Source organism: Paenibacillus sp. Z6-24 (assembly GCF_054161335.1).
The window spans coordinates 3802218-3859888 of the sequence record NZ_CP096398.1 but is presented as its reverse complement, the minus strand read 5'-3'; the positions used below and the strand labels follow the sequence as shown (position 1 = coordinate 3859888).

Below are 57671 nucleotides of genomic sequence, written 5' to 3'. Positions count from 1 at the left end.
CGAAGCTTCCGGAAGGCAGCGAACGCTTCAACGTACAGCAGCAGAATCACCAGCTGGAAGAGACGCTCGATATGCAGCAGCTGCTTCCACTGGCAGCCCCTGCGCTGGAAAACGGCAGCCGTGTACAAGCGGAACTGGCGATTTGTAACGTCAACCGGGCGACCGGAACCATTCTTGGCAGCGAAGTGACCCGTAAATACGGTGCAGCCGGTCTGCCGGAAGATACGATTACCTTTAGCTTCAAAGGCTCGGCAGGTCAGAGCTTTGGTGCATTTGTGCCGAAGGGCATGACGCTCAAGGTCGAAGGAGATTGTAATGACTATGTCGGTAAAGGACTGTCCGGGGGCAAGATCATCGTGAAGCCGGATGCCCGGGCTACCTTTGCCGCCGAAGAAAATATCATTATCGGTAATACCGCGCTGTATGGAGCCACAAGCGGTGAAGCATATATCAACGGGATTGCAGGCGAACGGTTTGCCGTTCGGAACTCCGGTGCGAATATCGTTGTTGAAGGCACAGGCGATCATGGCTGTGAATATATGACCGGTGGACGTGTCGTTGTACTCGGTACAACCGGCCGTAACTTTGCCGCAGGGATGTCCGGCGGTGTCGCCTATGTACTCGATCCGAGTCATGACTTTGTCGGCCGCTGCAATCTGGAGATGGTCCTGCTGGAGTCGCTGGAGGAACCGGAAGAACTCGAAGAAGTGCGTGCACTGATCGAGCGTCATGTTCAATATACCGGCAGCCAGGCAGGACAGCGAGTACTGGAAGATTGGGAACATCAATCCCAGGATTTCGTTCGCGTCATTCCAAAAGACTACAAACGGATGACCGAACAAATCCGCAAAGTTCACGAAAGCGGTCTGACCGGCGAAGCGGCACTGCTCGCTGCCTTTGAAGCCAATATGCGTGAACTGGCCCGTTCCGGTGCGTAGTCTGCTTGCAGGTATCATGATGCTGCTGGCTATCTTTGATATTATGGAATAGTACCATTTGGAACAGCAGCGTTTAATATAACGTTTATCCTTAACAAGTAACCCGTATAATCCACCGGGAGTGTCCGGATGGTCCGTTTCTGTAAGCCGCAGGTTTACGGTCGGACCACCCAACGCTCTCGGCGGATCGCCGGGTTCTTTTTTTATTGTCAGGGCAGTGTTACAATGATAACGCCTGACGCCGGAGTCCTCCGGAACAGTGCATCAGGTGCAACCATACATAGGAACCAGAATAGCAGAGGTCAACGAGCATCACACAACAAACAGAAAAACGAAAACGACAAGCAGCAAGCAGGCAGAAATAGCCAGCCTACTATCAACCAATCTACCGAAAGAAAGGAGCTTCATAATTATGGATAAGCTCTCAACAAATGATCCATCCGGTACACCGACATCTTCGGGATCAGCGGCGCCTTCGCAATCGCCTGCGTCCCCGGCAATGCCAGCCAGCGATAATACCCGGCTGGATGCCGTCCTGCCGGCAGGCAGCGATCTGCCGGTCGTGCAGTTCCGCGGAGTGACCAAGAAAATCGGCTCCAAGACCATTATTGATAATCTGACGCTGGATGTGCCAAGAGGACGGGTATTCGGTTTTCTCGGCCCTAACGGTTCAGGCAAGACGACCACGATCCGCATGCTGGTCGGTCTGATGTCGATCACCTCGGGCGATATTCTGATCGAAGGCCAGAATATCCGCACCCATTTTGAGGAAGCGATCGCCAAGGTCGGTGCCATTGTAGAAAATCCGGAAATGTACAAATACATGAGCGGCTATCAGAATCTGATGCAGTATGCCCGTATGTCACCGGGCATCGATAAGCAGCGGATCAGCGAAGTGGTTCAGTTTGTCGGTCTCGGTAATAGGATCTATGACAAGGTCAGCACCTATTCTCTCGGAATGCGTCAGCGTCTTGGTGTTGCACAGGCGCTGCTGCATCGTCCCCGTCTGCTGGTACTAGATGAACCGACCAACGGACTGGATCCGCAGGGAATCCGTGAGTTGCGCGATTACTTACGCGCACTCAGCCGGGAGGAAGGCACGACCGTCTTTGTCTCCAGTCATCTGCTGTCCGAAATGGAACTGATGTGCGATACCGTCGCTGTAATAAATGGCGGCCGTCTCGTGGATGTGCGTCATCTGGATCATGCTTCTCATCCATCCGCCGCTTCGGCTTCAGCCAAGCTGATGGTTCGGTTTGAGACGGATCAGCCGGAGCTGGCTGCACGGATCGGCGGAGGCGGACAGGTGAGCGGCAGCAGCTGGAGTATTGCTGCAGACCGTCAGGAGATTGCCCGGTTGAATGCGCTGCTGGTACAAAATGGCATTGCCATCTACAGTATTACGCCGATCCGGGAGACGCTGGAAGACCAGTTCCTCGCGATGACGAGAGAGGGGGAGCGTCATGACTGATTTTATGCAATTGATCTGGAATGAGACGCTGAAGATTTATCTGCGGGTATCCACGTGGATTTTGCTTATTTTCCTGGTTGTCTTCTCACCGCTGATGCTGCTGCTGATGAATCTGGGTGACTTCCCGTTTGGTGCCGAGCAGGCGGTGGAGCAATCGTTTGCGATGTATTTCCTGGTTATTCTGTTTTCGCTCATTATCGCTTCGGACTCGGTTGCCGGTGAGTTTGCGACCGGAACGATCAAGCTGCTGCTGATTCGTCCGTGGCAGCGCTGGAAGATTCTCGCTTCCAAGTTTCTGTCGGTAGCCTTGTTCACACTGGTTCTGACGCTGCTGTTCCTGCTCGTGGTAACAGTGGTGGCGTATATTCTGTTCCCGTCGTCTCCATCCAGCCTGTTTGGGGATGGGGAGAGTAATCTGTTTCTGCTCGTGCTGTACAATTATATCCGAGCACTGATGCTGGCAGCTTTTGCATTTATGCTGTCTGCGCTATTCCGTTCGACAGCACTGGCGATTACGCTGGCAATTCTGCTGTATTTTGCAGGGAATATCATTACGCCGCTGCTTCAGGCTTTTCTGCAGCCCAAGGATTACTGGATTGTCAAAGTATTCCTGCCAGCCAATCTGGATCTGACCCAGTACATGAAGGATCCGAATGGAATGTTCGGAGTCACATCACTTGGCTGGTCGCTGCTGGTGCTGGCTGTCTACTTTGTGATTTTTGTACTGATCGCCTGGTGGTCATTTACGAAGCGTGATGTGCGGGCATAATGGCGGCTGTCTAAGCTTGAACTAAGCTCTATAACGATAATGATAAGCATGAATCCTTGTACAAGGCGTCCTTCCGGCAGGAAGGGCGTTTTTTCCTATCACTGTCAGCGGTGATACCCTGTACTCTCGCAGATATTTCCTCTCCTGTCCTGCCCCAAATAATCGAATATGTCATATGGAATATTTTACAAGGGTACGGATTGAATCAGTTCGGTTATGCTGTGGTTATATGAATAACAGTACAATTGTCGCTAAATAAGTACAGCATTTGATATTATTACGATTTGTATACTATTTTTATTTAGCCGGAAAGGAAGCGCAGCATGGTCTGGTTGTTTATTTTGTGCATCATTTTTATTTCCCAGATCGGTACGATTCTGGTATTGGAGTTCCGTTCACCGACCAAGGCGGTCGCCTGGATGTTTATTTCGTTTTGTGTTCCCTTTGTCGGGTTTGTGGTGTATTACTTTGTGGCGCGCAATTACCGCAGTCGGAGGACGATTCGCAAGAAAGGAACGATTATTTTCCGCGAGGTGCGCAGCAGGCTGTGGAAGCAGGCTGCTGTTATCCGCTCGGCTGAGGATATGGGCAACGAGGAGTTTCTGGCCCAGGGCCGTCTGTTCTCGCTGCTGTCCCATCTGACTGAGAACCCGATTACCTCATGCAGCCAGATTGATGTGCTGACCGATGGCGAAGCGACCTTTACAGCAATGCTGCAGGCACTGGAGCAGGCCCGGCATCATATCCACATCCAGTTTTACATCTTCCGGGATGATCAGATCGGCCGGAAGTTCACCGATATCCTTATCCGCAAAGCGCAGTCCGGCGTCAAAGTACGCATGATGTGCGACGGACTGGGCAGCTATCATCTCAAGCATACCTTTGTAAAAAAACTCAAGGCTGCAGGTGTGGAATTTTACTTTTTCCTGCCGCCATTCACCTCTTTTATCCAGCGTGAAGTCAATTACCGCAATCACCGCAAAATTCTGGTGATCGATGGGGAAGTTGGTTTTATCGGCGGGCTGAATATCGGGGATGATTATCTGGGACTGGACCCGAATCTGGGGTACTGGCGGGATACGCATCTGGAAGTCCGCGGCGATACGGTATACTTTTTGCAGATCGTATTTCTGGAAGACTGGGAATTTGCTTCCGGTCAGCGGATTACCGATCCTGTCTATTTCCCGGAGCATCAGTGTGCCGGACGTGAACGGGCGCTGATTGTGGCGAGTGGACCGGATCGTAACTGGAATGCGATTCAGGAAATGTGCTTTAGCGCACTGGCTGTTGCCAAGCGGCGCATCTGCATTACTACGCCATATTTTATCCCTGATCAGAGCATCTATGCCGCGATCAAGACGGCAGCGGTGAGCGGAGTGCAGGTGGATATTATTATTCCCAAAATCTCTGATTCCCAGATTGTGCAGTATGCTTCGCTCTCCTATATCGAGGAACTGATGAGAGTGGGCGTACGGATTCACCAGTATGAAAAAGGATTCGTTCATGCCAAAGTGATGATCATCGATGATCTGCTGGCATCGGTCGGTACCGCCAATATGGATATGCGCAGCTTTTACAGCAATTTTGAGCTGTCTGCCATTTTGTTTGAACAAGAGACGATTGAGCGTCTGATGCAGGATTTTACCCGCGATCTGCAGGAGAGCAGCCGGATCAATTATCATGAATTTATCCGCCGTTCCCGTGTGCAGAAGACGATGGAGACACTGTCCCGGATGCTGTCACCGCTGCTCTAAGCAGATCTGTCTTTTACCTGATCAAACAACCTCACAAAAAACAACAGAGCGGCCTAAGCGGCAGTGGAATATGATATAATCTCTGTAACAGCCTGCTTGCCGCAGAGTGATAACCCGGCGGTGGGACAGGATTGCCGGCTGTATCGGCACAAGATTATGGATAGAAAGCGAAATCGGCGCGGACATATTCCCGTCCTTCGCAATGGAGGCAATTATGGCGAATCAGAAGCCACAACAGGATTACGAATACCGGAGCCATAACCTGGAGGAAACGGAGCGGCTGGCGGCCTTTTTGGCGCAGCGCGCGATGCCGGGTACGATGATTACACTCGATGGGGATCTGGGAGCCGGCAAGACACATTTTTCCAAGGCATTTGCCCGTCATCTCGGTGTCCCGGGAATGGTGAACAGCCCTACATTTACCATTATCAAAGAGTATCAAGGACGCATGCCTTTTTACCATATGGATGTATATCGGATCAGCGAAGCGGAAGCGGCTGACCTGGGGTTGGATGAATACTTTTTCGGTGAAGGCGCGACCCTGGTCGAGTGGTCGAGCCGGATTGAAGATCTGCTGCCGGAGGATCGGCTAGCCATAGAGATTACCGTAAATGAAGATGACAGCCGTACGATCACCTGCACTGGTTATGGGGAACCCTATACCGGATGGTGCCGGGAGCTAATACAGAATGGAGTCAGTGACAATTGATGAATGAAATGAACAGACAACCGCGCAAGCGGTTTTTGGTTTTGGATACAGCGACTGCGGCGCAGGCCGTAGCCGTAATGGAAGAAGATCGGGTGCTTGCGGCACATAGCAGTGATGCGGATCGTAATCATTCGGTAGGATTGATGAGCAGCATTACGAGCCTGCTGGAGCAGACCGGTACTGCGCGTCAGCAGCTGGACGGGATTGCGGTAGGGATTGGACCGGGTTCCTACACTGGTATCCGGATTGCCGTTACCACCGCCAAGACACTGGCATGGGCACTCAAGCTGCCGGTTGCCGGATTCTCCAGCCTGGCGGCACTTGCACTGAGCGGTTACCATACAGGCTCCAATACAGCAGGAAATGATGCTGTGCAGACTATGGATGATACGAAGCAGCAGGATACATTTGCAAGTACGGCAACCACGTTGGACTGGGTCATTCCGCTGATCGACGCACGTCGTGCACAGGTCTATACCGGACTGTTCCGAATGAGTGCAGCTGAGCAGCTGCCGCAGCAGATGCAGGATGATCGGATTATCCTGATGGAAGAGTGGATGCAGCGGATTGGCGAATATTATGAATCCCTGCCGGACGATCAGCGTCCACAACGCATTCTGATTGTCGGAGAGACAACCAATCATATCGAACGTGCAGAGCGGCTGCGTACCATTGTGGGAGATCGCCTGTATATCCGCTGCTGTGTACTGGAAGCGCAGCAGGCTGGACAGGTAGGCGCAGCACGTCTGCTGACCGGACAGAATGATCCGGTGCATACCCTGTTACCCAATTACACGCAGCTGTCGGAGGCGGAAGCCAATCTGCTGCGTCATTCCTAGAGAAAGGAAGTGCAGCTGTGGAATCACTATTCAGCCCTGGTGAGGAGCAAACAGCTCTTCGCAGGATGACGATTGAGGATCTTACAGAAATTATGGAAATTGAACATGAGGCGTTCACTCTTCCCTGGACCGAGGAAGCATTCCGCAATGAGCTAACGATGAATCATTTCGCCCGGTATCTAGTCATTGAGCTGGACGATCATATCGTAGGCTATGCAGGTATGTGGACGATTATGGATGAAGCCCATGTTACCAATATTGCGATCCGGGAGACGTACCGCGGACGCAAACTGGGGCAACAGTTGCTGCTCCGGCTGATGGACTGGGCCGTCGAACTGGGTATGGTGCGGATGACCCTGGAAGTGCGGGTGACCAATGATCCGGCACAGCATCTGTACCGCAAGCTGGGCTTCACCGATGCAGGCGTACGCAAAGGCTATTACTCGGACAATAATGAAGATGCACTCATTATGTGGTGCGAGCTTCCGAAGCAGAGAGAGTACGGAAATATGGAAGGAAGCGTGGATAATTTATGATAGAGCAGGAACACCAGCAGCAGGTGTGTAATATTCTCGCGGTCGAGACGAGCTGCGACGAGACCTCGGTCGCCATTGTACAGAATGGTAAAAAAGTACTGTCCAATTTGGTATCCAGCCAGATCGAGACGCACAAAGCATTTGGCGGTGTCGTACCGGAAGTGGCTTCCCGCAAGCATGTGGAAAGCATCACTCTGATGATCGAAGAGGCGATAGCCGAATCGGACTTGTCCCTGGAAGATATCTCGGCTGTCGCTGTTACCGAAGGACCGGGGCTTGTCGGTGCGCTGCTTGTCGGCATCATGGCAGCCAAAAGTCTGGCTTTTGCGCTGGATAAACCGCTGATCGGTACCCATCATATCGCCGGTCATATTTATGCGAATAATCTGGTGGCGGATATACAGTATCCGTCTTTGGCTTTGGTCGTATCCGGCGGACATACCGAGCTGGTACTGCTGGAGCGTGAAGGCCAGTTCAAGCTGATTGGCAGCACCCGCGACGATGCGGTTGGCGAAGCGTATGATAAGGTGGCACGTGCCCTCGGATTCCCTTATCCAGGCGGTCCTTACGTGGACAATCTGGCGATGGAAGCATCGTCTGCAATAGATTTGCCGCGCGCCTGGCTGGAGCCGGGATCGTATGATTTCAGTCTTAGTGGCCTAAAATCAGCAGTGCTGAATGTCGTCAACCAGAAGAAGATGCGGGGCGAAGAACCGATGACTGCCGAGATCGCACGCGGATTCCAGGAATCGGTCGTTGAAGTGCTGGTAGAAAAGGCGATTCGTGCCGTGCGAGCGTACGGCGTGCGTCAGCTGCTGCTGTGCGGCGGTGTAGCCGTCAACAAAGGGCTGCGCAAAACACTGACAGAGCGGTGTACACGTGAGCAGATTGAGCTGCTCATCCCACCATTTGAATATTGCACCGATAATGCAGCGATGATCGGAGCTGCTGCCTATCTCAAGTGGAAGACCGGGGAGTTCTCCGGACTGGACATCAAGGGCGATCCGTCCCTGTCGCTGGAGAAATGGTCGGTAGCCGGCTCGCCGCAGATGGGCTGACGATCCAGGATCTGTTTGCATTTATGAAATAAACCAAAAGGCTGTTCCCCGCAGTGGATGCACTCGGTGGGAACAGCCTTTTTTATCGGTATAAAGAGGGAATATTGCTACCTTATAGAAAATAATGGGTTTTACAATATACAGCATGAGCCAATCATTCTGTCAAGATGTTAACAAGGTTATCCACATATCCCCTGCAAACTGTGTATAAGATTAGAATTTGGCGCTACATTAACCTTTTTGCCAAATATGAAACAGGGGATAGAAGATAACCATAATTATCACCAAATCTGTGGACAATGTGCATAACTCGGTGGATAAATATGGATAAAAGTGAAAAGGGCCGATTTATCAGCGAAAATCCATCGGAATCATCCATATTTTTCCGTTGATAACCCTGCCCAATTGTGGATAAACCTGTTTACAAAATTAGATGGCTCTTCTTACAAAAAAGATAAAGAGTTTTACAAATTCATGGACAGGTATTGACAGCTGCCTATTCAGCCGCAAGGTTTTCCCATTCCTCATAAGCTTCTTCCAGTGCCTGCTGATGCCGGGCAATCTCTTCCTGACGGGACTGCACAGCCTCATAATCCTGATAAACCTCAGGCAGGGTCAGCTGCTCTTCCAGCTCGGAGATCCGTTCTTCCCAGCCGGCGATATCCACTTCCAGCTGCTCCAGCCGGCGTTTGCGGTTGCGTTCTTCACGCTTGGCCTGTTTGCCTTCTTCGTAGGAATTGGCAGGTATACCGGCAGCAGCGGCAGTCGATGCATTCTTGGCCTGTACAGCGGCAGCCGCTTCTTCGGCGAGTTCCTTGAGCTCCTGCTTTTTGGCGGTATAATCATCAAAGTTACCGAGATAAGTCGTCAGCCCATCCGGACGCAGCTCCAGAATACGTTCCGCCATTTTATTGAGGAAATAACGGTCATGGGAAATGAACAGCAGTGTGCCTTCATAATCCATAAGCGCCGACTCCAGTACTTCCTTGCTCATCAGATCGAGATGGTTGGTAGGCTCATCGAGAATAAGTACATTGGCTTCGAGCAGCATCAGTTTGGTCAGGGAAACACGTGCTTTCTCGCCGCCGCTGAGTGCGGATACCTTTTTCAGCACATCCTCGCCGCTGAACAGGAAGTTGCCCAGTACCGTACGAATGCGCACTTCCTCCAGATGAGGGAAGCTGCCCCATACTTCTTCCAGTACCGTGTTATTCGGATTGAGATGTCCCTGTTCCTGATCATAGTAACCGATCTTGGTCTTGGCACCCCATTCGATCTTGCCGGCATCCGGAGGGTGATCGCCAATCAGGGATTTGAGCAGTGTCGTCTTGCCTGTACCGTTGGGACCGATCAGCGCGACCATATCGCCCCGCCACAGTTCAAAGGAAATCGGATCGAACAACCGCTGCTTGTCTTCATATGACAGTGTCAGATTGTGTACACGCAGCACATCCTTGCCGGAGACAACGGAAGCGGTAAAGGAGAAGCTGGCTTTTTTGAGATCACCCTGCGGGCGATCCATCCGGTCCATTTTCTCTAGTGCCCGGCGGCGGCTCTGAGCCCGCTTGGTCGTAGAGGCACGAACGATATTTTTCTGGATAAATTCTTCCATCTTGGCAATCTCGTCCTGCTGCTTGTCAAACTGTTTGACTGCTGTCTCGTACTCGGCGGCCTTGATATCAATATAACGGCTGTAGTTACCGGTGTAGCGCTTGGAACGATGGCGTTCGATCTCTACGATGCCGGTTACGAGACGGTCAAGGAAGTAGCGGTCATGCGAGACGACCAGCAGAGCACCGGAATAGGCACGCAGATAATCTTCCAGCCAGGCCAACGTATCGAGATCGAGATGGTTGGTCGGCTCATCGAGCATCAGCAGATCAGGAGCCTGCAGCAGAATGCGGGCAAGTGCGAGCCGGGTCTTCTGTCCGCCGCTGAGAGTGGATACCGGTGTATCCTGCGAGAATTCGGCAAAGCCCATTCCGTGCAGGATGCTGCGGATACGCGTCTCCATCTCATAACCGCCGCGCTCACGGAACCAGTCGGACCGCTGGGCATAACGTTCCAACAGATCGGCATAGGCTTTCTCATCACTCATGCGCTCCGGATCGGCAATCTGCTGTTCCATGGTGCGCAGTTCCTGCTCTGTCTCGATCAGATCGGCATACACCGAACGCATTTCTTCTCCAATCGTGCTGCCGTGATGCAATCCGCTGTTCTGTGCCAGATAGCCGAGTGTCAGTTCTTTGCTGCGAAATACCTGTCCGCTGTCATAAGACATTTCACCAGCCAGTATTTTGAGCAGGGTAGACTTGCCGGCGCCGTTGACACCGACGAGACCGATTCGTTCCCTTTCTTCAATTTGCAGGTTAATTCCGTCGAGAATTGGGGTAATGCCGTATAGTTTGGTAATGCCGCTCGCCTGTAATAACATCTATGATCATCCTTCCAAGCGTCTGAATCCCAGACGCGAACGTAATGTAATTGTAGTCATAAGCTGTGCGGCGATAAGCAGGAGTATGGTCATTGATTGACCTGGGATTACTGACTGCCGTCACATGCCGTTTATCATTGTCGTTTATTACTGTAAAGTAAACCTATTTGACCTTCTTAGAGAGGGTGGATCTTCTTCAGGCAGTTTATCATGCCATTTATTGTGCAGGAAAGGTCTGTCTATGTCCGAGACCATCCTATTCAGTGTACATGAAACCGCGTTATTTTGCATGGCTTATTCCTTTTGCGGCGGACGGTTACGATACTGTAAATGATGGAAAGGGAAATTGGTTTTTTGACAGGAAAGTGTTACACTGTCAATATGAGTGACTCAGGCCTACTATCCGGTCAAGCAGCCTGATCTGCAGAAGGAGGTAGTTGATGGATTTTACTTCTGGGAAATCTCTTTTGCGCAAGCAGCTCAAACAGCGGCGTCTGGATATGGACCCCGCACAGAGAATCAAAGAATCGGCAGCTATTTGCACTGCCGCTGAGTCATATATAGAACGATTACGTACGACAACCGACAAGTCCGCTATTACTCTATTCAGCTATCTGGCCTATCGGGATGAGCCGGATACACTGCCGCTGCTCGATTACTGCTGGCAGCAGGGCGACACGGTATTGGTCCCACGCATTGATCCTCGGCACCAGGGTGTTTTCCATTTGCATCGTATCGATTCGATTACCGATGTGAAACCCGGCGCTTACGGGATTCCCGAGCCGGCTGATGGACTGCCGGCCTTTCCGCCAGAGCAGTGGCAGGAGATTGACCTGGTCATTGTGCCAGGACTCGGATATGACCGATATGGCAATCGGATCGGCTATGGTGGCGGATACTATGACCGGTTTATGCACAAGTTAACAGTATCATCCAAACGGCGTCCATTATTGGGGGCTTTTGCTTTTGAAACGCAGATGGTGCCTTCCATTCCGATGGAGCCGCATGATTTTCGGATCGATATTTTATTTACAGCTTCGGGCTACCGGTATACGGAGCAGCAGGTCTAGGGAAAGTTGGGATCGAATGAGCAATCAGGAAAATGAACAATACGAAGGGCTGCCGGTATCTGCAGGCAAACTGACTCATTTTAATGAGCAGGGACGTGCACGTATGGTGGATATCTCCGGCAAGCAGAGCACGGTCAGAAAAGCAGTTGCTGCGACCCGCGTCATCATGAAGCCGGATACACTGGCTGCGATCAAAGCAGGCCAGGTCGGCAAGGGAGATGTATTGGCTGTCGCCCAGGTGGCAGGTATTCAGGCGGCCAAGCGTACGTCGGACTGGATTCCGATGTGTCATCCGCTGCCGTTGACCGGCATCAATATTACCTTTGAAGATAACGACCAGGATGAGTTGTACATCGAAGTCGAAGTCAAGACCGAAGGCAAAACCGGTGTGGAGATGGAAGCATTGACAGCGGCATCGGCTGTCGCATTGACCGTCTACGATATGTGCAAAGCGCTGCAAAAAGATATGATTATCGGTCCAACACGGCTGCTGTCCAAAAGTGGAGGCAAAAGCGGCGACTATACGATAGATTCAGAGGCAGCACAGAGAGAATAGAGTACACAGAACAGGGATTGGTATAGAGATAGGGAGGGTGAGCGTATGGTTTGGAGAACGGCTATTCTCACAGCCAGCGATAAAGGAGCGCGCGGAGAGCGTGAAGATACAAGCGCACAGGTCATCCGTGAACTGGTCGAAGAGGAACTGGGCGGCAAGATTGTGGAGTACCGTGTTGTACCGGATGAGCCGGATGAGATTATTGCTGCACTGATTGAAATGACAGAATATTTTAATGCCGACCTGATCCTGACGACAGGCGGTACCGAGCTGGCTCAGCGGGATGTAACACCGGAAGCGACACGTCGTGTCATCCAGCGGGAAGTACCGGGAATGGCGGAAGCCATGCGTGCTACCGTTATGCAGAAAAACCGTTCAGCTATGCTGTTCCGTGGTATTTGCGGTATTCGTGAACGTAGTCTGATCGTCAATTTGCCGGGCTCGCCCAAAGGGGTGCATGAGCATCTGGCTGCCATTATGGACCAGCTGCCGGAAGCGCTGCTGATGATTACCGGACAATTCAGTCCGAAGGATGAACGCTGATCGGATGTCTGTATGCGTTACAGTCGGATGCTTCTTCATGACGACTGCCGACAGGGATACGTTGGTATTGAAGCATAGATACGGAAGCTGCCAGGCCGCGAGGACAGGACCATCGCAATTTTTCGTCAAGGAAAATTGTGCTTTTTGTCGTGGAATGTAATCCAATAATGAATTCAAATGCGTAGCTATGCTATGATAGGAGAACAACAGGACCTGTTCCGGTTGGAGAATGAAGGAGGAGTTCCACATGTTTAATTCAATTGGTCCTACCGGTTTTATTTTGCTGATCATTCTTGCGCTGATTTTATTCGGTCCCAATAAGCTGCCGGAGCTGGGACGTGCCGTAGGCCGGACGTTCCGTGAGTTCAAGGAAGGCACACGCGATATGATGAAGGATGAGGACAAGACGGCTAAAGTTTCTAACGATTCCATTCAGAGTGCCGAAGTGGTACCGGAAGTTCGTCCGGAAGAGAAGCGTTAATTACATGTACTTAGTGCCTTAACCCTCCTTGCCGCGCGGCAGTCGGTATAGGCTGAACATAGACGGAGCTGCATGCCGCTCACCTCTGGATGGAGGATGAGAATCACTGTATCGGCCATGTTCCGAATCCCTTCCCCGGCGGAAGGGATTTTCTTTTCCCATTGTACAGGCTGCGGATCAGAACGGAAATACAGAATTGAATGGGGGAGAACGATGTCTGATTCCGAAAAAGATATGTCTCTGGTAGATCATCTGACCGAACTGAGACGGCGGCTGATTATTGTGATTGCGGTGCTGTTCCTTGGCTTGATTGCCGGTCTGCTGGTGGCGCAGCCAGTCTACCAGTATCTGGTCGCCGCAGAGACGGCCCGTCAGCTGGTATTCCATGTATTCTCGTTCTGGGATGGCATCGGGTTGTATATGAAGATCGCGATGGTCGTGGCGATTGCATTGACGCTGCCATGTGCTGTCTATCAGCTGTGGGCTTTTGTCAGTCCCGGGCTGCTGCCACATGAACGCAGGGCGGCAAGGCGGTATATTCCGTTTGTATTTGTGATGTTTCTGCTGGGTGTGATGTTTGCCTACTATATTATCTTCCCTATGGCCCTTGCCTTTACATCCAAGGTCACCCGCAGTATGGGACTGGAAGAGACGTATGGGGTCGTGCAGTATTTTACCTTTATGTCGAATATCGTATTCCCGGTAGCCGGTCTGTTCGAACTGCCGATCATCGTTATGTTCCTGACCACGATCCGGATTCTGACCCCGGCGCTGCTCGCCAAAATACGCAAACCGGCTTATTTTGTACTCGTCTTTGTGGCGGTAGTTATTACGCCGCCGGACTTTATCTCCGATATATTGGTTGCCATTCCGCTGCTCGTATTGTATGAGTTGAGTGTGATATTATCCAAGGTCGTCTACCGCAGGCAGCAGCGCAGGGATGCCGCACGGCTATTAGAAGAAATCTAATAATAATGACAAGTATTCTGTAGATAAAGGAGCCTTTGGATCAGGCATCCGGGCTTTCGCAGAATACTTTTTTTATTTCCATAAAAACACTATCTTTTTTGACGATAGGAGATTATAAATAGTAAATACGGGTCAGATGCAACTGTCGGAAAAACAGTAATATTGTTGAAAACAGTACATAAAAAACCGTTTATTACATAAAAAAGGGGTTAGGCATTTGAAAAAGATTGTATTTCTGATCATTACGTTTTTATTGATTTTTATCCTGCCTTTGCTGGGAAGTCTTGCCAAGTGGGGTGGCCTTCCGCCTGGATACGGTACATTTCCGGTGCAGCAGGCTGTAGAAGATCCTGGGTTTAATGAAGTTTATTTTGCTCTGGCCTGCGTGGTAGCCCTGTTTATTGTATTGTTTTATATATTCCCGCGCTGGTTTGGCTTTCGTCAAGCTCCAGTCGCAGCCGACGTTCAACGTACAGAAGTACGCTTTCCATTCTGGTTCTGGGCAGCACTGCCGGTTCTGATTATCTGCTGGTTCATTATGTGGGCCCGCTTATCGGTGCTGAGTCTGCTGGAGCCCTATACTTTTGTTCCCTTATGGTGGTCTTTTATATGCGTTCTCGATGGGATTGTATACAAGCGCAACAGCGGAGTATCGCTGCTGTCCAAAAAGCCGCATCTTATGCAGCTGTTGGCGGTTGTTTCCTGCTTTAGCTGGTTTGCTTTTGAGTATTTGAACTTTTTTGTAATGGAGAACTGGTATTATCCCAATAAAGACATTTTCTCGGATTTCGGTAATGTTTTCTGGTTCTCGCTTTCTTATACAACGGTACTGCCGGCGATTGTTGAATGGTATCTGCTGATGCTGACCATTCCGGCGCTGCGCAATCGCTATAGCAGCGGACCAAAGCTGCATATCAACAAGCCGATACTGATCGGCATGTATGTTCTGGGATTAGGACTTGCGCTGGCCATGGGTTATTTCCCGTTCGAGCTGTTCTGGGTACTATGGGTTGCTCTGGTGCCTATGCTGTCTGCAGCGATGGGACTGAGTAAGATGTGGACACCGTTTACGCCGATCCGTCAGGGCAATTGGTCGCCGCTGCTGCTCGTAGGGCTGGCTACAGTCTGCAACGGATTTTTCTGGGAAATGTGGAATTTTGGCAGTGAATGGTTCAATGAGGGCATTCCGTTCAATCCGAACTATTGGAAGTACTCGGTGCCGTATCTGGATAAGTTTCATATCTTTTCCCAGATGCCGCTTCTCGGCTATTTTGGTTACTTGTTCTTTGGTGTAAATTGTTGGGTGATCTGGTTGACGGCAGCTTATGTATTCAAATTCAATCCTGATTTTGATTTGGTACAGAGACGGGATAAAGTGAGGGAAACCTAATGAATTGGAAAGATCAAAAATACACAGTGATAGAAGAGATTGTAGACCATGGCAGCAAGGCAATCTATCGGTGCATCGACAATCTTTCCGGCGAACCTGTTATTGCCAAAGTGCTCGGCGCCAGAGCGTCGACCTACGAGGCGATTATGCGTATCAAAAAAGAGTATCAGCTGTTATCCGAACTGAGTCCGCTTATTCCGGGTATTGTGCACCCGATTCAGCTGGAAGAGCGCGGCGGCTATTTTGTGCTGTCCATGGAAGATATTAATGGAGAGTCGCTCAAAAGCATCCTTCAGCAGCAGCGGTTGGATCTGCAAACTGTAATGCGGCTGGCTATCAAGCTGGTAGATATAATTGGAGCTATTCATGAACAGGAGATCATTCACAAGGATATCAAACCGGCCAATCTGATTTGGAATCGGGAGACGGATCAGCTGCAGCTGATCGACTTTGATCTGTCGACCCACTGGAATAATGAGAAGCGGGAACAGACGGCTGCAGGAATGATGGAGGGCAGTCTGGCCTATATCTCGCCTGAGCAAACGGGTAGAATCAATCGTCATATCGATTACCGGTCGGATTTTTACTCGCTCGGCGTCGTATTGTATGAAATGCTGACAGGAGCCCATCCTTATCCTGCAGATTCGGTTATGGACCAGATCTATTCCATTATCGCCAAAAAGCCCCTTTCCCCAGCGCAGCAGAGTGAAGGTCGGGTATCCCAGGGAATGTCCGATATCGTAATGAAGCTGCTGGAAAAGTCGCCGGAAGACCGTTACCGCAGCGCTTATGGCATCCGGGCCGATCTAAAAAAGTGTCTGTCATCGGCATCACAAACTGATTTCGAGATTGGTCTGGAAGATCGCAGTACCATTTTTCATATGCCACAGAAGCTGTATGGCCGTCACGATGAGCTGGCAGTGCTGCAGTCGGTTTTTGTCCAGAGTATCGAAGGACGCCTGCAGCTCGCTCTGGTCTCCGGTGAAGCCGGCAGCGGCAAAACGGTGCTGGTTAATGAACTGAAGACGATTGTTTCCTGTGAAAAAGGTTATTTTGTGCAGGGTAAATTTGAGCAGTACAACAAAAATATTCCATATAGCGCCATTATGGATGCATTTCGAACCCTCTTGGCAGAGTGGCTGAATGGACCGGCTGATGAAATGGCAGACATGCAATATGCGCTCAAAAGTCATCTGGGCGCCAATGCGGGTCTGATGACTCGCTGGCTGCCGGAGCTGGAGCAGCTGATCGGTGTGCAGCCCAAACCGGAACCCCTGCTGCCAGTAGAAGAAAACAATCGTTTTTTTCTGTCTTTTACAAGGCTGCTGGAAAGCCTGGTCGGTCAGCAGCGACCGCTGGTGCTGTTTTTGGATGATTTGCAGTGGGCAGATCTGTCCAGTATCCAGCTCATGTCCAGGCTGCTGGAAAATAAAAATCTGAAGCGCATCTTCATCATCGGTTCCTATCGTCATGATGAGATCGGAGCGGGGCATCCACTCTCCGAAGCGTTGGAACGGCTGAATGACCAGCATTTCATCCACCATCTGCATATCCGACCTTTATCTGCGGACCATACCCGTCAGTTGATTGAAGATACGATGGGGATGAGTAGAGAGCAGCTGGACTGGCTGGCTCCGGTAATTCATCGGCAGACAGCAGGCAATCCATTCTTTACCCGCGAGATTCTCAAGGATCTGTACAAGCAGCGGGCGCTTTATTTTGACCGGATGACAGGAGCATGGCATTACGAAGAGCCGATGATCCTGGAGCTGACTGCGAGTGAAGACCTGATTGAATATCTGATGGAGAAAATGAAAACACTGCCGGCAAGTGTGCGGATGATTCTCAGCATAGCGGCTCTGATCGGCCGTACGTTTGACTGGCAGGTGCTGCGAATGATTGGTCATTCGGAGAAGGATATGCTAATGTCGGCTCTGCTGCGCGCTATTCGTGAGGAGATTCTGCTGCCGCTTCATACGAGCACTTCCTTTATCCATGAAGTGACCATTCCGGCAGAGGAGCTGGATCGTATGCAGGTTCAGTTTACTTTTCAGCATGACAAGCTGCAGCAGGCATTGTATCAGATGATCGATCCCAAGCTTCGTCAGCAGCTGCATCTTCAGCTGGGCTGGCTGCTGCTCAGCCAGTGGCCGGAAGAACGGATTAATGAGCAGATCATGGAAATTGTCGGTCATTTGAACAAAGGAACCATACTGGTGACCCGTCCTTCGGAAAAAGAACGTCTGATTGTTCTCAATCTGCAGGCGGCCAGACGTGCGAAGGAAGCATTCGGCTATGAGACGGCCCGCCGCTTTCTGCAGGTGGCACTCAGCCTGATTACCGAAGAGCACTGGCAGCAGCAGTATGAGCGTACCCGGGAAATTTATTTGTTGTACAGTGAATGCTCATATCTGATTCACCAGCCGGAATCGGCAGACCGTGCCTGTGAGGTTCTTCTGCAATATGCCCGAAGCGGAATGGAGCAAGCGAGCGTCTATGAAATGCAGTCCAATCACTATATGTATCTCGGTCTAATGAGTCGTGCGATCGAAGCGGGCAAGGCAGGACTGGTTAGTCTTGACTTTACGGTTCCGCGTCGCCTGAATATGGCTGTTGTCACCAAGGAACTGCTGACCGTGAAGCTGCAGCTGAGGGGCAAAACGCCGGATCAGCTGCTGGAAGACCGCGAAATGACCGACCAGCGGATCAAGCTGATCATGCGGCTGTTGGTGAGCTTTATTCCGCCGGCATTCATTTCGGGGGAACAGACCCTGTTTGCCTGGGCGGTACTCAAGAAGACGCAGCTATCCATCCGCCATGGTAATGCCCCGGAATCGGCCGGTGCCTATACTGGCTATGCAATGTTGCTGTCCGGCATGGGCGATCTCAAGGGAGCAGAAAATTATGGCCGCCTTGCGGTACGTCTGAATGACAAGTTCGGCGATCTGCAGTGGCGAAGTCTGGTACATGTACTGTACAGTCTGTTCTGCTACAGCTGGAGCCATGACTGGGAGACGCTGGAGGAGCAGTATCGTCGCACGGTAGACTACAGTTTGCTGTCCGGTGATATGCTGTATCTGGCGCATGCCTGCTATTATCGCAATCAATGGAACCCTTCACTGGAGATTGAGACCTACCTTCAGGAGAGCGGAGCTATGCTGGAAATGATCGAGAATACCAAATATCGCCCGGCGCTGGCAACAGCCAGACTGAACCGTCAAAAGTTCCGTGTACTGGCGGGAGAGGTTCCTTTTGGAGAAAAGCTGGATGATCAGGAGTTCAGCGAGCAGGCATATTTGGATGAGTTGAATGGTCTAAAGTATTATTCAGGCATTGGCATTTACTATATATGCAAGATCCAGCTGGCTTTTATGATGGATGAACCCTCAAGCGGGCTAACCTATATCCAGCAGGCGGATCAGGTGATCGCTACGCTGGCCGGGTCCACCTTTATGGAGGAATATTCATTTTATACCTTTATGACGCTGGCAGCCTGTTATTCCGAACTTGGACGCAGCGAACAGCGCAATGCACGCATACGCATGCGCAAGCAGCATCGTAAAATGAAAAAATGGGCTGCCCATCATCCACATAACTTTGCTACCCAGCAGTATCTGATGCAGGCGGAGTGGCTGCGGATTCAGGGGAAATACAGCGAAGCCGAGAATTATTATTATCTGGCACTGCGGGATAGCGAGCAGGGTAGTTTCACCCGCTACAAGGCGATAGCCAGTGAACGGACTGCCCGCTTTTATCTGGAAAGGGACCGACCGGAGCTGTCCGGTTATTATTTCAAGCAGGCCTCCTATTATTATTCCGTCTGGGGTGCCCGGGGCAAAGTGCAGCAGCTGCAGGAAGCCTATCAGGATCTGATGGGGCATATCCAGTGGGTACCGCTGAATGGCGACCAGACACTCAGCATATCGACCGAGAATATCGATATCCATCTGCTGCTGCAAGCTTCCCAGGCCATTTCACGTGAGATTGAACTGGATCAGCTGCTGCGTAATATGATGCATATTGTACTCGTAAATGCAGGGGCGCAGCGCGGCTGCATTGTGATCAAGTCGGGTCTCGGCCTGTGGGCAGAGGGAGAATACAGTGATGCCGATAATCAAATCCATATCGTGGTTCACGAAGATCAGCAGCGGGGAATATCCCATTTTCCATGGTTGACTCTGGAGGAAGTAGCCCGCAGTCGAGAGACGCTGATGTACACCGACGCGAGTTCAGTGAACAGATTATCGGATGTACGCTACATGGTCGAACAGCAGCCCCGTTCGGTACTCTGTATGCCGCTGTTGAATCAGGACAAGCTGATCGCTGTGATCTATCTGGAAAACAATCTGATTACTGGAGCATTTACCCGTGAGCGTCTGGGCATGATTAATCTGCTGTCTCGGGATATGGTCTATGCGATTCAAAATGCCAGCCTTTACAATGATCTGGAACACCTGGTTGAACAGCGTACCCGGGAGCTGGCCGTCAAAAATGAACAGCTAAATAAATACTTTAATATTGTGGACAAGAATGTCATTATCGTGAATACCGATCTGTACGGCAATATACTGATAGCAAGCGAAGAGTTCTGTCTGCTGACTGGATACACTCAGGAGGAGGTTGCTGGTCGTCCACACCGCTTTTTCCGGCCGACGGATCATCCTGGACGCTCGATTGTTCCTTTTGTCATCGACCGGGAGGAGACCTGGAATGGAGAGCTGATTTATTTCCGTAAAGATCAGAATATGCTCTGGCTCAACATGACGGTCGAACCGGCTCTCGAAGAAGATCGCCTGCTGGGATTTATGTTTATCGGGCATAATATTACGGACAAAAAGCAGATCGAGCGCATCTCCATTATGGATGAGCTGACAGGACTGTACAATCGCCGTTATTTCAACGAGCGTATCCTGTACAAGCTGGAAAATGCGGTGCTCCAGCGGTCCAGTCTGACTTTTATGCTGCTGGATATCGATCATTACAAGAAATACAATGACCGGTACGGACACTATGAAGGAGACAATGTACTGCGTAGAATTGGTGACACTCTGCAGGAGCAAACGAGAGAGGCACAGGCTGTAGCTTTCCGTCTGGGCGGCGAAGAGTTTGCCATTCTGTGCATCGGCATTACAGAGCAACACTCCGCAGAGCTGGCGGAGATGATCCGACATAGTATCGAAGATCTGCATATTCCACACGACCAAAACGATGCGGCTCCCTATGTGACTGTCTCGGTCGGTGTCGGATTCGTCGAGCAGGTCGACCACCGGTTAACCGAAGAAGTGATCTACAGACTGGCAGATTCAGCATTGTACCACTCCAAGTCAAGCAATCGTAACTGCGTGACTGTGCACAATTTTGCCCATATGCATGAATAGAAGATGCGGCTTACCGCATTCGTCTCTATTCAAAGCGGAAATTGGCCAATACAAATCAACGCAGACAAAGGATATCAATAACCGGGAAACAGGCTCCGTTAACCGAAACAAGGCATCTGGAATGCCGGTTGGCAGCAGTCTGTTTCTTTGTTTTATAATGAAACCTACAGGATTTTATATAAAGGGACTTGAAATCATCGCTCAAGTTGAGTATCATAAAGTTGGCTGTTAGCACTAGACGTGGTCGAGTGCTAACACATGGGTAGACTGCTACCTGCAAGATGATTCCATTCAAACTTTAAGGAGGCTATTTTTCATGATCAAACCTTTAGGTGAACGTGTATTGGTAGAAGCGAGCCAACAAGAGGAGACGACTTCATTCGGAATCGTGCTTCCAGACTCTGCCAAAGAAAAGCCGCAGGAAGGCACTATCATTGCGGTAGGCAGCGGACTTTTGAAAGATGGAGTTCGTGTTCCTTTGGAAGTAAAAGAAGGCGACCGTATTCTCTTCTCTAAATATGCCGGTACAGAAATCAAATATGAAGGCAAAGAATATCTGATTATGAAAGAAAGCGACATTCACGCGATTCTGGGTTAATCTCCGACTGGCTGAATGCATTTACTTAGCTACATCCAAAGAGGGTGCTTCATCGGCGCTAGGCGCTGGATGGGCACTGCATTCCAATACATTTATGATTTTTGCCAAGCAAAATCTTAACCTTATATGAATTTCTATAATACTGAGGAGGTACTTTTCAAATGGCTAAAGATATCAAATTCAGTGAAGACGCTCGTCGCGCAATGCTTCGTGGTGTAGACGCTCTGGCAGACGCAGTAAAAGTAACACTTGGACCAAAAGGACGTAACGTCGTTCTGGAGAAAAAATTCGGCAGCCCGCTGATCACCAACGATGGTGTTACCATCGCCAAGGAAATCGAGCTGGAAGATGCATTCGAGAACATGGGTGCACAGCTGGTTAAAGAAGTAGCAACCAAAACCAACGATGTTGCCGGTGACGGTACAACGACTGCAACCGTTCTGGCTCAAGCGATGATTCGCGAAGGTCTGAAAAACGTAACTGCAGGCGCTAACCCTATGGTAATACGTAAAGGTATCGACAAAGCGGTTCGTGCAGCTGTTGAAGAACTCAAAAGCATCTCCCGTCACGTTGAAGACAAACAATCCATCGCACAGGTAGCGGCTATCTCCGCAGCTGACGATGAAGTCGGTCAACTGATCGCAGAAGCAATGGAAAAAGTGGGTAACGACGGTGTTATCACTGTTGAAGAATCCCGTGGATTCGCAACCGAGCTGGAAGTTGTAGAAGGTATGCAATTCGACCGCGGTTACATCTCTCCATACATGATCACAGATACAGATAAAATGGAAGCTGTCCTGGACAACCCATTCATTCTGATCACTGACAAAAAAATCAGCAACACTCAGGAAATCCTGCCGCTGCTGGAAAAAGTTGTACAACAAAGCAAACCACTGGTACTCATCGCTGAAGATATCGAAGGCGAAGCACTGGCTATGCTGGTTGTCAACAAACTGCGTGGTACATTCAATGCAGTAGCTGTTAAAGCTCCTGGATTCGGTGACCGTCGCAAAGCGATGCTGCAAGATATTGCCGCACTGACTGGTGGACAGGTGATCACAGAAGAACTCGGTCTGGATCTGAAATCCGCTACCATCGACCAACTGGGTACTGCACGTCAAGTACGCGTAACCAAAGAAAACACAATCGTGGTTGACGGTGCCGGCGACAAAGCGGACATCGATGCACGTATCAGCCAAATCCGTGCGCAGCTGGAAGAAACAACTTCCGAGTTCGACAAAGAAAAACTGCAAGAGCGTCTGGCAAAACTGTCCGGCGGCGTAGCAGTAATCAAAGTCGGTGCTGCAACCGAAACCGAACTGAAAGAGCGCAAACTGCGCATCGAAGACGCCCTGAACGCAACCCGCGCTGCGGTTGAAGAAGGTATCGTATCCGGTGGTGGTACTGCACTCGTGAACGTATACAACGCTGTAGCTGCAGTCAATGCAGAAGGTGACGAGAAAACAGGCGTAAACATCGTTCTGCGTGCTCTGGAAGAGCCAATCCGTACGATCGCAGCTAATGCTGGTCAAGAAGGATCCGTTATCGTTGAGCGTCTGAAAAAAGAAGAAGTAGGCATTGGTTACAACGCCGCTACTGGCGAATGGGTGAACATGTTTGAAGCAGGTATCGTTGACCCTGCCAAAGTAACACGTTCCGCACTGCAGCACGCAGCATCCGTAGCAGCAATGTTCCTGACTACTGAAGCGGTTATCGCCGACAAACCAGAACCAGCATCCGCTGCAGGTCCAGACATGGGCGGCATGGGTGGAATGGGCGGCATGATGTAATAAAAGATTCTCCGAATCTGTAGTACATCAATATTATCTACTTCAATTCAAAGAGCCTTACACCTAATTGGGTGTAAGGCTCTTTTTTTAGAAATAATATCAAGCTCACAGTAAGTGGATTAAAATAAATTTAATTACCGGCTCTGCTGATCGATCAATCGCTCCAGCTGTTGAGCCACATAATCCGCTCCGCGATTCAGATCCGACGGCGTCAGATCCAGCCACGCACGGCGTTCATCCATATCGAATGCATTAGCGAAGAATCCGCCCAGTCCGCGGCCGCGGCGATCGACTTCGACGAGGATCTGCAGTCCGTTGCTGGTCAGTGACATCATCAGCTCCAGTTCGGTAATTCGTCCGTGGAAGCGTGCGCCCGGATAGAATTCGATCTCCTGTACATACGGCACGCCAAATGGCGAACGGGAAGCATATTCCACCGTAGAAGCTTTAAAGCGGAAGCCCAGGCGCTCAGTCGCTTCGAAAACCGTATCCATATACGGATGCGGCCGTACGACGATATAATCCTGATCCGTCGGGTCCACGCTCATCTCGATATCCAGTCCGGTATGCAGCCATATTTTCTGATTGCTGAGCGTCAGCGGCGTCTGGGAGGGCAGAGTGAATCCGAATGGAATCTCCAGCTTCTGACTGCTTTTGACCTGGGTCTTTTCCGATACGCGGTATTTGGCGATCGTGTAATTCACATAGTGCTTTTTGTCATCCTGTTCGCGGATGTACTGGGTCATCACCTCGATATAGATATTGCCAACGTCCTGATCGACGCTGCCACCCTCGATATATACGATTCCGCGGACTTCACTGTTCGGATAATATTCGCTTTGATCGAGCACCGTATCGATTTTGGCAGCTCCTATACCGACGCGAGCGAGCATTTTGTTAAAGAATGACATGGACATTTCTCCTTTGAAATAAAATAGAGCCACATACCTGCGAGTATACGGACGAAGTGGATGGAATGCCGGAAGCTGTGATCGTTGCACTTCTATGTAGCTTATGCCATTATACGTTGACCGGTTCAGTCCGGTTTCTTATGGATCAAAAATATTAAAAAAAGTGAAAACACTCTCAATCAAGCCAAGAGTGTTTTCACTTTTTAATTTATCTTAAACTAAATGAAGTCGACGCTGTACTGCTTGCATAACCATTAAGAGAGGTTTCGGCTTTTACCTGATAACTTCCTTTAACGCTATTTTTGACAGTAGTCAGATTAAAAGAAACAGTGCTACTGGAATTGGTTACAGCCTGTAATGCAGTTTTAGCTCCGCGAGGATTTGTAATTGTCAAAGATACTGCCGCATTGGATAGTAATTTATCTGCGGAATCTTTTGCTTTTACGGTAATGGTTATTGATTCTCCTGCTTTGTAAAAAGACTTATTTGTAGTCACCAGTGTCTGGGTTGCCAGAGGTGAAGACTCTGTGGGTGCAGGTTCATTTACATTACTATAAGGTGCTTGAATTAAACCATATCCAAACCACGAATCTTTTCCAGCTGAACCAAGATCAACAACAGCAGCAACGAGTTTTGCACGCAGTTCTGAATGGCTCAGTGTTGGATATGCCTGCTGCAGCAATGCAAGATCTCCTGCCACATAAGGTGCAGCCATAGAGGTACCACTCATTTTCATATAACGATTCCCCGGGTAGGTGCTCAGTACACTAACTCCTGGTGCTGCTACTTCAACAGTATTGCCGGTTGCGGAGAAGCTCGCTCTTTGATCCGTCGAGTCGGTTGCTGCTACTGCTATAGCGGAATCATAACGTGCCGGATAATTAACCGTATCGCCAGAACCATCGCTTGCACCATTATTGCCAGCGGCTGCCACAACAAGAAGACCTGAGGAGTAGGCTTTATCTACAACCTGTTTTAATGCGAAAGAATCACTGGTTGTACCAAGACTAAGATTCACAATATCCATATTGTTACTTATAGACCAATCGATACCTGCTACTACATCTGACAAATAACCACTACCGTTTTGATCCAAAGCTTTGACTGCATACAAACTAGAGTCTGGTGCAATGCCAACCATACCTATACTATTGTTGAGTGCTCCAATAATACCGGCAACATGTGTACCGTGTCCATTATCGTCTGTATAGGATGAAGTATAGGAGACCACTGAAGTACCGCCTGTAATTACAAGATCTTCATGCGATTCGATTCCCGTATCTACAACTGCCACTTTGACACCTTTACCTGTATAACCGGTTTTCCAAGCTGCTGGAGCATTTGTTTTAGCTATACCCCAGTCCTGAGTTTGTTCCGTTTGAACTACCTGATCAGACTCAATTGATTCAATATTCGGATTATTTTGTAATCCTTTAATAGCTGTTACTGGTATACTAATAGCGAGAGCTGGAATGTTTTTAAATTCCTGATTCACTCGGCCGCTTGCTTTTTCAACCGCACCTCTATCTGGTTTAGTTTTAAAAGTAACAATAATACGTTTTTCGGCTGCTGGCTCTTCTGGAAGTAATTCTAATGACTGAGCAAGTGAATCTTCTGCAGAACGTGCGGCCGCGGGTTGCTTTTCCGAGCCACGAGATGTTGATGAGCCTGATGAAGATTTCTCCGAACCTCGAGAGGCAGAGGCACCTGATGAAGACTGCTCGGAACCTCGAGAGGCAGAGGTACTTGATGAAGACTGCTCGGAACCTCGAGAAGTGGAGGCACCTGATGAAGACTGCTCGGAACCTCGAGAGGCAGAGGTACTTGATGAAGACTGCTCGGAACCTCGAGAAGTGGAGGCACCTGATGAAGACTGCTCGGAACCTCGAGAAGCGGAGGCACCTGATGAAGACTGCTCGGAATTACGTGAGTTAGGTTCTGCTGAAGTTATCCCAGGCAATGCTGTAGCAGCGAGTGATAGAGACAGGACAACGGTACATATTTTTTTCATGGTGTCCCCCCTTGATATATATAGATACTTTTTTATATAATAGTCAACCTAGTCTATTTATCGACAAAATCATTTAGTTAGTTAAGTATTCACGCTATATTAATATTAAAAATAAAATATTTTAATAAAAGAAAGAAACAACAGGAGGAATATACATCTATGTCACCCAAGCGAATAGGGGCCGTCGTCAGCGCATTGATCGTTGTTGTGGCCATCTATCTATTTACCGGCAAAGTCGATCTGGGTTCGCTGACCGGCGCGCTGAATCCGTCATCTACCTCAATGGACCAGAATGAGCAGGTAGACTATACGCTCGTTTTCCCAAAAAACCGTTATCCGAAGACAGGCGACCATATCAAGGATGCTATTGCCGCGGGAGAATCGGCGATATGCACGATTGATCGCAAAGGCGCCAAGGAAAACCGCCGTGAGTCGCTCAAAGGAATCGAGACCCGCAAAGGATATGACCGTGATGAATGGCCGATGGCGATGTGCAAGGAAGGCGGCGCCGGTGCGGATATACGATATGTCACACCTTCCGATAATCGGGGGGCCGGTTCATGGATTAGTAACCAATTAGACAATTATCCGGATGGCACAAGGGTATTAATTGAGGTAAAATAACTAATAGTGGGTAAAAATTAATTATTGCAAATTTGCGGAGGAGGAATGGATATGGAAACTGCAATGACGGCACTGTTGCCTTTATTTATGGAATTTAACGCACATACACCTTATATTCTGCTGTACGGAGTTATGATCCTCGGAGCATGTCTTTTGTTCGGACTCTGGATCAGAAAGCTGACCAAGCACCAGGACGATTCAGACAGCGGGCTATAAGCAGCCTGCCCTTATGGGGTAATGATACACTGGTAGCATGTCCGCGTAGTGTACTGGCTTGAATGGTACGGTAAATGATAAAAGGCACATTTCCTGAATAACAGGGAATGTGCCTTTTATTGTATTGCCTAAATGGTATGGAATTTATTCATCCGATCTGTAAATGGAACACAGTCGGCAAAGTGGAGCCGATATTATTGCGGCTGATCCACCAGGTCTTCAATCGAACTTACATTCATATATTTTGGAACGACGAGACCGACTTTGACACCTTCCATATTCGGGCCCAGATCATCCAGTTTGGCTTTGTATTTCTCCCAGTAATCGGCATGTGTCAGTGGCAGCCATGCCGCTACCGTAGCATCTGCATCCCCGTTGGCTACACCGGTGAACATAGGCCCGGCTTCAACCTGCAGTGCAGTTACTTTATAACCCAGTTTGTTTTCCAGGATATATTTCATTAGATTGGTGCTGGCAATCTCGGAATCCCAGGCTACATAGCTGAGTGTCAGCGATTTGCCGTTTGTTTTATTTAGACCTTTGGTCCATTCGTTCACACGATCCGGATGAGCTTCCGCCCAGGCTTTGGCTGCCTGTGCAGGGTCCGTACCATCCTGAATAGCGACCATGATTTCACCCATTTCGTCAGATGTCCAGGAGAAACGGTCCAGGAACTGATATGCGGTAGGATCATCTTTTTGCAGGTCTTTACGGGCGAGGGTGTGAATGCCTTCGGCTTCCCCGAATGATTTTTTCGGATCTTCAAGGTATTTCAGATCGTACTTGCTGAACATCCAGTGCGGTGTCCATCCGGTTACGATAATCGGTTCTTCGTTGCGTATGGCTTTGGCGAGCGTGGCGGTCATGGCGGCACTGGAACCTTCGACCAGTGTCCAGTCGCTTAGACCGTAGTCTTCGATCGCTTTGCGGGTACCTTTCATAATACCTGCCCCGGCATCAATACCGATAATCTGGTGGTTGACCTGCGTACCGACCGGATCGGAACTCGTAGCAGCTTCACCGCTGCCCGGGAAACTCGGGAATGGCTGGCGCTCCGGGTTACAGGCGGAGATAATCATAATGAGTACGATACAGCCGGATAACAGCCAGTTTCTATACTTTTTCATATTGCGTTATCGCTCCTTTGTATAGGAATGTCAGGAATAGTTGAATAATGGGCAAAAGAGAAGCGGCTGTATTAAGCCGCTTTTCTACGTTTACCGTTGAACAGACTCTGGGACAGACGATCCAATACAATCGCGAGAACAACGACTGCCAGGCCGGCTTCGAATCCTTCACCAATCTTGAGCTGGCCGACCGCACGGTATACGACCGCACCAATACCCTGTGCACCGATCATGGACGCAATAACGACCATGGACAGAGACAGCATAATCGTCTGGTTGATACCTGCCATAACGGATGGCAGGGCGAGTGGAAGCTGTACTTTGAACAGCTTCTGTGCACCGGTGGAACCAAAAGCATCGGCGGCTTCGACCAGTTCGCCGGATACCTGTGTAATGCCCAGGTGGGTCATACGGATGGTTGGCGGAATCGCGAAGATGACAGAAGCGACAACGCCCGGAACCACACCGAGGCTGAAGAAAGTAACAGCTGGCAGCAGATAGACGAATGCAGGCATGGTCTGCATAAAGTCGAGTACCGGTGTAATAATGCGTGCAGCAATTTTGCTGGAAGCGCACCAGATGCCGAGCGGTACTCCGATGATAATGGAAATCAGGGCAGATGTAACGACAAGACCGAGTGTGTTCATCGTCTCTGTCCAGTACCCCAGATTATAGATGAGCAGGAATCCGACAGCCGAGAAGAAGGCCATCGTCCACCGTCCGGCCATATAACCGAGCAGTGCGATAATGATAACGAACAAAAATGGATGCGGCAGCATAAACAACCAGGTGAAGATGTCTACCACATACGTAATAATATTGGATACTCCCTTGAAGAAGGAAGCCCAGTGGATACTGAGCCACTCTACAATTACATCTACCCAGTGGGCAATAGGAATCTTAGGCATTTAAAGCAACCTCCCCATTCTCTAATCCGCCAGCCAGTGCACCCAGCAGGGCACCCCGAACAATAACGCCTGTCAGACGTTCACGATCATCGACGACCGCAACAGGCAGTTTGGCGGTACTTACCAGTTCAAACAAGTCATTTAGCACACGCTCTGGTGCCACATAAGGAACATCCTTGATCAGGATATCGTCCAGCTTTTGCTGTTGACGAACAGCGGTGGCTGCATCTTCGGCAGTAATAATACCAAGCAGCTTTTTGGAGCGGTCAATGACGAACAGATTGGAGATACCCCGTTCACGCATCAGCTCGAGTGCAACACGAGGACCGCGATCCAGAGTAATTGTCTCTGGTCTGCGCATAACATGTGCGGCTGTCAGTACTTTGGACAGATCCACGTCTTCGACGAAGCGTTCCACATAGGAGTTGGCCGGCTGGATCATAATTTCTTCCGGTGTGCCGATCTGTACGACCACGCCGTCTTTCATGAGGGCAATCCGGTCACCGATGCGAAGAGCTTCGTCCAAATCGTGTGTGATGAAAATGATGGTTTTCTTCATTTTGTCCTGCAGTTCGATCAGTTCATCCTGCATATCGCGGCGGATCAGCGGATCCAGTGCACTGAACGCTTCATCCATCAGCAGTACTTCCGGATCGTTGGCGAGTGCGCGGGCCAGACCGACACGCTGCTGCATCCCACCACTGAGCTCATCCGGCATTTTATCGCCCCAGCCTTTGAGGCCGACGAGTTCGAGTGAAGTCAGCGCTTTTTCTCTGCGCTCGGCTTTGGCTACTTTTTGAATCTCGAGACCGTATTCCACATTCTCCAGCACCGTACGATGAGGGAAAAGTGCGAATTTCTGGAACACCATACTGATTGTTTTGCGTCGTGCATTACGCAGCTGTTCCTTGTTCATTTTGCGAAGATCTTTGCCGTGTAACAGAATCTCACCGGAAGTCGGCTCGATCAGGCGGTTAAACATACGTACGAGTGTGGACTTACCACTCCCGGATAATCCCATAATGACGAAAATCTCGCCCTGGTTGATTTCCATATTCACACGGTTCACACCGACCGTGATTTGTTTTTCCTTTGCCATCTTCTCTTTGGTCCATCCCTGCTCCAGCAGCTTCACGCCCTGCTCTGCATTTGGGCCAAACAGTTTGCTTACATTTTTGATTTCCAAAATAGACATGCATTGTCACCCCTTGTATATAGTAGAAACACATACGATATTCCTGCGGTAGTGCTGACGAACAAACATAAAATTCACGATTTTCAACACAGGCTGCTTGTCGGTTATTCTTTGTCATTCAGGTAGGCAGGTAAAGCTTGAATGAAACGAAGAAATAGATACGAAGAGAATTAGCCGGAATACATCACCGAATTTATTACCCAAATTTTAAATGATGAATACTTGAAAGTATTGTATATTTTTCTGTAACAAAGAATATTTTCACGATTTGCAACGCAACGTGATTAATTGTAACAAATATTATTTTGCAAATCAACAGTATAATCCGTATAATAAGTTTGTACAGAAAAAACTGTACAATATTTATAAAAGAAATACTACAGTATACTATATAATACTCGTGCATGCTCTTCTTTACTTTTTTTAATTATTTTTTTAAAATGATGAAAGTCAATTATTACCGATCGTATAGTATAAACTGTATGTATAGAATGGGAGTGTGCAAGCATGGGCTTGGACCAATTGGATGAATCACAGCAGGAGACAGTGCAAAAAGTCAGGAAGCGCGTTATTGAAGTGATCGGACGCAATATGGATCTTTATGGAGTAACATTGTCTACAGGCCATCTGTATGGCTTGCTTTTTTTTGCAGACCGGCCGATGACACTGGATGATATGGGACGTGAGATGGCGATGAGCAAGACGAGTATGAGTACCGGAGTACGTAATCTGCTCGATCTGCATATGGTCAATAAAGTATGGGAAAAAGGTTCACGTAAAGACCTGTACGAGGTAGAATATGACTGGTACCAGACGTTTACCGACTTTTTTGCTATCAAATGGCGCAAAGCTGTAGAGAGCAATATTCTTGTTTTTCGCAAATCGGTCAAGGAAATTGATAAGCTGATTGCGGATATGCCGGATATCCCCGCACGGGCTGTACTGCTTAAAGACAAGGAAAAGATGCATGAAGCGATCCGCTATTATTTGTGGCTGGATCGTCTGATCGATGCGATGGAGGATGGAACCATTTTTGATCTGGTTCCGAAGGAAGAATAGCTGACAATTATATTATCTCCATATAAGGGTATATTTATACGAGCATTTCAGTTCCTGAACAGTGAACGGAAATGCTTTTTTTGTATATAAATATGTAAAATGTCCTTATATATTGTGCAGTTTGATAAAAAAGCACTTTTTCATTATAAGTAGCGCAAAATTTATCTATACATGGATAAAATATCTAGCCAGTGGTTAATTCAGGTGGTAATATAATGCTATGTAATAAAATATTCCTATAATATAGAAAAGGGGGTTAATAAAGCTTACATAAGTAGATGATGGTGGAAATAGGGGTATTATCGGGAGTCTTGACAATTGAATAACCAAATTGATGAAATGAGGGACGAAATTTGACTAAATCACATGTTCTCCGCAAGTTATCTGTGGTATCCATGGCTGCTCTGCTCGCAGCAGGAACAGCTTGGTCTCCGAGTGCAGCCTATGCAGCAGAAGAAGGTACAGCCGTATCTCCGTATCTGCTGGACCAAAAACAGCTGCCCGATAAGTTAATCAGCCTGACTTCAGGCGAGACGAACGTCATTTCACCCAAAATCAATACGAAATCCAGTCAAACCGTCCGTGTCATCGTTCAGCTGACCAACCAGCCGGTAGCAGTCGGTGAATATGCGGCTCAGATGGGCATTCGTTCCATGGCTGCCGAGTCTACCGAGAGCGCTATCAATTCACAGCAAAACTCCATTGTGAAGCAGGCGCTGGACAAGGGCATCAATCTGCACGTCAATTACCGTTACAATACGGTATTGAATGGTATGGAAATCTCCATTCCGGCCAACCAGATTCCAAAGCTGGCTGAACTATCCGGTGTCAAATCCATTTATGAAAACAGCACATACTACACGATCCCTGTTCAGGAACCGCCAACTCTGACAGCGACAGCCAAACAAGCTACATATGACCCTGCACCATTGAACCTGATTGGTGCACAGCAGGCCTGGAACAAAGGCATTACCGGTAAAGGCGTCAAAGTCGGTGTTATTGATACCGGCGTTGATTACGAACATCCAGATCTCAAAAGTGCCTACAAAGGCGGTTATGACTCTGTGGACAAAGACTTCGATCCTTATGAAGACCGGCCGTTATCTGTAGATGAAGATCCTTATGGTACTGGTTTTGAAGGAACTTCCCATGGTACACACGTATCCGGTACCATCGTGGGACGTGCCGAGAACAAAACCAGTGATATCGTGCAAAAAGGGGTGGCCTACGATGCGAATCTGTATGCCTACCGTGTACTGTCCCGTAACCCGGTGACCAACCGTGCTTCCGGCTCATCCGCACAGGTCATTGATGGCATCGAGCATGCGGTCAAAGACGGCATGGATGTAATCAACCTGTCCCTGGGCTCCGATACGGAAAAGGATGTTAACTCCCCGGATTCCGTAGCGATCAACAACGCCGTACTGGGCGGCGTAACGGCAGTCGTAGCGAACGGTAATGCAGCAGATTCCGGCTACTACTACTATTCCATGGGCTCACCGGCAAGCTCCCAGCTGGCCATTTCCGTAGGGGCATCATCGATTCCTTTTGCCACCTATACAGCGACCGTATCCGCGTCCGTATATGGACATAAAGGTGCAGCTGTAAGCGAAGATGTATACGGCGGTCCATCCGCGAAGTCCTATGGACTGAATGTAATGAGCTGGTACGTATCCAGCAGCAACTTTGCCGAAATCCTCGGTACGGATGCCCTTGAAGGTGTATATGTAGGTCTGGGCGCCGAAGCGGATTATGCAGGCAAGGATGTCAAAGGCAAAGTGGTACTGATTTCACGTGGTAATCTGCCATTTGTCGATAAAATGAAAAATGCCAAGGATCATGGTGCCAAAGCGGCGATTATCTTCAACGGTAACTCCAAGGCAAGCAATCCGAATGAAGCGGATCTGTCCGAAAGTATCCCAGGACGCGACAGTCATGTAGGCGCGACCGGATTTATCGGCGAAGGATTCGACTATGTACCAACCTTCGATATGGCGGGTGCGGAAGGCCGTGCACTGGCAAGAGAGGCACTGGCTTCCGAAGGATCACTTGAATTCACATTTGGCGATCAATATCCAAAAGACGAAGTACGCGGTGATACGATGGCTTCCTTTAGCTCCCGTGGACCGAATCAGGATGGACTGCTCGGTATCAAGCCGGACGTATCTGCACCAGGGGTAAATATCCGCTCATCCGTACCTGCCTATGGCAAGTACATTAAGGATGCTTCCTACAGCAGAGCGTATGAGCGTCAAAATGGTACAAGTATGGCTTCGCCACACGTAGCCGGTATGGCTGCACTGCTCAAGCAGGAGCATCCAAACTGGACACCGTTCGATATCCGTGCCGCTCTGGCGAATACAGCGGATACGCTTTATGATCTGTCCAATACACAGTATGATGTCTATTCCCAGGGTGCCGGACGTGCGAATGTAGGGACTGCAGTCTATACACCGGCTGTTCTGCAGACGGTAGAAGACATCACGATTCTCGACAAAGACTGGAATCGCAAGACGATTACCAACTACAATCCATCAGCTGCTTTCGGTACAGTAGCGGCAGGAAGTGCAACCCAATTCAAAGAGCTGCAGGTGAAAAACACTTCCTTCTCGACCATTACGTACCAGGCGAGTGTGAAGATGCATAATAATGTCACTTCCGATCCGTATGAGCCGATTGCTACACCGGATGTGAGCAATATTGAAGCGACCCTGCAAGGTCTGAATGCAGGTAATTCCATTACGGTCGGTGCGAACTCGGCTTCCGAGTTTAATCTGGCAGTGAAACCTTCTGCAGCCGCAGCGACAGGGGTGTATGAAGGTGAAGTCGTCCTGACAGCGAACGGATACCCATCACTGCATCTGCCTTTCGTTATCCATGTAGGTAACAGCGTGCCGGATGCCGGATTGGGTGTGCAGGAAGTGGAAATCAGCAACACTGTGATCCGTATGGATGACAAGCAGGATTCCACAGATATCGGATTCCGCCTGACCGCTACCGATTCCAACGTGCTTGAACTGAATGTCTATAATGTTGAGGATGAATATGTCGGCACACTGGTTCAGGTCATCCAGGCTCCGGGTGAAAATGGTTATCCGGTATTTGCACCAGGATACTACCGGTTTAATAATGTCGATAACATCTACATCAGCCAGAAGGCTTCCGGTGGATATGAGTACAAAGCGCTGGATAAAGGCGTATACAAACTGGAGATCACGGCATACAACATTGATCAGTACGGCAAGATCAATCAAGACTCCATCAAACGTGCTTCTTCGTCCTACCGCATTGCCGGTACGGAAAAAGACCGCGTAGCTGCAGCTACCAAGCAGTTCAATTATATTCTCCAGGGCAACAATACCCTTGGCAAACCCTTACTGGACCTGCCAGCGGACAAGCGCCTGGAGTACAAAATTCTGTCCAGCAGTGATGACAAGTATGTAAACGACAGCGGCGTACTGATCAAATACCCGTATACCGACTATCGTATTGCCAGACTGCAAATCCAGATCAGCTCCAAAACAGATCCGTCCGCAACCAAGACGGTCAACGCACTCATCAAAATCACAAAACCCTAGCGTTTGGCAGTATAAACGCGACCCAATTCTAATGGAAAAGTGATTTTTGCGCAGCAAAATATCTTACATCCAGCGTTTGGCAGTATAAACGCGACCCAATTCTAATGGAAAAGTGATTTTTGCGCACTCTTCTCGCAGACATGGAGGTACCATCAGGTGCACATGTACGCCGGAAGAGTGCTTTTTTTATATTTCTACCTAAAGGTTGATGACAAGACCGTCTCCAATGAATACAATTTATGGAGAAAATAGCTATTCACCAGTCACCTGTAGTGATACGATATGGCTGCGGGAAATGGGCAAGTATAATAAGGAAACGAGGGAATGTATTTGAAAAAGTTACATGTTCTGCGCAAGTTGTCTTATGGTTCACTGGCTGTACTGATCACAGCCGGACTGGCCGCATCCCCGGGAGCAGCCTATGCAGCATCCGGAAGTCTCTCTTCTCCATATATACTGGAGCAGAAGAGTCTGCCGGATAAACTGCTGAGCCTCACTTCGGGTGAGACCAATGTGATCTCGCCGGAGATCAACACGAATTCCAGCCAGCGTACCAATGTCATTGTCCAACTGACTACACAGCCGGCGGCTGTCGGGGAGTATGCTGCGACGATTGGACTGGAATCCGTAGCTGCCGAGTCGACAGAAAGCACGGTCAACTCACAGCAGACATCCATGATCAATCAGGCACTCGCCAAAGGCATCCAGCTAAAGGTCAATTATCGTTACAATACCGTACTTAACGGAATGGAGATTTCGATTCCGGCTAACCAGATTCCCGTTCTGGCCCAGCTGCCGGGCATCAAGTCCATTTATGACAATAGTGCAGTGTACCATATTCCGGTAGAAGAGAAGCCGCAGACTGCAGTTCAGGCCACCTATGATCCATCCGCACTGTCACTGATCGGAGCGCAGACCGCCTGGTCCAAAGGGCTGACCGGTAAAGGGGTAAAAGTCGGCGTTATTGATACAGGTCTGGACTATCTGCATCCGGATCTGCGCAAAGCTTACAAAGGCGGATACGATTCCGTTGACAAAGATCGTGATCCTTATGAGACCCCGCCTATTAGCATTGCTCAGGATACATACCGACTGGGATATCCGGGAAGTCTGCATGGTACTCATGCCGCAGGTATCATTGCCGGCCGTGCGGAGAATACGACCAGTGAAGTGGTACAGAAAGGGGTAGCCTACGATGTGGACCTCTATGCGTATCGGGTAGCTTCTCGCAATCCGGCAACGAACAAGGAAAGCGTCAATTCGGCTACACTTATCGATGGTATTGAGCATGCCGTCAAGGATGGCATGGATATTATCAATCTGTCCCTCGGCATCAGTACCAACAAAGATGTGAACTCACCGATCTCTACGGCAGTCAACAATGCGGTGCTGAGCGGTGCGACAGTCGTGGTTGCCAATGGTAATGATGCTGCCGCAGGCCCTTATTATTACTCGGTCAACTCTCCGGCTACTTCCCAGCTGGCGATCTCGGTTGGCGCTTCATCCATTCCATACCGTCTGTACCAGGCAACGGCAACTGCCTCGGTCTATGGAGATAGTGGATTGCGTACCTTGACGTCTTCCACAGAGAAAGGCCAAACGGTCGGCGATGACGTGTATGCCAACTCATCCGCTGCGCAGACCTATACGCTCAATGCAATGGCATGGAAGCTGAACCGCGAAAATTTTGCCGATATTATCGGTACAGGAGCAGTGCAGGGAGTCTATGTGGGACTCGGCGGCGAGGCGGATTACCGGAACAAAGATGTAACGGGCAAAATTGTACTCGTTTCCCGCGGTAATATGCAGTTCGACGACAAAATCAAAATGGCTGCCAAACATGGCGCACGTGCCGTTATTATATTTAATGGCAATGCACAGGCAGCTCATCCGGATCAAGCTGATCTATCGACAAGTATCAATGGGCGTGATGGCTATCTGGGTGCAACTGCCTATATTGGAGAAGGATTTGAATATATCCCTGCTTTTGATATGAGTGGAAAAGAAGGACGTGCTCTGGCACGTGCTGCAGTGGCGCATTCGGAGCAGCCGCTTCAATTCCGTTTCAGCGGAGATTATCCAAAAACGGAAGTCGCCGGTGATCGGATGGCTGACTTTAGCTCACGCGGCCCGAATCAGGATGGACTGCTCGGCATCAAGCCGGATATGGCTGCACCGGGCGTGAATATCCGTTCGACCATACCAGCCTATGGCAAATATATTCAGGACGCCTCTTACAGCCAGGCGTACAAGCGTGAGAGCGGTACGAGCATGGCAGCACCAATGGTAGCAGGCATGGCTGCCCTGTTGAAGCAGGAGCATCCGGATTGGACGCCTTTTGATATCCGGGCAGCGCTTGCCAATACTTCGGATCGTCTGTCTAACGAAACGGGCAAAGCCTATGATGTGTATTCCCAGGGTGCCGGACGCGCCAATGTTAGTGCAGCCGTCTACACACCGGCTGTGCTGCAGACGGTAGAGCCGGTCACCATACTGGATAAGAACTGGAAACGCCAGACCATTACCAACTACAATCCATCCGCCGGATTCGGTACAGTACCGGCAGGCGGCAGTGAACAGCTGAAAAAGCTTCAGCTCAAAAACACGTCCGGTACAGCCGTAACCTACCAGGCGAGTGTGAAGATGCATAGCAGCGTAACTTCCGATCCATCCCGTCCGGTAGCAACACCGGACACAAGCCAGATCAATGCGCGTCTGCAGGGTCTGGCAGCAGGAGATACGATTACCGCGAGCGCACATTCCTCGTCCGAATTCACACTGGCGGTACAGCCTTCTATCGGTGCAGTAGACGGTGTGTATGAAGGAGAGGTTGTATTGACCGCTACCGGATATCCGTCACTGCATCTGCCATTTGTAATCCATGTTGGTCAGGATGCTCCTGATATCGGCCAGGGCATTCAGGATATCTCGATCAGCAATACCGTTATTCGCATGAATGGCAAAGAAAATTACGCAGATATCGCTTTCCGGCTGACTTCTACAGATGCCAATGTACTGGAACTGAATGCGTACGGTCTGGATGGTAAATATGCCGGTACACTTGTGCAGCAGGTAAAAGAACCAGTAAATGGAGCTTACCCGATTTATACGCCGGGGTATTATCACTTCAATCATATCGATAATGTAGCAATGGCACTGAACGCTTCCGGTCAGACGGTATTCCAGGCACTGCCAAAAGGGGTATACCAGCTGGAAATCGCAGCCTATAACATCGATGAGACAGGCAACGTCAAACGCAGTTCCACCAAACGTGCCAATCTGTCCTACCGGATCGTCGGCACGGAAGCTGATCGTGTAGCAGATGCTGTGCGGCCTTTTAACAAGATTCAGAATGGTAACCATACGCTGGGCCAGCCTGTACTGACACTGCCGCAGGATGAGCGGTTGGTATACACAATTGTCTCCAGCAGCGATGATAAATATGTGGATGATAACGGCGTACTGATCAAGTACCCGACAGGCAGCTACAGCATCGTCCGTCTGCAGATCCAGATTAGCTCTGCTGTCGATCCGAGCGTATCCAAGACTGTTAATGCGCTGGTGAAAGTAGAGGGAGTAAAGGCTAAAACGAAGTGATTGGTTAGAAGTAACTGGTTATAATGAAGAAAAGCGTATAAAGAAGAACTTGTAGCGAAGGACACCTCAAGAAAAATGTGCAGATAAGAGCACATGAGTAGTATGTAATGTAAAAAGATATGCGAAATAAGAAAAAGCACGTTTGCTCTATCGGTCAGTTTCCAGTTCAGATTTAATGAAATGGAAGCATTCCTGGAGCAAGCGTGCTTTTTTGGTTTATCCATTTTGAACGATTGAACGATTGAACGATTGAACGATTGAACGATTGAACGATTGAACGATTGAACGATTGAACGATTGAACGAAGCGGAGCAGCAATCAGGATGCTGGCTGCCCGGTTTATAGCGGATAATTAATCGCTCACTCCGAGCTGGTGATACAGCAGCTTTTGCTGTTTCACAGCCTCATCGTATTTCGAATTCTCCGGCTGTTCCAAAATGTACATCAGATCATCGTGGAAGTCCTGCATCATGTACCCTTCCGGCAGGTCTTCGAACAGGCTGTGGAAATCAGCTGTGGGGAGTTCGGTTTCTCCCGCGGCAGTATGCTCCAGCCAATCGATCCAGTCGGATACCGAGAGTACGCCTGTCATGCACAGATCTTCCTGCAGGCTGATACAATCCTGCAGCCTTTCGTAGCTCTCCGGTTCGGCAAAGCGGCGGAAAGCCTGTACTACGGTTGTATACAGCGCATGGGCGGCTTCAGCAGCTTCGCCTTCCAGCGGATGCTCCAGACGACTTGAGAAATCATCGGCCGTAATCTGGCTGCCTTCGTCATACAGCAGCGGTACGACAGAACATTGATGCAGAATGTCTACTAATGTATCTTCACTGATCTTGCCTTCGGCAAATAATTTTGCCAGTTGATGTGGGGACATAGAAACCTCCATAACATTTATAATCCATAAACTCCGACCTGCCAGAGACAAAGGGGAGCACGGTTTTCCTATCAAATAACCAGTATGGATTATACACTAACCACAAGCAAATAGCATGCTTTTAAGAACACTGTTTGTAATGCTTTCTTCGTAATCATTGTTGTCTAACCGCTCCGTGCCGTCTAGAGTAACCGGGAAAGGAGAGCGTTGTGAACCGTAGCTGCTATTTCTTCTGATTACATAATTCTCCTTGTTGACAAACAAACAGCGATGCAAAGATTGCGTCGCCCTTTCAATACAAAGTTCTCAATCTATACATATAACAGCCTCAGATTTTTTTCGTTACTTCTCGAATAATATTACGACTCGTGCTTTTTGAAAAGTTTGGGCGAGTAAAATAGAGAAAGTAACTTTCCAGTAAAGACACGAAAAAGCGTTTTATACTCATCAAAGCTTACATGATCACCATAGACAAGCACCTCATACGTGTATCCATATTCGCTTATATAAAAAGTCGCGTTTCTAAAGCCATTGCGTACATAGAAGACTTTACGTTTATGTCGCTGCTCGTAGTTATCTGCGGTCTCCTTCACCTCTTCGATATTCAGTATAATCCGATTACCGATATAACGTTTACGAATCATCGAGAGAATCATGGTCCCATATCCTTTGGATCGTACTTCGGAAGAAGTAGATAAGAACAACACGAATGTAAGGTTCTTATGAGTAACCAAATAGGCGAAACCGACAAAAGTCTCCTCATCGTAATAAACCAAGAAATCCACATGTTTTTTTGAGCTTTCCAAGTCAGAAACCACATTGGAATTCTCTCATTCTGAGGAAATGAATGGGTATATAAACGGGTCAATCGATCCATATCTTTGAAGCCCTTACCTACAGACTCTACTCGCAGCAACGTAACGACCTCCTTGTCTTGCTCCGGAAATTCAGGAAACAGTAGTGTGTCTCAGACAAGCGTAACCGTACATCGACTTGAGACACGCTACTGTTTTTGTTATGAAGTTCAATAATTATTTCCTTCTTGATAACTTTCCGAATTCTTTGATCGTAGTAGTCAAATAGTCGAGAGCCGGCGTATAGTGGTCGCCTTCATATTCATACAGGGTGACATCCGATCCCAGCTTTTTAAACGTATTGTAGGCATTTAGACTATTGAAATGGGGCACAATCTCGTCATTTTTGCCCGAATGGAACATGATTTTCGCTTTAGGCTTCCATCCATTAATCAAGCTACTGTTTTGAATCGCATAAAGGAGTTCGAGATCTTGTCCGCTTAGCAACCGTTCTAAGAAAACCGGATTGAAAATCTCACTGATCTTATCAGAAGGCGGCATCAGTGCATCAAGAGAATTTTCGACTTTATAATTCCAGACGTCACTGTAAGGCCGATTAATATGATTGAATTTGAGCAGTGTATAAAGGGTCCAATTATAAATACCGATATTTTCACTTACACTTTCAGTTTCTTCACTTGGACTTTCCATTGCTTCACCTACACTACTCTCAATCATTGATGGAATATCATAAGGCCCTGCCAACGCAGATGTAGCGACAAGGTTGAAGGTTTGAGGGGAATCTTGCTCGATTTTCTTCTGCGTCGCAAGAGCAGCCCCCGCTCCTTCAGACCACCCGGTCAAGAATACTTTATTGTCCGTTTTTATGCTTAAGCGTTTCGTTAATTCTTGTGTGGCTTTCAGCATATCAACTGAATATTCAGCCAGTTGAGGACCGAAATTGTATGGATGATCCAAGTTTTTGGATAGATTATAACCTGCATAATCCGGAGCGCTTACCACATATCCTTTTGAAGCAAAGGTAAGCACCATCATTCGAACTTCATCAAATCCCGCCTGGGGTTGAGCTTTTTTTCCACGGTATAGAGAAGGAGCATCATTGGATCCTTCTCCTTCGGGAGCGGGAACAGGTAGCATGGTTCCATGGTGATATTGCAAGAAAGAAGGTTTTGTCTTTCCACTAGGAATAGAGACCAGCCCTGATAGAACAACAGGTTCTCCATCATATAGGGACGTGTACGATACGGAATATAAGGTGACTCCGTAGGCTAAAAGCGAGCGAATATTGGTTTCAGGATTTAATTGATGAATTTGCTTGGTCGACAGCTCTGCTACCTTTTCGTAGCTGACCAATTTCCCTCTTTCACTTGGATTCAAATGAGAAGAACTTTCCAGATTCACCTTGCTTTGAGATGCAGCCGACGTTGTAAGTGTAGAGTATTGTTGCTGTGCATAGGTTGGAACACTGATTCCAGCCAACAAAGCAGAAGTCAATATCGTAGATACAAGTGTTTTATTCATGTTTATAGGCTCCTTTAAATTCTTTTTCGTTTTTTTTAAACGAAAAAGCGCGTTGTCGATTGACATATTCAATATAATAACGTTACACTTGTACCGACAAAACAATTGTAACGTCGAGATGATTATAACTTCGTTTTCCAATACTAGTCAACGAGTTGCACCTCGGCCTAAACAAAAGGCGGGTAAATGTAATGTCCGAAAAAAGAACCGAATTACAACGAATGGAAGTCCTGCGTTTGTCGAATTTGGAGTCAAATCGCATCACCAAAGAGTGCTTGGAATCGGCACTCATTTTTTTGATGAAGGAAAAAGCATTTAACGAAATTTCGATCACGGACATCGTCAAAAAAGCTGGGGTTTCGAGAACCGCTTATTATAGGAACTATTCTTCAAAAGAAGATATTCTCAATCATTTGTTGGAAGACGTTGTAGACACCACATTTCATGCTATGAATGCGTATGACCCTGATCAAGAGACTTATCATTACTGGTATTCCATGTTTAAAAATGTTAGGCCTCATGCGGAAACCTATCAACTTCTTCTCAAAGCCAATTTCGGCGAGACGCTGCTTTTTCAGATTACGCAAAAAGTAAAAGAAAGCATCCCAGCAGATTATGCAGCAGAAAAATATGAAGCGATCTTTTGGAGCGGTGCTGCCTATGCGATCTTGACCGAATGGATTCAAAGCGGCATGAAGCAGTCCGAGAAAGAGATGGCCAAGTTATGCTGTGCAATTACGGGTGGTACCGTCGATTCATCCAAGTCCTCATCCTAAGTTATTTGATTTGAACAAATAAGCACTCGCTGCCTGGGCTTGTACGCCCGCAGTGAGTGCTTATTGTGCTTACCGCATAAATTATAAATATTATATTAAACTCTATTTACTAAAAAAGGAGTTTACCTAATGGTTGCTCTTTTTTGAATACATGCTTTTACATACACCATTCGCTGGTGAAGCTGCCTTTCGTTCCGATCCCTGCTACTTGACCGCTCAAAGTCGTCAGGAGCCACCGGGAAAGAGAAATGTCCCCCCAGGGCCGATTCCTTTTGATAGGAAGCACAGGGTGGCCATCAGCTTGGGAAGCCGCTTTGGCTGGAGAGCTAACCGTCATGCAGTGTAAGTGTAACCGACCGGTTGGTCGGATCTCGGCCGCTCCACATAACTTGCTTACTTCACGTGCAACAAAAAAAGAACGGCTCGTGTTTGAGCCGTTCTTTTAGCCTTCTTTAATAGTGCTGGATATATTGAGCATATAAGATTAGCAGCAAATAAACAAACTGCACCCTCCTTAATCTATTGGAAGGTAACCTTCATAAATAACTTTTCCAGCAACTTTTCCGATTAAAAGGTATAGGTTTATTGCACATGTACCTATATTACCGTCTCCAATGTCTCTACAATAGTATGGAAACGAGCAGAGGCGGAGAAGCCTGGAAAACTTAAAACAACCCTAAGCCCAAGCCATAAGCTATTTGTCTCTTATACCTCTTTGTCTTTGTATGCCTCACTCTGCCACTGTGAGCCGTAGGGCGAAGGACAGCAGGATGCAGCCAGACGGGTGCGGATATGAACGAGACAGCCGCAGTGCTTGCAGGTCGTACCGTACTGCAGCGAAGGGCAGGACATGCATGTCTCAAATCGCTGCTGCTGAATCTCTCCGGCAGCCAGCTCCTCCGGCGCCTTGCCCTGCAGCGCGATGGTAATCAAGCGCTGAATCTTTTCCTCTGACAGCTGGGGGCTGCGGTTGCAGCCTTTGCAGCCATGCTCGGCTGCTGTACGCTGATACATCATGACTGTTCCAATCAGGACAGTGTGATCGCAGCGACCGAAGCTGGCGGCAGCTGGAAGGTCAAGGTGCCATCTGCAGACAGGGACACTTCAAGCGACGCAGGTTTTACTTTTTTCGGCTGTTCGAACGTGTTATGGGCATTCAGTTCATCGGCACTCAGCAGCTGGCCTACAGCAGTACAGGCCGCGGAATCTACACCTTCGATCTTGCAGGAAAAGGATTCATTATCCGCATGACTCAGGTTACAGATCGTCAGGTGGATTTTACCAGTCCGGTCCTTGGAAGCAGCAGCGCTGATTTTGGCAATGGACTGCGCACCCAGCTTGTATTCAGGGCTCTCGTATTGCAGATCCAGGCGTTCGCTGTCCTGATGAACCTGATACATATCAAATACATGATATGTGGGCGTCAGCAGCATCCGGTCGCCTTCAGTCAGAACCATTGCCTGCAGCACATTGACCATCTGGGCGATATTGGCCATTTTGACCCGGTCCGAGAATTTGTAGAACAGATTGAGGTTGACCCCGGCGACAAGAGCATCACGCATCGTATTTTGCTGGTACAGAAAGCCCGGGTTAGTGCCTGGCTCCACATCAGTCCAGATTCCCCATTCGTCGATGATTAAGCCAACTTTTTTGTCCGGATCGTATTTGTCCATAATCTTGGAATGCTTGGTGATCAGTTCTTCCATATGCAGGGTAAGCCGGAGCGTCTGGAACCACTCTTCCACCGTAAAGTCAGTGGCAGAGCCTTTGACCGGGAAAAACTCGCCGGATGGAAGCGTATAGTAGTGGAGGCTGAGTCCATCCATCAGATGGGCGGCTTCGCGCATCAGCACTTCGGTCCAATGATAATCATCCACATTCGCACCGCAGGCGATTTTGTAAATTTTATTCTCATCATAATTGCGCACATAGGTGGAGTAATGTCTGTAAAGATCCGCGTAATATTCCGGACGCATGTTGCCGCCGCAGCCCCAGTTCTCGTTGCCTACGCCAAAGTACGTCACTTTCCACGGCTGATCCTGTCCGTTTTGACGACGCCAGTCTGCCATCGGCGACGTACCGCCCTGGGTCATATACTCGACCCATTGCTGCATCTCATGTACTGTGCCGCTGCCCACATTGCCGCTGATATAAGGTTCTGTATCGAGCAGCTCACAGAGTCTTAGGAACTCATGGGTACCAAAGTGGTTGTTCTCCTCGACACCGCCCCAGTGATTGTTGACCATGCGCGCGCGCTGCTCACGCGGGCCTACACCATCTTTCCAGTGGTATTCATCAGCAAAGCAGCCTCCTGGCCAGCGCAGCACCGGAATATGTAATTTTCGAAGCGCTTCCAAAACGTCGTTGCGAATGCCTTCCGTGTTTGGGATGGGAGAATCTTCCCCTACCCACAGACCTTCATAGATACATCTTCCGAGATGTTCGGCGAACTGTCCATGCAGATGGCGGCTGATAACACCTTTGGTCTCTTTTGCATTCATATTCATATTAATCATAAATGAATTCCTCCTTAATATGGTTAAATTGCCTTGAAATGCACCTTGATATTAACAGGTAATATAAAATTTGAGAATTACTAGCGATAACGTTTGTATTTTTGTTAACATAAGGATATAGTGGAAAGGTATATATGAATGTTACACACTCGCTAATGGAGGAGCCTGAATATGAATCTGGACATCTCGGATAAATCACTGCCGGTATACGAAGCCCTGGCCAGCAGTGTACGGCACAAAATCATCCAATTGCTCGCTGAACGACCGATGAATATTCGTGAGTTGGCGGAGGCAGTTGGTCTGACAAGTGCCATTGTCTCCATGCACGTCAAGAAACTCGAAAAAGCAGCGATCATCTCTACCAATATGCAGCCCGGCAAAGGCGGCGTACAGAAGGTGTGTTCACTTCAGGTTGAAGAAGCGAATATCATTTTCCCGAATAAAATTGAACATCTTCGCCAGTACCATGAAAGTGAAATCTCGATTGGTCACTATACCGACCTTCAGGTGGAACCGACATGCGGACTGGCGTCACCGGAGAAATTTATCGGTCAGGTGGATGATACGCGGTATTTCTTTGATGCCGAGCGTTTTCAGGCCAAGGTACTGTGGTTTAGTGAAGGTTTTATCGAGTACAAAATTCCTAATTTCCTGTTATCGACCGAGAATCCGCTGGAGCTGCTGGTCTCTCTGGAGATCGCTTCCGAGGCGCCGCTCACGGACAATCGATTTCCTTCGGATATCACCTTCTATCTGAATGATGTCAAACTGGGTACATGGACGAGTCCCGGAGACTTTGGAGACAAGCGGGGTAAGTACAACCCGCAGTGGTGGCCTGATATCGTCAATCAGTACGGCCTGCTGAAGCATCTGCAGGTCTCGAGAGACGGTACGTACATGGATGGCATCAAAATATCAGACATCAACCTGGATCATGTCAATGTACGTGATCGCCAGTGGACGCTGCGTATCGCCGTAGAGCCTTCTTCCGAGCATGTTGGAGGTCTGACCCTGTTCGGCCGCGGATTCGGTAACTACAACCAGGATATCGTGTTCCGTCTGTATTACGACAAGCTGGTACATTCCGGTTCACCGTCCAACGAACTGGAGAAGCAGGTCTAATTGTAAACGCTTTAGATAACAGGCTATAAAAAAAGGGGAGAACCTTGGATTCTCCCCTTTTTTATATTCATGCTATCATTATACGGTTGTCGATGCAATTTGTTTGCCCCAGATCGACCAGCCCCGCTCGGTCATTCCTGTAAATACGATCGTAGGGCAATGTCTCTCCCAATCCCATGAAGGCAGCAGTTTCACTACACTGCGCTGTGATTCACCGGATGTGCTCAGCCACTCCAGGACCAGCGTACGGGCATCCTGCAGCTGCCAGCTGCCTGGCTGTCCATGATGCTGCAGACTGCCATCCTCGCGAAGCTCCAACGGCTGCGAAGGAATCTGACCATTCTCACCCGGATTCAGCAAAATGGTCTCCCATTGTCCGGGGATTTGATTCGCTTCCAGATCCTGTTCCTGCTCTCCGGCATAACGTTCCGGTGAGACGACCGGCCAGCCGTCTGCCGTCCAGAGAATTTTGCGGATATGCAGATAGGACCAGTGCTTGTCCTGTTCTCCACGTGCATGATGGACAATGTAAAAGTCGCCGTCATCGTTCAGCACCGAATTATGCCCCGGAGCGACCCAGCCTTCACCTTCCTGAAAACGGTAACCGCCAACAATCTTGTTGCCAATCTCGTGCTGCGGGCGATAATCCGTATCGGTCAGTACATGACCGTGAATATCCGTGTACGGACCGGTAATATGGTCTGCACGGGCCACACGCACATTATAATCGCTAAACAGCGAGTCGTACGATACAAATAAATAATATTTCCGGAATTCCGGATGATAGACAATATAAGGTCCTTCAATCGCTCCATCTACCGTAGCCTTGTCCCGAATCGCCAGCAGCGTACCAAATCCCTTAACGGTAGGTTTGCCTGTCTGCTGATCCAGCGGCAGGATATGAATACCGCCAAAGAACGAACCATATACCATCCACTGCTGTCCTTCGGTATCGTTAACTACATGGGGATCAATTGCATTCGGTCCGTCACCCTCCTGGGTGCGAACCACGGAGCCGCAATCGACCCATGGACCTTCCGGAGAGTCGCTCTCCATCAGCCCAATCATCGAACGTGTACTGCCAAAGGTCGAAGCGGAATAATACATACGATATTTGTCGCCTACTTTAACTACATCCGGCGCCCATAGATTGATCGCCTGCGACCATTCTGCCGCAATCTCTGGAATGCCCGGAAGGGCGTAGCCGACCCATTCCCAGTGAATCAGATCCTGGGAACGGCGTACCATCACGCCTGGAGTCAGCTCGCCGCCCATACGGACGTCCGTGGAGTAAATGTAATACCCTTGATCCGTTTTCAGAATGCCCGGATCATGTGCGTTATTAATCGTCCATTTGGATTCATCATCCAGTATGGTTGTATCATAAAGCTTGTAGTCCGGAGGAGAGGAAGGAAACAATATACTCATCCTTTCACCCCGGAGATCGCCACAGATTCAATAATTTGACGCTGGAAGATCAGGAAGATAATCAGGATCGGCAGCAGCGATACAACGGATGCAGCCATGATCAGCGGATAATCACTCTGAATCGCATAGCTTGCGTTAAAGTTGGCGATAACCAGCTGCAGTGTCTGAATCTCCGGTGAGTTCAGATACAGGATTGGAGGCAGGTAGTCATTCCAGATTCCCATGAACCACAGGATCAGCTGTGCAGCGATTGCCGGTTTGATCAGCGGTACGATAATGCGTGCATAGATGCCAAAGTAGGAAGTACCGTCAATTTTGGCAGCTTCGATAATCGCATTTGGAATACTGTACAGATACTGGCGCAGGAAGAAAATCATAACGACGTTACCGAACAGACCAGGTACGATCAGCGGCAGCAGGGTATCTACCCATGACCAGCCGGAGAACATAATAAACTGGGAGATCATGACTGCCGGATACGGAATCATCATCGATGACAGCAGCAGCAGGAAGATCTGGTTTTTCCAAGGGAAACGCATTTTAGCAAAAGCAAAAGCAGCGAGACTGGAAGTCAACGTACCGATTACCGTTACGGTAATCGCTACGATTAGACTGTTGATAATACCACTCATTAGCGGTCCGGCTGTCCAGATCTCTGCATACTTGGTGAATTGGAAATCTTTTGGAATCCACTCCGGTGGAAGGGCGAAGACGGCCTCACGGTTTTTGAATGATGTAGAAATCATCCAGAGCAGCGGCAGAATCATAAATACCGCACCCAGACACAGAATAATGAAAATAATCGCATTGGTCATTTTTTGCTGTTTGCTGTATACCATCTCTTAACTCACTCCTTCTCTATCGTGATCAATCCATATCGAATGAGGAACGCTCATTCATCTTGAACTGAATCAGGGTAACAATGAAAATGAACAATCCCAGAATAACGGCCATCGCAGAGGCATAACCCATTTGCAGGTTTTCAAATGCTTTTTGCCAGATGTAGAACACGACCGTCGCGGAAGAGTATTCCGGTCCGCCGGTAGGTGTCATGATGTTGATTTCCGTAAAGATCTGGGAACCACCAATGATGTTGGTAACGACGAGGAAGAAGGTTACCGGTTTTACCATCGGCCAGGTAATATGGCGGAACATACTGAAACCGCTGGCGCCATCGAGTTCTGCCGCTTCGTAGTACGTACGGGAGACACTTTGCAGAGCAGCCAGATAGAGCAGCATGGAGAAGCCAAGACCTTTCCAGATGGTCATCAGAATGATAGCTGGTTTAACGGTAGCGGTGTTGGCCAGCCAGTTGGGACCTTTGATACCGAACAGTCCGAGGAACTGGTTGACGAGACCGTAGTCACCGTTATAAGCCCATTGCCACAGGATAGAGATCGCAGCGAGTGAAGAGATAACCGGAACATAGTAGATGACACGGAATGTAGTAGTGCCCGGAATCTTACGATTCAGTCCGAGTGCGAGCAGCAGGGACAGTAAAAGTCCAATCGGAATACCGATCATCAGGAAAAATGTATTATACATGGATGTGTAGAAGAAATTGTCGGTAAACAATGTCTGATAGTTGTCCAGACCGATAAAGTTCATCTGGCCAAGTCCATTCCAATCCGTGAAGGAACCATAGATGGAATAAAGTGCCGGATAAAGCGTAAACAGCAAGAAACCAATGACTGGCGGTAAAATGAACAAGAAACCAAAAATTTTCTCTTTACGATACAGATTGGATCTCTTTTTAACCATGCTCGCATTTCCTTCTTGGTAAATATCAGAAGTCGCTTTCATAAGTTCACCCCTATGTTTCTAAATAGGCATTTCAGCATTGCTACAGTACGGGAATGAAAATGATGTTAGCCTCCCGGGAAGAGCCTGAGAACACTAACATCATTTCCGTTGTTGGTGCAGTATCTTCATTACTTGTTCTATAGTGCAATTACTTGTTTTGTACTAAAGTATGGGTCATGTTATTTGCTTTGTTTGCTTTCTTTTGCCTTGTTCTCGGCAGCTACAGCCTGATCAAGCATAGCCTGCATCTTCGGCTGTTCCTGTTTTACAAAATCAGCGACTGCGATTTTACCGTCGAGTACCGGCTGCAGATCGGTGAAGAACAGTGCATACCATTCTGCATTGTACGTGAATTGTCCTGGCAGCGGTCTGCCGTATTCATTAACGATTTGCAGATATTCTTCTTTATTGGCAGGAGGAGCGGAAGTATCAGCTGCCCATTCTTGGGCCATATCCTGCAGGTTAGGAATCTGTACGCCTGCATCCACCAGGGATTTTTGTCCACTTGGTGAAGCGGAGAGATAAGTTACCAGTTTGGCTGCCAGTTCAGGGTTAGCCGTTTTGTTGGATACGCCAATACCCAGGCTGCCTATCCATGATGAAGCTTTGCCAGTCGAACCGGCAGGGAATGGAATCACATCATAATCGAATTTCAGTTCACGTTTGAATGTGCTCAGATCCCATGGAGCGACAGGGAAGAAGGCCAATTCGCCTCTCATCCAGCGTTGGTAGGTATCCAGGGTCTGTGCCTGTTCAATCGCAGGAGTGATTTTGTATTTGTTCTGCATATCTACAAAGAACTGCAGTGCTTCGATGAATTTAGGATCGTCGATTGTTACTTTGGTGTGTGTTTTATCCAGCCAGTCAGCACCGTTGCTCCATACGAACGGCTGCAGTGTCCACTCGGCGTTCAGACCTGTACCGAATTGATCCAGTTTGCCGTCACCGTCTGTATCTTTGGTGAGCTGCTGGTTGATTTTAATGAACTCATCCCAAGTGTAAGGCTTGTCTTTGTCCGGCAGCGCAATGCCTGCTTTTTCGAACATGGTTTTGTTGTATCCGAGTGCGAATGGACCCAGATCTTTTGGCAGACCGTACAGGGCGCCTTGGCCTACGTCAGTGCCATCATAACGGTACATATCTACGCCTTGCGGCCACATGTTTTTCAGATCCACATCAGGTTTATTCTCGATATACTTGGTGATATCGAGCAGGATGTTATTGTTGGCATACGCTTTCAGATCGGCAGGGTTGTAGAAAAATACATCCGGTACGCTGTTACCTGTGATCGCTGCCTGCAATTTGGCGGCATATTGATCCGGATTAGTTTGGATAGGTTTTACTTTGACTCCTGGATTATCCTGTTCAAACTGCTTGACGACAGCCGCGTAGGCTTTCAATTCATCCGGACCGCCGCGGAACATAAATGTCAGTTGGTTCGGATCAGAAGCGCCTTTACCGCCGCAACCAGCGAGGACAAGAGATAACATCATTACAGAAGCTAATACGATTAACCAGCTTTTTTTACCAAACATGAAATGACCCCCTCATAAAATTCAAACCTGTAAATCACGAAGCTTTTGACCATCTGTCAGAGCATGGATGATAACGTATTCATAAAAGGAAAGGATGAGCAGTTCAGGCTTTGCGAAGTCGAATCACATTCCATGATGTCTTGGCCAGACGTGCAGTCAGGATGCCGTCGTTCAGCTGAGATTGTCCGCCATTGTGTGGAGCAACTTTTTCTTCATCTGCGGTGTTCACGGCTTTGAGGTCATCATTTTCCAGAACGATATGTTCCACGATACGATATCCTTCAAAAGAACGTACATCACAGTTCAGATCCAGCGACTCGGTCAGATGACGGTTAAGTGCAAAGATCGTCAGGTGATCGTTTTCTTCGTCATGAACCACTGCGCTGTCCAGATAAGGAACATCTGTATAGTCTTTTGCATCATACACCGGAGAGTCAACAACCGGCTTCAGGGAAATGCCGCGTCCATATGTGGAAGCATGCATGTAAGGGTAGAAGATTGTCTGCTTCCATACCCGTCCGCCATCTTCCGTCATGATCGGTGCGATAACGTTGACCAGCTGGGCGAGACAGGCCATTTTCACGCGGTCTGCACGACGCAGGAATGTCAGCAGCATACTGCCGACCAGCAGTGCATCTTCAAAGTTGTACACATCTTCCAGTTGTGGAGGAGCGATACTCCATGGATCCATTTTACTGTCCGCTTCATTGGAGTGATACCATACATTCCATTCATCAAAGCTCAGGTACATCGTTTTTTTGCTGCGCTTTTTGGCTTTGACAAAGTCACAGGTGGAGATAATGGTATGAATGAAATGATCCATGTCCATCGATCTTGCCAGATAGTTGGCCGGATCATTATCCTGGTTGCCATAATATTGATGAAGGGAAATGTAATCAACAGCTTCATACGTATGTTCGAGAGTCGTCGCTTCCCACTGCGGGAAAGTAGGCATTGCCGTGTTGGAACTGCCGCAAGCTACGAGCTCGATGGAGGAATCCACCTGACGCATCGCTTTAGCTGTCTCCAGCGCCAGCTTGCCGTATTCTTCAGCGGTCTTGTGACCGATCTGCCATGGACCGTCCATCTCGTTGCCCAGACACCAGGTTTTGATACCATACGGGTCTGCGTAGCCATGCTGTTTGCGAAGATCACTATAGTAGGAACCCCCGGGGTGATTGCAATATTCGATCAGGTTACGGGCAGCATCGATACCGCGTGTCCCCAGATTAACCGCCATCATGACATCGGAGCCGGCCTGCTTGGCCCACTGCATGAATTCGTTGGTACCTACTTCATTGGGTTCAACGGTCCGCCAAGCCAGTTCCAGGCGCTTCGGACGGGATTCTACCGGTCCAACGCCGTCTTCCCAGTTGTAACCGGATACAAAATTGCCTCCGGGATAACGGATGATGGGAACTTGCAACTCCTGAATTAATTGTTTTACATCATTACGGAAACCGTTTTCATCAGCGGACGGATGAGAGGGATCATAGATACCGCCATATACCGCTCTGCCCAGATGTTCAATAAAAGAGCCGTAAATTCTTTTATCTACTTCCGCAATCCGGAATGCCTTATCAACGATCATTTTGGCTTTCAGATTAGATTGTGACAACGTGCTTCATCCTTTCCTGACATGCTTATGCCTTCAATTTAATAGCGCTTTTTTTGGGCTTTTATTGAATAAATTTACAAACCGAATGTAGCATGGATTCCTTAATCAGTCAATATTAATATTAATAATTAATGTTTTTATTAACATTAATAAATTAGAAAACAACTTCCTTATTATTATATATACTTTTAAAAATTAAAAGCCTGCAAGGGTTTTAATAAATAATATGTAACCGTATTCAATACTTTTCCTATATACAGGCCTACGAAAGAATATAGAACAAAGGTTGGCTATATTATCATTTACCTTTGTCGATTTTTACAAAAAATTCAGCAGTATGAATGGTGGGTTGCATCTCCAGTCGTTTGCGAAACAGCGTTTTTTTGCTGCTTCTATTTACAATATGCCATCATTTTAGGTATTATGGAATTATAATTATTCTAAGTATAAATACGATGTGATATAATAAATGTATCGTGAAAATAGTAAAGGCAGTGTGCGTGAAGATATAGATGAAGCGGCAGATCCATACTATGCTTGGAACGAATAATCAAATGAATGGCCTGATAATCAATTGAATGCGTTAATGAAAAATGCAAAATAAACCGGAAGGTGTGAATGACATTATGATGCTGACGGAACAGGTGGACAGAATCAAAGAGCGTCTGAAGTCTAAAGGCTACAAGCTGACGCCTCAGCGTGAGACGACAATCCGGGTACTGTTGGAACATGAAAAGGATCATCTGAGTGCAGAGGAAGTATTTTTGCTGGTAAAGGAAAGATTCCCGGAGATCGGTATGGCGACCGTCTACCGGGTGCTTGATCTGCTGAACGAACTGCAGATTGTGCAAAAAGTCAATTTTGGGGATGGAGCAGCTCGGTTTGACCTGCGGGCAGCGAACAGCCCCCATTTACACCATCATCTCATCTGTACACAGTGCGGTAATGTAGAAGAGATTATGGAAGACTGGCTCGTTTCACTGGAAAAACGGGTAGAACGTGAGTTTGGATTTACCGTTACAGACCATCGCCTGGATTTTCAGGGAGTCTGTTCTTCCTGCCAGATGAAGGAGCGGGAGAAGAAGAAAGGCGGCAAGAAGTGCCAGGCTGTGTCCTGACCCATACTCCCGGATAGAATTACACCGGAAAGATCGCTCAACGATCTTTCCGGTTTTTGTTTTGATTTTTCATCAGTATGGGTATCAGCATATGAAGCGGGCTTACCGATATATAATGGATATGCCGTAAAGATAGAACAGGGAATTACAGGCAAGTACAGCAACAGCTTGCAGATTCTTTCTGTATAGGAGTGAGGCATGTTCACAAATTTTCAATTCTGCCAAAATCGCGCTTCTATTTTTAAATAAGCGGGTAAGTATTAAAACATAGATGGACCCGTAAGTGTAGCAGCAAAAGCGCGATGAGGTTCATTTTTGTATAGTTCGTAAAAGATGTTCTGCAGGTATTCACTGCCGGACATGATGTATGCATGGCCTCATTAAAAGGGATTTCCAATCACCGGAATCTTCATTAATGAGTGTATCTTTTTTATCTTACTAAATAATGTATGAGTATGGAATCATCCGCCCTTTTTTCACTCAGGTACAATTGACAGCTATCCGGCTTCCGCATTAACATAGGTGTATTGCCCGTGCGGGCAAAAACGGATAGAAGGTGACTGTAATTGCAACAGCAATATCGACCAACAAGAGCTGAAATTAACCTAGATGCGCTGCGTGCCAATTATGAGGCTTTCCGTCAGACTTTGCCGGATACGACGAAGCTGTTATTATGTGTAAAAGCGAATGCTTATGGACATGGGGCAGTGGAGGTATCCCGGGAACTGGAAAGACTTGGCGCGGATTACCTGAGTGTTGCGTTTTTGGATGAAGCGATTGAGCTGCGTCAGCATGGTGTGCGTCTGCCGATACTTGTACTGGGTTACACCGGTCCCGAGGCGGTAGCAGCCGCTTATGAATACGACGTTACTTTAAATGTATTTACGGAAGAAGTGCTCGAGGCTATTGCTCGGCTCACGGTTGATTCTTCCGGACGCAAACTCAAAGCTCATATCAAAATTGATAGCGGAATGGGGAGACTGGGCCTTTTCCCGGAAGAAGCGCCTGATTTTATCGTCAAGGCATTTCAGGTGCCCGTTCTGGAGATAGAGGGAATGTTTACTCATTTTGCCAAGGCGGATGAGCAGGACAAAAGTTATACACTGATGCAATACGAGAGGTTCCAACAAGTGGACCGGGAACTGCGGAGACTGGGTTATACTATCCCTATTATACATACGGGGAACAGTGCCGCTGCTATTGATACTCCCGAGCTGTCGCCACAGATGATTCGGGTTGGTATTGCACTGTATGGGCTGTATCCTTCGACTGAAGTGAACAAGCAGGTGATAGACCTGACACCGATTATGACCGTCAAGACCGCTGTATCCTATCTGAAGACCCTTCCTGCCGGTTCCGGAGTGAGCTATGGTACCCGTTATTTTACAGGTGCAGATGAACAAATAGCCACTCTTCCGATCGGCTATGCAGATGGTTATTCGCGTATGCTCAGCGGCAAGGCACAGGTGCTGATCCGCGGTCACCGTGTCCCCGTGATTGGAACAATCTGTATGGATCAGTGTATGGTATCACTCAAATCTTTTGCGGAGAGCGCAGAAGAAATCCAAATCGGCGAAGAGGTTGTCCTAATCGGTCGTCAGCAGGATCAAATGATTACTGCTGATGACCTTGCTTCCGAGCTGGGAACCATCAATTACGAGATCATTTGCATGCTTGCAGCCAGAGTGCCGCGCGTCTATTACCAAAATGGTAATATCCTGAGCCGCTGGAATCCTTTGCTTAATAGGTAAAATATTTCTATTGGGATTGAAGGAAACCGGATTTTTGAGGCGAATCTTACATATTGTGATGAAAAGTCTGTACTCGCGCCCATAATGTGGTTTATAATGATGGCAGCAAAGTTGCCTCACGCACTGTGCGTGTGGCGCAGACCAGAAACTTGGATTCGCGTATGTAAAAATGCCGTTAAATCAGCTAAGGGGTATGGCTGGAAAAGGTTTTGGGGGTGCTGGACAGTTGGACAACATGCAAAATGTGCAAGGGATTATGGTCCATTTACCGGATCAGCTTTTGCAGGAGATGGATGGGATCGCAGCTTTGGAGAATTCCGACCGCAACGAGTTAATCAGAAAGGCTATGAAAGGGTATCTCACGGAGCGTAAGAAGCGGCATGTCCGCGAGGCAATGCAGCGTGGATACATGGAAATGGCCAAGATCAATCTGAGAATCGCGTGCGAAGCTTTTTATGCGGAGGAAGAGGCGGATATCACTCTGGACCGCTTAGTTAGCGGGGTGTAGACATTGATCGTAAAGCGCGGCGATGTATTTTTTGCAGATTTATCGCCCGTCGTCGGTTCCGAACAGGGTGGCGTAAGACCAGTTTTGGTAATCCAGAACGACATTGGTAATCGCTTCAGTCCGACGGTCATTGTGGCGGCAATTACGGCACAGATCCAGAAGGCCAAATTGCCGACGCACGTGGAAATTGATGCCAAGTCCCACGGGTTTGACAGGGATTCCGTCATTTTATTAGAGCAGATTCGTACCATTGATAAGCAGCGTTTAACTGACAAAATCACACATCTGGATGAGGAGACCATGCGTCGTGTGCATGACTCGCTCCAGATCAGCCTGGGCCTGGTAGATTTCTAGGCCTGCGGTAAGCAAGCGGACCCGGTGAATGCACCGGGTTTTTTGCGTCTTTACAGCCCTTCACTTCGTGATACCGGGTGGAAATCAGGCTTATTGTCTGAGATAATATATGTATGATGACAGGGTTCTTCCTGCGGGAAGAGCGGAAAGAGGGATAAGATTGTCTGAACAAAAACCGATTACCGAAGAACAGGCGAAAGCCAGTGAGCAGCAGGTCCGCGAACGGATCATCAAGCAAATTGCCGGAGAGCTGCAAATCTCACTAAAACAAATTCGTACAACGATTGATTTGCTGGCAGAAGGCAATACCATTCCATTTATCGCCCGGTACCGTAAGGAAATGACCGGTGAATTGGATGAGAACCAGCTGCGTGATATTGAAGAACGTCACCAATACCTGCGCAATCTGCAGGATCGCAAGGATGAAGTGCTCCGCATCATCAGCGAGCAGGATAAGCTGACCAGTGAACTGGCCGCTTCGATCCAGAATGCCTCCAAGCTGCAGGAAGTGGAAGATTTGTATCGTCCATACCGCCAAAAGCGCAAAACACGTGCAAGTGTAGCCAAGGAAAAAGGACTGGAGCCACTCGCTCAGTGGATCATGAGCCAGCCCAAGCAGCCTGAAGCGCTGGTAGAGGCAGCACGTTATATCGACGCGGAGAAAGGCGTAGAGGACGCTTCTCACGCGCTGCAGGGAGCGATGGATATTCTTGCCGAGAACATCTCGGATGATGCGGCGCTGCGTACCTGGATCAGACGGTATACGCTCGATCACGGTATGCTCGTGACCGAAGCCAAAAAAGCGGACGAAGAATCTGTCTATGAGATGTATTACAGCTACCGTGAGCTGGCGAAAAAGATGCCTCCGCACCGCATTCTGGCGATTAACCGGGGAGAACGGGAAAATATCCTCAAGGTGCAGCTGGAAGTGGCTCCTGAGCCAGTGTACCGTTATATAGACAAGCAGATCATCAAGGGACCTTCTGCCGTACGCGATATTTTGAACCATGTGATTGAAGATGCCTACAAGCGTCTGATCGCACCTTCCATTGAGCGTGAAGTGCGTACGGAATTGACTGAAAAAGGGGATAACCAGGCAATTTCCATCTTTGCGGGTAATCTGCGTAATCTGCTGCTGCAGGCACCGATCAAGGAGACACGCGTACTCGGTGTAGACCCTGCCTACCGGACAGGCTGTAAGCTGGCTGCCGTAGACGAGACAGGCAAGCTGCTGGAAGTGGCAGTTACCTATCCGACACCACCGGTGAACAAGAAAAGGGAGGCTGCGGAGACAATCCGCCGTATGATCGATGAGCACCATATCGAATTGATCGTTATTGGTAACGGTACAGCGTCCCGTGAGACCGAACAGTTCATTGCCGAACTGATCCAGGAGATTGAGGATCGCAAGCTGGCTTAT

The 57671-nt window shown here is 48.5% G+C and carries 45 protein-coding genes (2 of these 45 cut by a window edge); 29 read left to right on the top strand and 16 right to left on the bottom strand.

Annotated features, from left to right (window positions below; translation table 11 throughout):
• From gltB to tsaD, 8 genes are all read left to right on the top strand, one after another.
• Window positions 1-938: the 3' portion of a glutamate synthase large subunit gene (gene gltB / locus M1D61_RS16785; protein WP_458119767.1), read on the top strand. 3664 nt of this gene lie to the left of the window's left edge; 938 of the gene's 4602 nt are visible here — the last part of the coding sequence; the start codon falls outside the window, past its left edge; the stop codon is at window positions 936-938.
• Window positions 939-1437: 499 nt separating this feature from the next.
• Window positions 1438-2409, top strand: a complete 972-nt coding sequence (locus M1D61_RS16780) for an ABC transporter ATP-binding protein (protein ID WP_458122541.1) — start codon at window positions 1438-1440, stop codon at window positions 2407-2409.
• Window positions 2402-3178 (top strand): ABC transporter permease, encoded by a 777-nt coding sequence (locus M1D61_RS16775; protein WP_458119766.1) that lies wholly within the window; start codon window positions 2402-2404, stop codon window positions 3176-3178. Before M1D61_RS16780 ends, M1D61_RS16775 begins: the two co-directional genes overlap by 8 nt.
• A 323-nt stretch (window positions 3179-3501) precedes the next feature.
• Window positions 3502-4932: a cardiolipin synthase gene (gene cls, locus M1D61_RS16770; RefSeq protein WP_458119765.1), complete on the top strand. Its 1431-nt coding sequence runs from the start codon at window positions 3502-3504 to the stop codon at window positions 4930-4932.
• Window positions 4933-5146: 214 nt separating this feature from the next.
• A complete protein-coding gene (tsaE, locus tag M1D61_RS16765) occupies window positions 5147-5641 on the top strand; it encodes a tRNA (adenosine(37)-N6)-threonylcarbamoyltransferase complex ATPase subunit type 1 TsaE (protein WP_458119764.1) in 495 nt (164 codons plus the stop codon).
• The gene (gene tsaB, locus M1D61_RS16760; RefSeq protein ID WP_458119763.1) at window positions 5641-6480 is read left to right on the top strand and encodes a tRNA (adenosine(37)-N6)-threonylcarbamoyltransferase complex dimerization subunit type 1 TsaB; all 840 of its coding nucleotides are present in this window, start codon (window positions 5641-5643) and stop codon (window positions 6478-6480) included. The genes tsaE and tsaB overlap by 1 nt, the downstream gene beginning before the upstream one ends.
• Window positions 6481-6545: 65 nt before the next feature.
• Window positions 6546-7016 (top strand): ribosomal protein S18-alanine N-acetyltransferase, encoded by a 471-nt coding sequence (gene rimI, locus M1D61_RS16755; protein ID WP_458122540.1) that lies wholly within the window; start codon window positions 6546-6548, stop codon window positions 7014-7016.
• Window positions 7013-8074, top strand: a complete 1062-nt coding sequence (tsaD, locus tag M1D61_RS16750) for a tRNA (adenosine(37)-N6)-threonylcarbamoyltransferase complex transferase subunit TsaD (RefSeq protein ID WP_458119762.1) — start codon at window positions 7013-7015, stop codon at window positions 8072-8074. The genes rimI and tsaD overlap by 4 nt, the downstream gene beginning before the upstream one ends.
• Before the next feature lie 496 nt (window positions 8075-8570).
• On the opposite strand, the gene M1D61_RS16745 is transcribed toward tsaD, so the two are convergent.
• Complete coding sequence (locus tag M1D61_RS16745) at window positions 8571-10508, bottom strand: ABC-F family ATP-binding cassette domain-containing protein (protein ID WP_458119761.1); 1938 nt, start codon at window positions 10506-10508, stop codon at window positions 8571-8573.
• Between the two features lie 440 nt (window positions 10509-10948).
• Here M1D61_RS16745 and M1D61_RS16740 point away from each other — a divergent pair, with 440 nt between their 5' ends.
• The 9 genes from M1D61_RS16740 (at window position 10949) to groL (ending at window position 23283) form a co-directional block, all read left to right on the top strand.
• The gene (locus M1D61_RS16740; RefSeq protein ID WP_458119760.1) at window positions 10949-11578 is read left to right on the top strand and encodes a 5-formyltetrahydrofolate cyclo-ligase; all 630 of its coding nucleotides are present in this window, start codon (window positions 10949-10951) and stop codon (window positions 11576-11578) included.
• A 16-nt stretch (window positions 11579-11594) separates the two neighbouring features.
• Window positions 11595-12134 carry a cyclic pyranopterin monophosphate synthase MoaC gene (gene moaC, locus M1D61_RS16735; RefSeq protein WP_046213089.1) on the top strand — a complete coding sequence of 180 codons (540 nt, stop codon included), beginning with the start codon at window positions 11595-11597 and terminating at the stop codon, window positions 12132-12134.
• A gap of 45 nt (window positions 12135-12179) precedes the next feature.
• Window positions 12180-12677 (top strand): MogA/MoaB family molybdenum cofactor biosynthesis protein, encoded by a 498-nt coding sequence (locus M1D61_RS16730; protein ID WP_458119759.1) that lies wholly within the window; start codon window positions 12180-12182, stop codon window positions 12675-12677.
• A 247-nt stretch (window positions 12678-12924) separates the two neighbouring features.
• Window positions 12925-13158, top strand: coding sequence for a twin-arginine translocase TatA/TatE family subunit (gene tatA, locus M1D61_RS16725; RefSeq protein WP_458119758.1), 234 nt, complete (start codon window positions 12925-12927; stop codon window positions 13156-13158).
• Window positions 13159-13371: 213 nt separating this feature from the next.
• Window positions 13372-14127 (top strand): twin-arginine translocase subunit TatC, encoded by a 756-nt coding sequence (gene tatC / locus M1D61_RS16720; RefSeq protein WP_458119757.1) that lies wholly within the window; start codon window positions 13372-13374, stop codon window positions 14125-14127.
• Between the two features lie 217 nt (window positions 14128-14344).
• Window positions 14345-15517: a small-conductance mechanosensitive channel gene (locus M1D61_RS16715; protein WP_458119756.1), complete on the top strand. Its 1173-nt coding sequence runs from the start codon at window positions 14345-14347 to the stop codon at window positions 15515-15517.
• Window positions 15517-20895, top strand: a complete 5379-nt coding sequence (locus M1D61_RS16710; RefSeq protein ID WP_458119755.1) for a diguanylate cyclase domain-containing protein — start codon at window positions 15517-15519, stop codon at window positions 20893-20895. Before M1D61_RS16715 ends, M1D61_RS16710 begins: the two co-directional genes overlap by 1 nt.
• A gap of 316 nt (window positions 20896-21211) precedes the next feature.
• A complete protein-coding gene (gene groES / locus M1D61_RS16705; RefSeq protein ID WP_458119754.1) occupies window positions 21212-21493 on the top strand; it encodes a co-chaperone GroES in 282 nt (93 codons plus the stop codon).
• A gap of 161 nt (window positions 21494-21654) precedes the next feature.
• Window positions 21655-23283 carry a chaperonin GroEL gene (groL, locus tag M1D61_RS16700; protein ID WP_458119753.1) on the top strand — a complete coding sequence of 543 codons (1629 nt, stop codon included), beginning with the start codon at window positions 21655-21657 and terminating at the stop codon, window positions 23281-23283.
• A gap of 134 nt (window positions 23284-23417) precedes the next feature.
• Here groL and M1D61_RS16695 read toward each other — a convergent pair whose 3' ends face one another.
• Window positions 23418-24194: a sporulation protein gene (locus M1D61_RS16695; protein WP_458119752.1), complete on the bottom strand. Its 777-nt coding sequence runs from the start codon at window positions 24192-24194 to the stop codon at window positions 23418-23420.
• 208 nt (window positions 24195-24402) lie between these two features.
• Window positions 24403-26205, bottom strand: coding sequence for a S8 family serine peptidase (locus M1D61_RS16690; RefSeq protein WP_458119751.1), 1803 nt, complete (start codon window positions 26203-26205; stop codon window positions 24403-24405).
• A gap of 159 nt (window positions 26206-26364) precedes the next feature.
• Here M1D61_RS16690 and M1D61_RS16685 point away from each other — a divergent pair, with 159 nt between their 5' ends.
• Window positions 26365-26829 (top strand): NucA/NucB deoxyribonuclease domain-containing protein, encoded by a 465-nt coding sequence (locus M1D61_RS16685; protein ID WP_458119750.1) that lies wholly within the window; start codon window positions 26365-26367, stop codon window positions 26827-26829.
• A 51-nt stretch (window positions 26830-26880) separates the two neighbouring features.
• Window positions 26881-27045 carry a hypothetical protein gene (locus M1D61_RS16680; RefSeq protein WP_156075145.1) on the top strand — a complete coding sequence of 55 codons (165 nt, stop codon included), beginning with the start codon at window positions 26881-26883 and terminating at the stop codon, window positions 27043-27045.
• 194 nt (window positions 27046-27239) lie between these two features.
• On the opposite strand, the gene M1D61_RS16675 is transcribed toward M1D61_RS16680, so the two are convergent.
• The 3 genes from M1D61_RS16675 to M1D61_RS16665 form a co-directional block, all read right to left on the bottom strand.
• A complete protein-coding gene (locus M1D61_RS16675; protein ID WP_458119749.1) occupies window positions 27240-28172 on the bottom strand; it encodes a glycine betaine ABC transporter substrate-binding protein in 933 nt (310 codons plus the stop codon).
• Window positions 28173-28243: 71 nt separating this feature from the next.
• Entirely contained in the window at window positions 28244-29080 is an 837-nt protein-coding gene (locus M1D61_RS16670) for an ABC transporter permease (protein WP_458119748.1), read from the bottom strand.
• Window positions 29073-30275 (bottom strand): quaternary amine ABC transporter ATP-binding protein, encoded by a 1203-nt coding sequence (locus M1D61_RS16665; protein ID WP_458119747.1) that lies wholly within the window; start codon window positions 30273-30275, stop codon window positions 29073-29075. The genes M1D61_RS16670 and M1D61_RS16665 overlap by 8 nt, the downstream gene beginning before the upstream one ends.
• Window positions 30276-30782: 507 nt before the next feature.
• On the opposite strand from M1D61_RS16665, the gene M1D61_RS16660 reads away from it, so the two are divergent.
• The 3 genes from M1D61_RS16660 (at window position 30783) to M1D61_RS16650 (ending at window position 38509) form a co-directional block, all read left to right on the top strand.
• A complete protein-coding gene (locus M1D61_RS16660) occupies window positions 30783-31334 on the top strand; it encodes a GbsR/MarR family transcriptional regulator (RefSeq protein ID WP_458119746.1) in 552 nt (183 codons plus the stop codon).
• A 353-nt stretch (window positions 31335-31687) separates the two neighbouring features.
• Window positions 31688-34912: a S8 family serine peptidase gene (locus M1D61_RS16655; RefSeq protein ID WP_458119745.1), complete on the top strand. Its 3225-nt coding sequence runs from the start codon at window positions 31688-31690 to the stop codon at window positions 34910-34912.
• Between the two features lie 324 nt (window positions 34913-35236).
• A complete protein-coding gene (locus tag M1D61_RS16650) occupies window positions 35237-38509 on the top strand; it encodes a S8 family serine peptidase (protein ID WP_458119744.1) in 3273 nt (1090 codons plus the stop codon).
• 352 nt (window positions 38510-38861) lie between these two features.
• Here M1D61_RS16650 and M1D61_RS16645 read toward each other — a convergent pair whose 3' ends face one another.
• The 3 genes from M1D61_RS16645 to M1D61_RS16635 all read right to left on the bottom strand — a co-directional run bounded on the left by M1D61_RS16645 (window position 38862) and on the right by M1D61_RS16635 (window position 41722).
• On the bottom strand, window positions 38862-39386 hold the full coding sequence (locus M1D61_RS16645; RefSeq protein ID WP_458119743.1) for a hypothetical protein: 525 nt from the start codon (window positions 39384-39386) through the stop codon (window positions 38862-38864).
• A 359-nt stretch (window positions 39387-39745) separates the two neighbouring features.
• Window positions 39746-40171: a GNAT family N-acetyltransferase gene (locus M1D61_RS16640; protein WP_458122539.1), complete on the bottom strand. Its 426-nt coding sequence runs from the start codon at window positions 40169-40171 to the stop codon at window positions 39746-39748.
• A gap of 246 nt (window positions 40172-40417) precedes the next feature.
• On the bottom strand, window positions 40418-41722 hold the full coding sequence (locus tag M1D61_RS16635; RefSeq protein WP_458119742.1) for an alpha/beta hydrolase family protein: 1305 nt from the start codon (window positions 41720-41722) through the stop codon (window positions 40418-40420).
• A gap of 191 nt (window positions 41723-41913) precedes the next feature.
• On the opposite strand from M1D61_RS16635, the gene M1D61_RS16630 reads away from it, so the two are divergent.
• On the top strand, window positions 41914-42498 hold the full coding sequence (locus M1D61_RS16630) for a TetR/AcrR family transcriptional regulator (RefSeq protein WP_458119741.1): 585 nt from the start codon (window positions 41914-41916) through the stop codon (window positions 42496-42498).
• Window positions 42499-43203: 705 nt separating this feature from the next.
• On the opposite strand, the gene M1D61_RS16625 is transcribed toward M1D61_RS16630, so the two are convergent.
• Together M1D61_RS16625 and M1D61_RS16620 are read right to left on the bottom strand one after the other, a co-directional pair.
• Window positions 43204-43515 (bottom strand): DUF6171 family protein, encoded by a 312-nt coding sequence (locus M1D61_RS16625; protein ID WP_458119740.1) that lies wholly within the window; start codon window positions 43513-43515, stop codon window positions 43204-43206.
• Window positions 43516-43526: 11 nt separating this feature from the next.
• Window positions 43527-45014, bottom strand: coding sequence for an alpha-N-arabinofuranosidase (locus M1D61_RS16620; protein ID WP_458119739.1), 1488 nt, complete (start codon window positions 45012-45014; stop codon window positions 43527-43529).
• Between the two features lie 171 nt (window positions 45015-45185).
• Here M1D61_RS16620 and M1D61_RS16615 point away from each other — a divergent pair, with 171 nt between their 5' ends.
• Window positions 45186-46136, top strand: a complete 951-nt coding sequence (locus M1D61_RS16615; RefSeq protein ID WP_458119738.1) for an ArsR/SmtB family transcription factor — start codon at window positions 45186-45188, stop codon at window positions 46134-46136.
• Between the two features lie 78 nt (window positions 46137-46214).
• On the opposite strand, the gene M1D61_RS16610 is transcribed toward M1D61_RS16615, so the two are convergent.
• From M1D61_RS16610 to arfA, 5 genes are all read right to left on the bottom strand, one after another.
• A complete protein-coding gene (locus M1D61_RS16610; RefSeq protein ID WP_458119737.1) occupies window positions 46215-47564 on the bottom strand; it encodes a family 43 glycosylhydrolase in 1350 nt (449 codons plus the stop codon).
• Window positions 47561-48403: a carbohydrate ABC transporter permease gene (locus tag M1D61_RS16605; protein WP_046213071.1), complete on the bottom strand. Its 843-nt coding sequence runs from the start codon at window positions 48401-48403 to the stop codon at window positions 47561-47563. The genes M1D61_RS16610 and M1D61_RS16605 overlap by 4 nt, the downstream gene beginning before the upstream one ends.
• Before the next feature lie 28 nt (window positions 48404-48431).
• Window positions 48432-49367 carry a carbohydrate ABC transporter permease gene (locus M1D61_RS16600; protein ID WP_458119736.1) on the bottom strand — a complete coding sequence of 312 codons (936 nt, stop codon included), beginning with the start codon at window positions 49365-49367 and terminating at the stop codon, window positions 48432-48434.
• Window positions 49368-49546: 179 nt separating this feature from the next.
• The gene (locus M1D61_RS16595; protein ID WP_458119735.1) at window positions 49547-50902 is read right to left on the bottom strand and encodes an ABC transporter substrate-binding protein; all 1356 of its coding nucleotides are present in this window, start codon (window positions 50900-50902) and stop codon (window positions 49547-49549) included.
• Window positions 50903-51005: 103 nt separating this feature from the next.
• Entirely contained in the window at window positions 51006-52493 is a 1488-nt protein-coding gene (gene arfA / locus M1D61_RS16590; RefSeq protein WP_458122538.1) for an arabinosylfuranosidase ArfA, read from the bottom strand.
• Window positions 52494-53146: 653 nt separating this feature from the next.
• On the opposite strand from arfA, the gene fur reads away from it, so the two are divergent.
• The 5 genes from fur to M1D61_RS16565 all read left to right on the top strand — a co-directional run.
• Entirely contained in the window at window positions 53147-53638 is a 492-nt protein-coding gene (fur, locus tag M1D61_RS16585; RefSeq protein ID WP_458119734.1) for a ferric iron uptake transcriptional regulator, read from the top strand.
• Between the two features lie 566 nt (window positions 53639-54204).
• Entirely contained in the window at window positions 54205-55389 is a 1185-nt protein-coding gene (gene alr, locus M1D61_RS16580) for an alanine racemase (RefSeq protein ID WP_458119733.1), read from the top strand.
• Window positions 55390-55615: 226 nt separating this feature from the next.
• A complete protein-coding gene (locus tag M1D61_RS16575) occupies window positions 55616-55897 on the top strand; it encodes a CopG family ribbon-helix-helix protein (RefSeq protein ID WP_026136141.1) in 282 nt (93 codons plus the stop codon).
• Window positions 55898-55900: 3 nt separating this feature from the next.
• Entirely contained in the window at window positions 55901-56251 is a 351-nt protein-coding gene (locus M1D61_RS16570) for a type II toxin-antitoxin system PemK/MazF family toxin (protein WP_017812889.1), read from the top strand.
• 160 nt (window positions 56252-56411) lie between these two features.
• Window positions 56412-57671: the 5' portion of a Tex family protein gene (locus M1D61_RS16565; protein ID WP_458119732.1), read on the top strand. 966 nt of this gene lie beyond the right edge of the window; only the first 1260 of its 2226 coding nucleotides appear in the window; it begins with the start codon at window positions 56412-56414; its stop codon lies beyond the right edge, outside the window.

Bases quoted from the DNA above. Each gene is read 5' to 3' on its own strand.
- moaC (WP_046213089.1), top strand. From the start codon at position 11,595: ATGAGCAATCAGGAAAATGAACAATACGAAGGGCTGCCGGTATCTGCA.
- M1D61_RS16630 (WP_458119741.1), top strand. From the start codon at position 41,914: ATGTCCGAAAAAAGAACCGAATTACAACGAATGGAAGTCCTGCGTTTG.
- M1D61_RS16620 (WP_458119739.1), bottom strand. From the start codon at position 45,014: ATGATTAATATGAATATGAATGCAAAAGAGACCAAAGGTGTTATCAGC.
- M1D61_RS16650 (WP_458119744.1), top strand. From the start codon at position 35,237: ATGTATTTGAAAAAGTTACATGTTCTGCGCAAGTTGTCTTATGGTTCA.
- M1D61_RS16610 (WP_458119737.1), bottom strand. From the start codon at position 47,564: ATGAGTATATTGTTTCCTTCCTCTCCTCCGGACTACAAGCTTTATGAT.
- M1D61_RS16710 (WP_458119755.1), top strand. From the start codon at position 15,517: ATGAATTGGAAAGATCAAAAATACACAGTGATAGAAGAGATTGTAGAC.
- M1D61_RS16600 (WP_458119736.1), bottom strand. From the start codon at position 49,367: ATGAAAGCGACTTCTGATATTTACCAAGAAGGAAATGCGAGCATGGTT.
- M1D61_RS16605 (WP_046213071.1), bottom strand. From the start codon at position 48,403: ATGGTATACAGCAAACAGCAAAAAATGACCAATGCGATTATTTTCATT.
- M1D61_RS16660 (WP_458119746.1), top strand. From the start codon at position 30,783: ATGGGCTTGGACCAATTGGATGAATCACAGCAGGAGACAGTGCAAAAA.
- M1D61_RS16690 (WP_458119751.1), bottom strand. From the start codon at position 26,205: ATGAAAAAAATATGTACCGTTGTCCTGTCTCTATCACTCGCTGCTACA.
- groL (WP_458119753.1), top strand. From the start codon at position 21,655: ATGGCTAAAGATATCAAATTCAGTGAAGACGCTCGTCGCGCAATGCTT.
- M1D61_RS16670 (WP_458119748.1), bottom strand. From the start codon at position 29,080: ATGCCTAAGATTCCTATTGCCCACTGGGTAGATGTAATTGTAGAGTGG.
- tsaE (WP_458119764.1), top strand. From the start codon at position 5,147: ATGGCGAATCAGAAGCCACAACAGGATTACGAATACCGGAGCCATAAC.
- fur (WP_458119734.1), top strand. From the start codon at position 53,147: ATGATGCTGACGGAACAGGTGGACAGAATCAAAGAGCGTCTGAAGTCT.
- M1D61_RS16730 (WP_458119759.1), top strand. From the start codon at position 12,180: ATGGTTTGGAGAACGGCTATTCTCACAGCCAGCGATAAAGGAGCGCGC.
- M1D61_RS16625 (WP_458119740.1), bottom strand. From the start codon at position 43,515: ATGATGTATCAGCGTACAGCAGCCGAGCATGGCTGCAAAGGCTGCAAC.
- M1D61_RS16645 (WP_458119743.1), bottom strand. From the start codon at position 39,386: ATGTCCCCACATCAACTGGCAAAATTATTTGCCGAAGGCAAGATCAGT.
- M1D61_RS16775 (WP_458119766.1), top strand. From the start codon at position 2,402: ATGACTGATTTTATGCAATTGATCTGGAATGAGACGCTGAAGATTTAT.
- M1D61_RS16595 (WP_458119735.1), bottom strand. From the start codon at position 50,902: ATGTTTGGTAAAAAAAGCTGGTTAATCGTATTAGCTTCTGTAATGATG.
- tatC (WP_458119757.1), top strand. From the start codon at position 13,372: ATGTCTGATTCCGAAAAAGATATGTCTCTGGTAGATCATCTGACCGAA.
- M1D61_RS16615 (WP_458119738.1), top strand. From the start codon at position 45,186: ATGAATCTGGACATCTCGGATAAATCACTGCCGGTATACGAAGCCCTG.
- M1D61_RS16680 (WP_156075145.1), top strand. From the start codon at position 26,881: ATGGAAACTGCAATGACGGCACTGTTGCCTTTATTTATGGAATTTAAC.
- tatA (WP_458119758.1), top strand. From the start codon at position 12,925: ATGTTTAATTCAATTGGTCCTACCGGTTTTATTTTGCTGATCATTCTT.
- arfA (WP_458122538.1), bottom strand. From the start codon at position 52,493: ATGATCGTTGATAAGGCATTCCGGATTGCGGAAGTAGATAAAAGAATT.
- M1D61_RS16695 (WP_458119752.1), bottom strand. From the start codon at position 24,194: ATGTCATTCTTTAACAAAATGCTCGCTCGCGTCGGTATAGGAGCTGCC.
- M1D61_RS16780 (WP_458122541.1), top strand. From the start codon at position 1,438: ATGCCAGCCAGCGATAATACCCGGCTGGATGCCGTCCTGCCGGCAGGC.
- tsaB (WP_458119763.1), top strand. From the start codon at position 5,641: ATGAATGAAATGAACAGACAACCGCGCAAGCGGTTTTTGGTTTTGGAT.
- M1D61_RS16635 (WP_458119742.1), bottom strand. From the start codon at position 41,722: ATGAATAAAACACTTGTATCTACGATATTGACTTCTGCTTTGTTGGCT.
- groES (WP_458119754.1), top strand. From the start codon at position 21,212: ATGATCAAACCTTTAGGTGAACGTGTATTGGTAGAAGCGAGCCAACAA.
- M1D61_RS16740 (WP_458119760.1), top strand. From the start codon at position 10,949: ATGGATTTTACTTCTGGGAAATCTCTTTTGCGCAAGCAGCTCAAACAG.
- M1D61_RS16665 (WP_458119747.1), bottom strand. From the start codon at position 30,275: ATGTCTATTTTGGAAATCAAAAATGTAAGCAAACTGTTTGGCCCAAAT.
- M1D61_RS16675 (WP_458119749.1), bottom strand. From the start codon at position 28,172: ATGAAAAAGTATAGAAACTGGCTGTTATCCGGCTGTATCGTACTCATT.
- M1D61_RS16745 (WP_458119761.1), bottom strand. From the start codon at position 10,508: ATGTTATTACAGGCGAGCGGCATTACCAAACTATACGGCATTACCCCA.
- tsaD (WP_458119762.1), top strand. From the start codon at position 7,013: ATGATAGAGCAGGAACACCAGCAGCAGGTGTGTAATATTCTCGCGGTC.
- rimI (WP_458122540.1), top strand. From the start codon at position 6,546: ATGACGATTGAGGATCTTACAGAAATTATGGAAATTGAACATGAGGCG.
- cls (WP_458119765.1), top strand. From the start codon at position 3,502: ATGGTCTGGTTGTTTATTTTGTGCATCATTTTTATTTCCCAGATCGGT.
- M1D61_RS16685 (WP_458119750.1), top strand. From the start codon at position 26,365: ATGTCACCCAAGCGAATAGGGGCCGTCGTCAGCGCATTGATCGTTGTT.